The sequence below is a fragment of the Comamonas sp. UBA7840 genome (genome assembly GCF_002501455.1).
Lineage (GTDB): Bacteria > Pseudomonadota > Gammaproteobacteria > Burkholderiales > Burkholderiaceae_C > Comamonas > Comamonas jiangduensis.
This window is the reverse complement of record NZ_DLTI01000043.1, coordinates 57884-114694: the sequence shown is the minus strand read 5'-3', so window position 1 is coordinate 114694 and position 56811 is coordinate 57884. Positions and strand designations below refer to the sequence as shown.

Here is a 56811-nt window from a genome sequence, read left to right as displayed (position 1 = left end):
AAACACGGCTTCGCCAGGAGCGATATCGCGCTCAAACTGGTGCAGCGTACCCTCCAGCGCTACCGATTCGCTGGCCAGCATATACGTGCCATCCGCACCCTTGCCCATGCACAGCGGGCGAATACCGAACGGGTCGCGAAAAGCCAGCAAACCATAGCCCGCAATCAGCGCGATGACGGCGTACGAGCCCTTGATGCGCTTGTGCACCGCACGCACGGCTTTGAACACCTCATCGGGCGTCAGCGGCGCACCGCTGGTGACGCGGCCAATTTCGTGCGCCAGCACGTTGAGCAGCACTTCAGAGTCGCTCTCGGTGTTGGTGTGGCGGTGGTCGGTGCTGGCCAGCTCTTCGCGCAGTTGTTTGGCGTTGGTCAGATTGCCGTTGTGGACCATGACCACGCCAAAAGGCGCATTCACGTAGAAAGGCTGCGCCTCTTCTTCGCTGGCAGCATTGCCCGCCGTGGGGTAGCGCACCTGACCCAGCCCCACATTGCCCGGCAAAGCGCGCATATTGCGCGTGCGGAACACGTCCTTGACCATGCCCTTGGCCTTGTGCATGAAGAACTTGCGCTCTTGCTGGGTCACGATACCGGCTGCATCTTGGCCACGGTGCTGCAGCAGCAGCAAGGCGTCATAGATCAGTTGATTCACGGGGGTGGTTGACACCACGCCGACGATTCCACACATAGTTGCGTTCCATCTATCTGCGAGATTGCTCTCGCGGTCTTTGCTTGCAGGCTACGCCCACTTGAAGGCCCAGCCCTTACTCTTTTACGCCGAAGGCAACAGCCTTCCCCACTCCACCGACAGCGCGGGCAAAACGCTCGCCACCGCATCGGTGAGCCAAGGTGCCGCCAGCGATTGCGTCCACCAGGTTTGGGTGTGCAGCGGTGTCGAAACCACGACCACCGACAACACCAAAATCAATACAGCAGCGCGCAACACACCAAACACTGCACCCAAGGTGCGGTCTACGGGGCGCAAACCGGCCACTTCAATCAGTTTTTTGGCCAATGCACTCAGCAGCCCCCATGCAAATACAGCCACCACAAAAGTCAGCACAAAGCCAATGCCGTATTGCACGGCGGCATCAAACCCACTGAGCGGCAGCAGTCCGGCAACATCCTGGGCAAACAAGCGCGCCACAAAAAAGCCTGCGACCCAGCCGACGAGGGAAAACAGCTCAAAAATCAAACCGCGCCACGCACCCAAAAGCATGGACACCACCAAGATGCCCAGCAACAAGCCATCCAAAACAACCATGCGCTTTCCGTACTCTTTCAGCTGTGCGTGAGCGGTTTCATTACAAAGTCAGCACAGAGGCTGGCAGTCCCAACCCCTTGATCCGTGCTACGGCCTTGTCTGCGGCATCACGTTGATCAAAGGGGCCCACACGCACCCGGGTGCGTTTGCCATCTTTGGTGTCCACCACTTGGGTATAGGTTTTCAGCCCCGACATTTCCAGCTTGGCGCGCACTTCGGACGCTTTGGAAGCATCGGCAAAAGCACCCACTTGCACAATAAAGCGGCCTTGCTTGCTTGCCTCAGCCTTCGCCGGTGCACTAGCTGCAGCAGGCGCAGGCACCGGGGCACGCCCTTCCAGCAAGGCGCGGGCACGCTCGGCATCACTCACTGCTGGTTTGGGTGCTGGCTTTACCTCTGGCTTGGGCTCAGGTTTAGGCTCTGGCTTGGGCTTCGATTCAGGCTTGGGTTCTGGCTTTGCCTCAGGCTTGGCTACGGGCTCTGCCACCAGACGAGGTGGCTCTGGCGGCTTGGGCACCGCCAAAGGTGTTGGCTCATTCACTACCAATTCTTCGCCATCACCCAGCGCACCATCTGTAGCGCGCGCCGCAGATGAAGGCGCAGACTGCGCAAGCTTGGACTCTGTCCGTGCCTGGTCTGCCGGCACCATCATGGGAGCGACCTGATTGCGATCCGGAATTTCAATCGGCACATTGACCGGGATGGGGCGCGGCTGGGTGTCAAACAAGATAGGAAACCCAATCACCCCCAGCGCCACCAAAACGGCGGCACCAATGAGACGATGGCGCGCACGGCGGCGCATATCATCTACGCTTTCAGACTGGGCCAAACGAGAACGCCGCACGGGCGTTTGCTCGCTTTCCTCTTTGTGACCAGGCCAACGGAATTTGAAAAGTGCCATGAAGATGCGTCGCGTAGCGGACCTTATTCGCCCAAATGTTTGGCATGCAGGCGAGGTGGCCCATCTTTCAAAACCTCACCGACCGTATAAAACGAGCCAAAGACTACGATTCTATCAGCCGGGTCTGCAGCCTGTACGGCGGCATCCAACGCGGCTTGCGGATTCTCGTACAAGCTAGTGGGCACTTCACGGCACGTGCCCCCCGCAACCACCTGCACAGCATTCCACTTTTGCTGCAACTTCGAGGCCGATTCCGCACGCTCCGTGGGCAAATCCGTGAAATACCAACGATCAATCAGCGGCCCCACCTTGAGCAGCATCGGCGCCAAATCCTTATCCGCCATCGCGCCAAACACCGCATGCGTCGCCGGGTAGTAGCCCATTGCATCCAAGTTGGCGGTCAGCGCAGCCACCGAGTGCGGGTTGTGCGCCACATCCAGCACCAGAGTGGGTTGGCCAGGGATGATCTGAAAGCGCCCAGGCAACTCGACCATGGCCAAGCCCGTGCGCACTGCTTGCGCTGTCACAGGCAACACGGGGCGCAGCGCTTCATACGCAGCCAGCACGCCCGAGGCATTCATCAACTGGTTGGCACCACGCAGCGCTGGGTACGACAGGCCTGCATAGCGACGGTCACGCCCCGCCCAACCCCATTGCTGCTTGTCACCGTTGTAATTGAAATCTTTGCCAAACATCCGCAAATCAGCGCCAATCGCCTCAGCGTGGTCAATCACGCTTTGCGGGGGCACTGGGTCGCTCACAATGACTGGCCGCCCCGCACGCATGATGCCCGCCTTTTCACGGCCAATGGTTTCACGGTCGTTGCCCAAAATCGCAGCATGGTCGATATCGATACTGGTGATGATGGCGCAATCGGCGTCCACCACATTCGTCGCATCCAGGCGGCCACCCAGCCCCACTTCCAAAATCACTACATCCAGCTTGGCCAGACTCAGCATGCGCATGATGGCCAACGTGGTGAACTCAAAATACGTCAGCAGTACCTCTTCACCCTGGAAGCGCGCGGTTTCGACCGCGGCGAAGTGCGGCAAGAACTCTTCGGCTTTCGCAATCTCACCATGAAGTCGGCAACGCTCTTCAAAGTGCACCAAGTGTGGCGAGGTGTAGACCCCGGGCTTGTAGCCCGACTGCAGGGCTACGGCTTCAAGCATGGCGCAGGTAGAGCCCTTGCCATTGGTGCCTGCCACCGTAATCACAGGGCAGTCAAATTTCAACTGCATGCGCTGTGCAACTTCGCGCACGCGCTCAAGCCCCATGGCAATGTTTTGTGGATGAATTTGCTCGCAGTGCGCAAGCCATTCAGAAAGAGTGGAGAAATTGCTGTGCATACAGTGCATGATTGTCGCGCACCCACGCATGCATCACCATCAACACCATGAGTACCAACAAGATTATTCGTGTTTACGGCATCCCCAACTGTGACACCGTGAAAAAAGCACGTGCCTGGCTCACCGCACAAGGGCTCGATTACGAGTTCCATGACTTCAAGAAGCAAGGCGTGCCTGCAGACAAACTACCAAGCTGGATGCAAGCAGTCGGCTGGGAAAAGCTCACCAACCGCCAGGGAACCACTTGGCGCAAACTGGACCCAACCCTTCAGTCCAGCGTGGTGGATGCAGCCAGTGCGGCCCGGGTATTGCAAGAACATCCCAGCACCATTAAGCGCCCCGTCGTGGAATGGGCTGATGGCAACATCACGGTCGGCTTCAAAGCCGAAAATTGGCAAGCAGCGCGCGTTTGAACACCACATATCGACATGCTTGACCCACGTTGCGCCCTATCGCTCGGCCAACCAAACATCGACATCACCCCCTAGGGAGCAGCCCCCGTGACCACCACATCGCCCACCCGTCTTGGTTTGTCTTCAGCCATCGCATGCCTCGGCCTGGGGCTCGCGCCGTTTGCCGCATTCGCACAGCCAACGTACGGCAAGGTTTTGGAGGCCACTCCGATTTATGAGCAGGTGGCCGTTCCGCATGAGGAATGTGTTGAATACACTAGCCACACGCGCTGCAAAACGCGTACGGTCTATGAAGATGAACTGGTGGGTTACGACGTGCTGTACGAATACCAAGGCCATCAGTACTCGCAACGCATGGCGCACAACCCCGGCAAGCACATTCCCATCCACTCCACCCAACCCAGCGGCACCTACCGCAACACCGACAGGGCCAGCGCCAACAGCGCCACACCGGGAACGAAATCCTATGGCTCTACACCCCCGGGAGCAGCCCCTGTCGAGAGCATTGAGTACCGCGCCAATGACAATGATCTGCCGATTATTGACATGCGCATCGGCACACACCCGCCGCACCGCCCTCGCTAGCTGCACCAATATTTGTTGTTCGCCACCAATTTACGTGGCGTTACTGGAGCCCCACCCAGGTGCGCCGCGCATATTTCACTGGCCTTCGCGGCATCTACCAACCCGCACCCGATGGCACCACCCTGACCCAGAACATCTGCGGTGTACCGCCGCCATAGTCATCCACCCAGCACCCCACTCTGCGGTCGCTGAATTCCTCTCCACGCGTCTACCGCCAAGCCCCTGCCCGCAAGGGCTTGGCCTTATGCGTTTTGCGACCCCCCAAGGGCCACGCAGGTAGCCTAAAATGCCCAGCTTCGATCCAAACTCAGCGATTACGCGCAATCCATGACTACCGAGCATTTCACCGGCGTTACCCTGACCACCAAGGCCAATGTTTACTTTGACGGCAAGTGCGTCAGCCACAGCTTCACCCTGGCCGATGGCACCAAAAAGTCCGTGGGCGTGGTATTGCCTGCTACTCTGACGTTTGGCACCGCAGCGGCTGAGATCATGGAATGCGTGGGCGGCGCCTGCGAATACAAGCTCGACGGCAGCGATGAATGGAAGACCTCCGCAGCAGGCGAAAGCTTTCACATCCCTGCCAACTCCAAGTTCGACATCCGCGTGACCGAGGCTTACCACTACATCTGCCACTACGCCTGAGCCCCGAGCGTCCGGCCGGTCTGAATTTCAAGCCTTTTTAGCCCCTAGCCCTTATTCATCAAGCGCTGGCAGCTATTCATTTAGAGAGAATCTCATGGAAACCATTCTGCAATCCGTACCCGTCGGCCAAAAGGTCGGCATCGCCTTCTCCGGAGGCCTGGACACCTCTGCCGCCCTGCGCTGGATGAAGAACAAGGGCGCGCTGCCCTACGCCTACACGGCCAACCTGGGCCAGCCCGACGAAGCCGATTACGACGAAATCCCCCGCAAGGCAATGGAATACGGCGCAGAAAAGGCGCGCCTGATCGACTGCCGCCCCCAGCTGGCCAACGAAGGCATTGCCGCTATTCAGTCCGGCGCCTTCCATATCTCCACCGGTGGCATCACCTACTTCAACACCACCCCCTTGGGCCGCGCTGTGACTGGCACCATGCTGGTGGCTGCCATGAAGGAAGACGATGTCAACATCTGGGGCGACGGCTCGACTTTCAAGGGCAACGACATCGAGCGCTTTTACCGCTACGGCCTGCTGACCAACCCCGCACTGAAGATCTACAAGCCTTGGCTGGATAACACCTTCATCGACGAGCTGGGCGGCCGTGCCGAAATGTCGGCCTTCATGACCAAGGAAGGTTTCGGCTACAAGATGTCGGCCGAAAAGGCCTACTCCACCGACTCCAATATGCTGGGCGCCACCCACGAAGCCAAGGATCTGGAGTTCCTGAACTCCGGCATTCGCATCGTGAACCCCATCATGGGCGTAGCTTTCTGGAAGCCTGAGGTGGAAGTCAAGGCCGAAGAAGTCTCGATTACCTTCGACGAAGGCCGCCCCGTGGCCATCAACGGCAAGGAAATCGCCGACCCCGTGGAGATGTTCCTGGAGCTGAACCGCATCGGCGGCCGCCACGGCCTGGGCATGAGCGACCAGATCGAGAACCGCATCATCGAAGCAAAGAGCCGCGGCATCTACGAAGCCCCCGGCATGGCCCTGCTGCACATCGCCTACGAACGCCTGGTGACCGGCATCCACAACGAAGACACCATCGAGCAGTACCGCATCAACGGCCTCAAGCTCGGCCGCCTGCTGTACCAGGGCCGTTGGTTCGACCCCCAGGCCATCATGCTGCGCGAAGCCTCGCAGCGCTGGGTGGCACGCGCCGTGACCGGCACTGTGACGCTGGAGCTGCGCCGTGGTAACGACTACTCCATCCTGAACACCGAATCACCCAACCTGACCTACGCGCCCGAGCGCCTGTCGATGGAAAAGGTGGAAGATGCGCCGTTCAGCCCCACAGACCGCATTGGCCAGCTGACCATGCGCAACCTGGATCTGATCGACACCCGCGAAAAGCTAGCCATCTACTCCAAGGCTGGCCTGTTGAGCGTGAGCAGCGCCAACGCCCTGCCCCAGCTGGACAACAAGTAAAAAAGCCAAGCCACAGAGGCCACGCCTCTGGCTTGCCTCCAACCGCTGCCTTTGCAGCGGTTTTTTTATGTCCTTTTCATCTTGGCGCCAGCCAGACCATGGAACATAACCTGCCTGACGTTTAAGCAGCCCCACCCATACCAACTCGAATGCAGACAACTGCCCCGGCTTGAGGGGAGAAATTACCCTGCAGCCTTTGCAAACCTCCCCCACCCACAAGCACTGCACTGGGCCTGCGGTTTTCCTGATTGGCGGTCAGATGCCCAAAAACTAGGGCGTGCAGGCCCGCGACAAAGCCTTCATATTGGTAGAAAAACTCTGCGCTTCGTAGCCGCGCGCTTCTACAATGGGTTTACATCTTGGCACGCATCATGCAAAGACCAAGGCGTACACAACTACATTGAAGGAAGACTTGAATGGCAAAGAAGTTTCTGAGTTTGGCTCTGTTGGCTGCCTGCGCTACTGCTGCACAAGCTGCCGACCTGAAGGTGGCCATCGACCCCACCTACGAACCCTTCACCTACAAAACACCTGATGGCAAGCCCACAGGTTTTGACGTAGATATTGCGAATGCAGTGTGCGCCGAAATCAAGCGCAAGTGCGTGTTCGTGGAACAGGTCTGGGACAGCATGATCCCCGGCCTGCAGGCCCGCAAGTACGATGTGATCGTCAGCTCGCTTTCCATGACTGAAGAGCGCAAGCGCGTGATCGACTTCTCGGACCGCTACTACAAGACCCCCAGCGCGATTGTGGTGAAGAAGGGCACGGCTTACACCGGCCCCGCATCGCTCAAGGGCAAGCGCATTGGCGTGCTCAAGGGCAGCACCCAGGAAAAGTGGGCCTTGGGTGAACTCAAGCCTGCTGGCGTGAACATCATCCCCTACGAAGCGCAAGACCAGGTGTACCTGGACATCAACGCTGGTCGCCTGGACGGTACTGTGGCCGACAAGGTGGAAGTGCACGGCGGCTTCCTGCGCAAGCCTGAAGGGAAGGACTACGGCTATGTCGGTCCCGACCAGTACGACACCAAATACTATGGTGACGGCATCGGCATCGGTATGCGCAAGGGCCAGAAGGAACTGAAAGACCAGATCAATCAGGCCATCAAGACCATCCGCAGCAATGGCACCTACAACACCATTGCGAAGAAGTACTTTGACTTCGATCCCTACGGCAACTAAGCTCTAACTCCGCCACTGCCCGCTGCCCGGTTGACCCGGCAGCGGGCAGTCTTGTTTAGGAAAAGCCTGTGTACGCATGAGCGATTACTACTTATCTATCTTGCAAGGGGCACTGCTCACTGTTGCGGTGTCTCTGGCTTCTCTTTTTGTCTCCACCGTCTTGGGCCTCTTGGGCGCGACGGCCAAGCTATCGGGCAAAAAGCCTTTGGTGTGGGTGTCAACGCTCTACACCACGGTGGTGCGTGGCATCCCTGAACTGGTGCTCATGCTGCTGATTTTTTATGGTGCAGCGATTGGCATCAATACCTTTTTTGAGTCGATTGGCTCTGACTTCACCCTGGATCTGAATCCTTTTGTTGCTGGTGTCGGCACTTTAGGCTTTATCTATGGCGCGTATATGACGGAGACCTTCCGCGGAGCAATTTTGTCGATCCCCCGCGGCCAGATGGAAGCCGCCTGGGCATTTGGCATGGGCTCTACCCAAACCTTCGTGCGCATCACCTTGCCGCAAATGGTGCGCTACGCCCTTCCGGGCTTTACCAACAACTGGCTGGTGTTGATCAAAGCCACGGCTTTGGTGAGCTTGATTGGCTTGCATGACATGACCTATCTTGCCAAACAAGCCAGCGCAGCAACACGTGAGCCTTTTATCTTTTTGCTGTTTGCTGCTGCACTGTATCTGGTGTTCACCAGCATTTCGCTGTGGGCACTCAAACTCCTGAACGCACGCTATAGCTTGGGTACAGAGAAGGTGCAGTTATGAGCTGGGACATCATTTTCCAACCCGAGCACCTGGCCATGTATGGCAACGGGCTGCTCACCACCTTATGGCTGCTGTTGTCCAGCTTGGCGATCGGCTGCGTGCTTGCCTTGCTCGGAGCGATTGCACTCACCAGCGGAAATTGGGTACTCGAGAAAATTGTGGGTGCCTTTACCTACTTTGTCCGTGGAACGCCGCTGCTTATTCAGGTTTACCTGATTTACTACGGATTGGCCCAACTGGACTGGATCCAGTCGCGCTGGGACGACGTCTGGCCCTGGACACACTTTAAAGAGCCTTTCTTTTGTGCCTTGCTGGCCTTTGCACTGAATACGGCCGGCTACACGGCAGAAATGCTGGCGGGCGCCATCCGTGAAACCAATCCAGGAGAAGTCGAAGCCGCTCGTGCCATGGGCATGAGTCGCTGGCAAATCATGGCGCGCATTGTGATGCCCAGTGCTTTGCGTCGCACCCTGCCCCCATACTGCAACGAAGCGGTGATGATGCTGCACTCCACAAGTCTGGCAAGCGTGGTGCCAGCGCTCACCGATGTCACGGCGGTTGCAAGCCGCATCTACTCTGACTACTACCTTCCTTTTGAGGCATATCTGGCCGCTGCAGCCATTTATTTGTGCGTCACCTTTGCGCTGATTGGTTTTTTCAAATTGCTGGAAAAACGCTTTTTGGCTTACTTGGCTCCGCGTACGCACTAACACCGCACACGTTTTGCATCCATGACATCCACTGTTTACAAACTCCAAGCCGAAGGCATCCACAAGAGCTATGGCAGCAACCATGTGCTCAAGGGTGTCACACTCACCGCCCAAGCGGGCGATGTGATCAGCCTGATTGGCAGTTCTGGCTCCGGCAAATCCACGCTGCTGCGCTGTATTAATTTGCTGGAAAAGCCTCAGCAAGGCCGCATCGTGGTGGCAGGCGAAGAGTTGCAACTCAAAACGGGCCGCACCGGTGATTTAGAACCCGTCAACCCCAAGCAGCTGCAGATGATGCGCACCAAACTTGCCATGGTGTTCCAGCATTTCAACCTTTGGGCCCACAAAACCGTGCTGCAAAACATCATTGAAGCACCCGTGCACGTGCTGGGCATTTCCAAAGATGAGGCCGTCGAGCGAGCCCGCAAGTACCTGAAGTTGGTAGGCTTGGAAAACCGCGAAGACACTTGGCCCAACCACATGAGTGGAGGCCAGCAGCAGCGCGTGGCCATCGCCCGCGCACTGGCGGTTGAGCCAGAAGTCATGCTCTTTGATGAACCCACCAGTGCACTCGACCCCGAATTGGTGGGGGAAGTGCTGCGGGTGATGCAAGTGCTGGCGCAAGAAGGTCGCACCATGGTGGTGGTCACCCACGAAATTGGTTTTGCCCGCGAAGTCTCTAACCATGTAGTCTTCCTGCACCAGGGTTTGATTGAAGAGCAAGGCGATCCACGCCAGGTGTTGGCCAGCCCCAAGAGTGAACGTTTGGCTAAATTCCTCTCTGGCAGTCTGAAATAAGGCTGCAACACTGGTTTAGCCCGATGTTGATATAAGGCACGAAAAGGGCATGGAACTTTTTGTACATGAGCGCCTCTATCCTTATCATGCACTACGCACCGCGTATGTATGAGACATGAAGAAGGGAGAGACATATGTCCAAAATTCAACAACAACCCTCACGCACCATCACCATCGACCGCTTTAAGTTTGAGCCCCAAGCTCTGGCTGAAGCTGATGGCCGCTTCCAAGCACAGCTCACGGTAGACAGCGGAAAAGGTACGGGGCGCACCCAGCGCTTTTTCACCTTCACGCCACTGTTCCAGTCTGCGGATCGCGCAATTGCTTACGCACAGCAGCAGGCCCGGGAGTGGATGAAGCAAAAATCCTTGGCCTGACTGTCAGGCACTAACCAGGCAGCAGGTGTGGCTGCCATTAAAAAAGCGCTGTCGATAACAGCGCTTTTTTTGTTCGCTACAGAAGGTGAAGCAAGCCCTCTTACACCACAACAGGTTCTGGCTCCAAGCGAATACCAAATCGCTCATAGACACTGGTTTGAATCGCTTTGGCCAATGTCATCACCTCTCCACCCGTCACACTGTTGGCGGCTGTACCGCGATTGACCAGCACCAGCGCTTGCTTGTCATAGACGCCTGCATTCCCCAAGGTTTTCCCCTTCCAGCCACAGGCATCAATCATCCACCCAGCGGCCAGCTTGATGGAGCCATCCGGCATCGGGTAGTGCACGATCTTGGGCTCGCGCGCAATGATGTCGCGGCACTGATCCTCGGTCACTGTCGGGTTCTTAAAAAAGCTCCCCGCGTTCCCCACCACGGCAGGATCCGGCAACTTCGCTTGGCGAATGGCAACCACCCAATCAAAGATTTGCTGTGCGGTGGGGTGGGCCACACCTTCTTGCTCTTGCTTGCGCTGCAAGTCCAAATATCCCAGTTCGGGCTTCCAGTGTTTGGACAGTGCGAAACGCACCTTGGTAATCACCGCACGCCCTGCCAAACCCATGCCCTGCGCTTTAGCCACTGGCGTGCCCGCTGGCGCTGCCGGCGCATGTTTGAATATGGAATCTCTGTACCCAAATGCACACTGCGCCGCATTCAAGCTAAACACCTCGTGCGTCACCAAGTCCACCGCCTCCAGCGCGTGAAAGCGGTCTTGCAGTTCCACGCCATAGGCCCCAATGTTTTGCACCGGCGCCGCACCTACAGTTCCCGGCACCAGTGCCAGGTTCTCCAACCCAGGGTAGCCATGCGCCACGGTCCATGCCACCAGGTCGTGCCAACGCACGCCGGCCCCCGCTTCGATGATCCAATGACTATCGGTTTCGCCCACCGCAGCAATACCAGGGATCTCCATCTTGAGCACCACTGCATGGATCACATCTCCGGTCAGCACAATATTGCTGCCGCCGCCCAGCACCAGCACTTGGCGGCCTTGGTAGTGCGGGCTGGCGGCGAATTTCTGCACGTCTGCCGCGCTGCGGATACGCACCAAGGTGTCCGCGCTTGCCACAATGCCGAAGGTGTTGCAGTCCTGCAGGGGGGTATTTTTCTCGACTAACATCCTTGAGATTGTCGCACTGTGCCTTGGCCTGCGTCTGACCAGCGCTCCAAGTGCCTTGTCTACCACCCTATTTAAGAAAGAAACGCTATGCCATCTTTTGACACCGTGCTTGAAGCCGATTTCGTTGAAGTTAAGAACGCCGTTGAAAACACCGCCAAAGAAATTGGCACCCGCTTTGATTTCAAAGGCACTTCTGCCGGCATCGAGCTCAAAGACAAAGAAATTACGTTGTTTGGTGATGCCGACTTCCAATTGCAGCAAGTGGAAGACATTCTGCGCAACAAGCTGACCAAGCGCAGCGTTGACGTGCGTTTTATGGACGTGCAAGCCAGCCAAAAAATTGGTGGCGACAAAGTCAAGCAAACCGTCAAGATCAAAAACGGTATTGAGTCTGAGCTCGCCAAAAAGCTGCAAAAGCTCATCAAGGACAGCAAGCTGAAGGTGCAAGCTGCCATCCAAGGCGATGCGGTGCGTATCACGGGCGCCAAGCGTGATGATTTGCAAGCCGCGATGGCGCTGATCCGCAAGGATTTGGCCGACCATCCGCTGTCTTTTAACAACTTCCGCGACTAAGAGTGCTCCGGTAGACTGTGGCAACCCCACAGTCTGACCGCACACCATGCTTTACCCCGCACTGCGCAATACGCTTGCAACGCTTACCTACTCTGCACTGACCGCTACAGTGGGTTATGCGCAGTCCGTTGCCATGACCGGGGTGATGGGCAGCAAAGCTCTGCTGGTGATCAACGGCAGCCCCAAAGCGCTGAGCGCCAACGAAAGCCACCAAGGTGTGCGCCTGATCCAGGTACAAGGCGACAGCGCCCTCATTGAGCTGCAGGGCCAGCGCCAATCCCTGCGCATCGGAGACTCTCCCGTCAGTGTGGGCCAGGGCCTAACCAGCGGACGCAAGGTGGTGCTGCGCTCTGACAGCCGGGGCCATTTTCGAGACAGCGGCTTCATCAACAACAAACCCATGCACTACATGGTAGACACCGGGGCCAGCGTGATCGGCATCGGCCAAACCGATGCGCAGCGCATGGGGCTGGACTACCAAAAAGGCAGCACTGTCACCGTACGCACTGCCAACGGCAATACGCAGGGCTGGCGCATCCGGCTAGACACCGTGCGTGTGGGTGACATCACCGTCTACGGGGTGGATGCCATAGTGAGCCCGCAGCCCATGCCCTACGTGCTGCTGGGAAACAGCTTTTTGTCCCAGCTGCACATGACACGGCAAGGCAACGAAATGGTGCTGGAGATGCGCTAGGCCATGCAAAGCACCACCCCTTCTCCCTCCTGCACGCCTTTGTCCTTGAGCGCCAGTGCCGAGGATGATGCCCCGTACCAAGACTTGCTGGGCATGTGGTCTGATCTGGAAGCTGCGCTGGGCTTGCTGCTGGCGCGCCCAGCACTGGTGCAGCAGTTGCCCACCAAAGTGATGCAGCTGCACACCTGGCTCCAAGAACTGGTGGCGCATGACAGTGACAGCGCGCTGTACGCCATGTTCCAGCTGGCGGGCACCTCTACCGTAGGTTACAGCGCTTCGCATGCCTTGGTATGTGCCACGCTGTGCCACATTCTGGCCGTCGACTTTGAGCTCCCCCCCCATGAACGTGATGCCTTGGTGCGCGCCGCCTTCACCATGAACATTGGGATGACCACACTGCAAGACCAGCTGGCGCTACAGCGCGACCGGCCCAGCATTGCCCAGCAAGAGGCTATCCGCCTGCACCCGCAGGAAGGCCGCCGCAAGCTGGAAGAATTAGGCATCCAGGACACGCTATGGCTGGACACGGTGGGCTTGCACCATATCAACACTGCGGCACAAGCCCCGTTGATGCAACAGCCCCCTGCTGAACGTTTGGCACGCATTTTGGCCACTTGTGACCGCTATGCCGCCATGATCAGCCCGCGCCGCAACCGCCCCGGGCGCAGCGTAGCGGACTCGGTACAAGCCGTGACAGGCCCGCAGTCCAAGCTGTATGAACAAGCTGGAGATGCTTTGATCCGCTGCGTCGGCCTGTTTCCGCCCGGTGTCTACGTGGCTTTGTCAACCACAGAGACCGCGGTGGTGGTGCGCCGCACCACCGATATTGGCCACCCCTTGGTGGCCACCTTGCTGGATGCGCGCAAAGCCCCGCTGCGCCAGCCGGAGCTGATCAGTACCGCCAGCCGTGCCGTGCGCATCACCCATGCCTTGCCACCGCACGAAGTGAACTTGCAGGTCAACCACCGGACTTTGGTGCAGCTTGGCATGTATGCCGCGCGCTTTAGCGATGGCTTGCACCAGCTGGTGTCTGTGCCAGGTACGCGTTAAAAAAAATAGCTGCCAGCGCTTACTGGATAAGCTCTGGCAGCCAAAAATACCAGATTCAAGCTTCACACTGCGCGGTTTCGCCCATGTAGCGTGCCCGCTTGTGCGCTTTGAGCTTGCTCACATCCACCAGCACCAAACCATCCACACAGTGCGCAAAGTCGGGGTCCACGCCGAAGTCCAAAAAGCGTACACCCTCGGGCTCTGCCACCTCCGCATACTGTTTGAACAATGTGGGCACTGCCGAGCCCATGTGCGCCAGCAGATGCTTGAGGCGCACAAAGTCGGCCGCCGCATCTTCCCCCGTAAACTGCGCGCGCACATCCCAGCCTTCTACGGGCACATAAGGGCGGCGGGCATGCGCCAGGCAGGCTGCACCATAGTGGCTGCGGTAGTGGTAGATCAATAAATCGCGTGCCGCAGGCGGCATGTCACGGCTGATAGAGACCGGGCCAAACAGGTAACGGCATTCGGGGTAGCGTCGCACATAGGCACCAATGCCAAACCACAAATAGTCCAGCGACCGTTTGCCCCAATAACGCGGTTGCACAAAAGAGCGTCCCAGCTCCAGCCCCTGCTGCAAAAACGGCTGCATACCGGGTGTAAATTCAAACAAGCTGTGGGTATACAAGCCCTGCACACCTTGCTCGGCCAGCACCTTGGCGGTGCGCGCCATGCGGTAGGCACCCGCTATTTCCAGATCTTCAGGGTCCCACAAAATCAAGTGGTCATAGTGCGCATCAAAGCGATCCAGATCGCAGCGCGTGCCGCTGCCCTCACCCACAGCGCGAAACGACAGCTCACGCAGCCGCCCCACTTCGCGCAGGATGGGGGAATCCAGCCCTCCGCGAAACAAGTGAATGCGCTTGCCGTCCGGCGTCTCCCCCAGCAGTTCACACGCGTTGACCGCCTGCGCCAAAGCGCTGCGATTGACCGGGTGCGCAATCGCTGTCTCCACCCGCAGCAAAGTGGGTTTGTCCTGGGCCACGCGGTATAAGTGCTTGCGCAGCAACTTGGCTGCAGCGCCCAACTCCAGGGGCAAGCTGCTGTAGCTGTTGTAAGGGATGGGGTGGCCAATGCGCAAATCAATACTTTTTTGGTGCTGCCCAAACATCTCCTTGACCAGCAGCAGCGTGGCCAAAGGCTTGTAGAGCATCGACGCGCCATAAAACAGTGCCGAGTTACGGCCATCAATGTGAATCGGCACAATGGGCGCTTGCGTCTGCCCCGCCAGGCGCAAGAAACCCGTGTTCCAGCGCCCGTCGCGCACCCCTTCAGGGTGCAGGCGGGACACCTCGCCGGCAGGAAAGATGATGACCGCACCTTCGCCTTGCAGGTGCTCCAAAATGGCTTTGAGCTGGCGCGCACCGCTGCGCGCCCCGAGCATGGTCACGGGCAGCAGCAAGCGCTTGAGCGGCTCCAACTCCGCCAGCAAGCCATTGGCCACAATCTTCACATCACGGCGGATACCGCCCACCATGTTCAGCAAGGCCAGCCCATCGAGCGAGCCAATCGGGTGGTTGGCAATGATGACCACGCGCCCGTGTGTGGGAATACGTTCGCGCTCGTTCTCGCGCACGGCATAGCTGAAGGCAAAGTGCGCCAGCACCTGCTCCACAAACTGAAAGCCTTCCAGATGGGGGTATTGCTGGGCAAAGCTGCGAAAGTTCTGCTCCCTGAGCAAGCGGCGCAGCACGCCGCGCACCCCAACGCTCAGCCGTGGGTGCCGCTGCAATTGCGGCAAATGCATGTCAACGATGTGATCGACTGAAATCATGGTGCTGAATGGCAAAAGCTGAACACAGCCGCCATGCTGCGCACCCAGCGTGACAGCGTCGCTACACCACGATGACGGTTTGATGACCACCCCTGCGCCCGTGCAAATCCGCGCTTCGCAGTTGGTGCCAAGCCTGTGACAGCGGATCTGTGCCCCCCAAGCATTGTGAATTCGCTCCTCCAAACACGGGCCAGCCCCGCTTCAGCCCCCCATCCAACAGCCTTGCCACCCAGCTGTCAGCCATTGCAGTTTCATCACCGATTGGTTTTTACCCGTCATCCCTCACCGCCGCGCGCTGCCTCCCGCATACTCTTGCCCTTGTGATTTTTTCTGTGACTGCCATGCAAGCCCTGCTCGATACGATTGCCCAATTTCAGATGCCCACCGATGCCTGCCGCATCTTCCATGGCCGGGGCGGGCGCTATCCGGGCTGCGAGCATCTGGTGCTGGATGCGTTTCCGCCCGTGCTGGTACTCACCAGCTTTCAGCCGCTGGACGAAGCGCAACTGGCCACCATTGGCCAAGCGCTGGAAAACCGCTGGGCACAGCTGGGCAACACGCAGACTTTGAACTGGGTCTTTCAAATGCGCCAGCCCGGCGCCAAGGCTGAAACGCGCTTGATGAGTGGCAGCGTGCCCGAGCCGCACACCGTGACGGAAGCCGGTCTGCAGTACCGCGCCCACGTGCTGCGTGGGCAAAACCACGGCATTTTTCTGGACATGGCCCAGGGCCGCCAGTGGGTGCGCGCGCATATAGAAAACCACCCGGAACATCGCCACGGCCTCAAGGTGCTCAACCTGTTTGCCTACACCTGCGCGTTTTCCGTGGTGGCGCTGGATGCGGGCGCACGCCATGTGCTGAATATGGACATGGCCCAAGGAGCCTTGGCCACCGGGCAGCAAAACCACCAGCTCAATGGCCTGACGGGTGCCAGCTTTTTGGCACATGACATCTTCAGCAGCTGGGGCAAGATCACACGCGGTGGACCCTACCACCTCATCATTATTGACCCGCCCAGCTACCAAAAGGGCAGCTTTGTGGCCACCAAAGACTACGCCAAGCTCATGCGCCGCCTGCCCGATCTGCTGCGCCCCGGCGGCCATGTGCTGCTGTGCCTGAATGCACCCGAGCTCAATACCGCCTTTCTGCAAGACCAGATGGCCGAGATTGCGTCCGAGTTGCAATTTGTCGAACGCGTGGCCAACCCCGCCGTGTTTGCCGATGTGGACGAAGAGCGCAGCCTGAAGGTGCTGGTATACCGCGCGCCCACAAACACTGCAGCAGCCGCAGAGTAAGCATCCAATACCCATCTAGCGCTTATGCAGCAAGCGCTGGCAGCTATCAAAACCATGAAATCCTCTGAGATCGACCCGGCCTTGGCCATCTGCCTGCAGCGTTTTGCACAACTGGATGCACAAACGCCCACCCCACAGCTGGACTACGTGCAACGCCGCCGCCTGCTCAGTGAGTTGCAGGCACGCTTGCTGCGCAGGCAAGGGCTGGCTGGAATTGCTGTGCAGAACCACTTTGTGCCTGCCCCAGGGCGCGAAATCACTGTGCGCAGCTACATGCCCAGCCACCATGCCAGCGGGCAGACCTTGCTGTGGCTGCATGGTGGCGGCTGGATGGTGGGCAGCCTGGATACGCACGATGACCTGTGTGAGCACCTGGCCCATTACAGCGGCCACACCGTGCTGAGCGTGCACTACCGCCGCACGCCGGAGAATCCCTTTCCTGCGGCAGTGGACGATGCCCAGGCCGTGCTGCACTGGCTGCACCAGATGCAAGGCGTACTGCCGTTTGCCTCCAGCAAGGTGCTGCTGGGTGGCGACAGTGCGGGCGGCCACCTGGCTTTGGCCACCGCCGTGCGCGCCGTGCTGCAGCCGCACACTGCGCATGCCCAAATTCAAGCACTGTTGCTGCTCTACCCCTGCCTGCTGCCGGATTTGGCCACACCCAGTGTGCAAACATTTGCCCAAGGCTACGGGCTGACTGACGCCGCCATGCACCAGTACTGGCAAGCCTTGGGCGGCGCAGACAATGCCCTGCGCACGCCCAGCTTGTGCACGGCAGCGCTGCCTTGGCTGCCGCCCACTGCCATCATGACGGCCAGCCATGACATCTTGCGCGACGAAGCCGAAAACTTTGCCCACCAACTGCAAGCGCTGCCCCAAGCCCCCCAGTGTGTGCTGCAGCGCGCCGATGGCATGGTGCACGGCTTTGCGCGCATGCTGACAGCCAGCCCCGCTGCCCGCCAGCACGTAGAAGGCGCGTGCCGCATGCTGGAGGACTTGCGCACCAGTTGATGCGCCCCTGCAGAGGTGCCGTGGATGCAGTGAGCGCTGGCCTGCAACATCTTCCACAGACGATGACAGCTGTTGCTTGCTTTTCAGCGCGCGATAACCGCAGGTTGGCCACAGCGCCGCTCATTTGCTGCCATTTGCACGCAAACTGTGCATTTCTGGCCGCCGAATGACGGCGCAATCGCCACTTTTACCAGCTACTCAAACTACTCTATTGCATGCAGATGAATTCAAATTGCAGCTGCTTTAGATACAAATAGCGTGCATACAATACCAGCTTGCGCCACACCACCGTGGTGAACAACCGAGGTTTCACACGCCATGCACACCCCTTTGACACGCCGCAGTTCTGAATCCATTGCCATGGTGGCTTTGTTTGCCGCCCTCCTGGGCGTCATGGGCTTGATCCCCAAAATTGATCTACCGCTGGGGGTGCACATTTCCATCCAAACCCTGGGCGTCATGCTGGCGGGCTGCTTGCTCGGCCCGTGGCGGGGTTTGCAGGCCATGCTGGTGTTCCTGGTGGCAGTGGCCGTCGGCTTGCCGCTGCTATCGGGCGGGCGGGGTGGTTTGGGTGTGTTTGTCGCACCCACGGCGGGCTATCTGGTGGGCTGGCCGCTGGCGGCCTTGGTCACAGGCTGGTTGATGGCCTGGCTGCCCAAATCCACCCCGCTGCGCGCAGCGTGCAGCGCGTTTATGGCATCTGCCGTGGGCGGCATTGCAGTGCTGTATGTCTGCGGCATTGCGGGACTGGTGTGGATTGCCAAGCTGCCACTGACCCAGGCAATGTGGGCCAACGTGGCCTTCATCCCCGGTGACCTCCTCAAATGCGCGCTGACGGCCTTAGTGGTGCACAGCATTGCCCGCGCCATGCCCGACTGGCGGCTGGGTGGCGTTGCGCAAAAAAAGTTCTATAGCAACTAGCGCAGGCTGCATCAGCGCTATCGCCTGAAAGCACTTGTAATAAATCTTGTAACAGGCCCTGTGCAAGCGTAAGCTGCTTCGCTGGTTCTGCCCTCTGCGCTTGCATTGCAAACCTCTGGGCCAGTGATTGCTACAACGCTTGGCTGGATATGCGCTACACCCTGTCCGTTCTTACCGCCGCTTGTGTGCTGGCATTGAGCCAGCCCGCCTGGTCTGAAACCATAGACCGCGAGCTGCTGCAACGCGCCCGCAATGCAGCCTTGGCCCTGCCCGACAAAGACCGGGCCAGCGCCAGCCAGTGGCTGCAGCAATTACAGACCGCGGCCCCTGCTACGGCAGCTGCGGCCAAGCGGCCACTGCCGTTTCACCCGGTCTTCCAGGCCATCGGCCACACACTTGCCCAGTACTACGCCACCACCAGCAGCGCCCATGTGCTGGCACACCCCGTGGTACCCGCCAGCTGGCGTCAAGCGTTGGTGGCAGCTGGCACACAGCACCGGCACATGCAGCTTGATGCCACCATGGTGCAGCGCTGGATTGCCCCCTGGCAGCAAGAGACGGCATAAACACTGCTGCTGGCACACGGCAACAGCGCACCTTGCTTGATATTTATTTCAAGCATCAAATAAGCCTCAAAGGCAATACCTGTAAGCGCTGCAAGCTATCAAAAATCAAGTACATCGCCTGCCTGTGACAGGCACGCCCTGCTGCATCGCCTAGGATGCAGCCCGCACACGGTCAAGGTGCACGCAGACACACCACCGTGGGCACCCAGGGAGCTTGATAACCATGACACATTCATCCACCTCCAGCTGGTACTTTGGCTGGAACATCGTGGCCGCGGCCACACTGCTGACGCTTTTGACCGTGGGCATGCGCCTGGGCATAGGGCCGTTGTTTTTACCCATGGCCGAAGACTTGGGCTTTAGCCGCAGTTTGCTGGCCAGCATCATTGCCATTGGCATGCTGTGCTACGGTTTGGCCATGCCCTTGGCGGGCTGGCTGGTGGGGCGCATCGGCACGCGCCATGTGCTGCTGCTGGGCACCGCCATCTTGGTGGCTTCCACGCTGTGGGCCGTCAACACCCGCTCAGCCGCGGGCATCTTCTGGAGCTTTGGCGTGTGGATGTCGGTGGGCGCGGCATTCACCAGCCCGGTGGCACTGACTGGTGTCATCAGCCGCTGGTTCAACCGCCGCCGTGGCATGGCGCTGTTTTTCTTGTCTACGGGGTCAATGGCAGGCATTGCCGTGATGACGCCCGCTTTGGGCTGGGCGCTGCAGTATTTGAGCTGGCAGCACACCTTGCTGGGGTTTGCGGCCATTTTTGCACTGGTCACTATTCCCACCGCCTTACTGGTTGTACGCGACAACGCCCCAGCCAATGCCGACGCCCCCCTGCCCGCAGCCAACGGTGCGCCCGCGGTGCCGCGGGTTGCACCCCTGGCAGATTTGAGCGTCTGGCAATCCATGCGCAGCACCACGTTCTGGAAAATCACCTTCGGCCTGTTTGCCTGCGGCTTCAGCATGAACCTGATGGGCACACACTGCATGCCCATGCTGCAAGACCATGGTTTTGACGCCACCACCAGCGCCTTGGGCATTGGCCTGATTGGTCTGGTCGCCATTCCCAGCACCATGGTGCTGGGCCGCATCGCCGACAAGGTGGAACGGCGCAAACTGCTGAGCGCGATCTACGGTGTGCGGGGCTTAGGCTTTATCGGCCTGCTGGTGGCGGGCAGTGTCTGGCAACTCTATGGCGTGGCTGCCGTGGGCGGCGTGGTGTGGGCGGGCAGCATTGCACTGTCTTCTGCCATCTTGGCGGATGTGTACGGCGTCAAAAAAGTGGGCGTGCTGTACGGCTGGGCCTATCTGGGCCATCAAGTGGGTGCCATGCTCAGCGCCTGGCTGGGTGGCTGGGGCTATGAAACCCACCACACCCACTGGGTGGCCTTTGGTGCCGCAGCACTGCTGCTGGTGCTCGCCGCAGGTGTGGCATGGTCACTGCGCCCCGCTGCCAGCGCTGCGGCCATGGCGGCTTAGCAAGACCCAGCCATCTGGGCGCGCCCCGCCTAGGGCGGTGCTGGCTGCAGACCCGCCGACGCGGTGCGCGGCCGCTGAGGCTTAGTGCGCAGCAGTGCGCATGCGGGGATGCTTGAAAAACAGCACTGCCACCGTGGTCGCCAAAATCACGACAAAGCTGCAGAAGCTCGAAACTGCCGCATTCATGCCCCAGTGGTCGGCAATCCAGCCAATCGCCATCATCGGCAGCATGCTGCCGATGTAGCCAATCACTAGGTAGGTCGACAGCAAGCCCGAGCGGTTGGTTGGAGTGGCAATCCGGTTGATCATGCCCATGCCCGAGAGCATGCTCATGCCGTGCCCGATCGCGGTCAGCGCCACGCCCAGCGCAAACAACAATGCCGAACCCACCCACAGATTGAGCATCAGCAGGCCATTGCTCACGGCCAAACTCAGCAAGCCCGTGAAACCGCACCAGTGCGTAGCCATGTTGCCCGCCAAAATTTGTACGCAGGCCGAGGTCAGCAAAATTACTGCAATCGCCGTTCCACTGACCACGGGGCCATGCCACGGCACCAGCTTGTCCAAAAACAGCGGTGACATCGAGGCATACAGACCAAACACACCAAACGCCAGAAATGGCAGCGCACTGGTAAGCACAAACGCGAATGAGTCCGAAGAGGCGGGCCAGGTGAGCTTGGGCAGCACATCACGCAACTGCAATGCGGGCCGGCTGGCCGCTTGCACCGCAGCAGGCAGCTCCAGGCGGGCCAAGGCGTACAGGCCAATGCAGCCCAAAACCAGGGTGGGGATATAGGTGGTCACCAAGGGGTAAGGCGCCCACTGCCCCATGATGCCGCCCACCAGCGGGCCCAAACCAAAGCCAAAAGCCAGCAAAAATCCCGTCATCATGGCAACGCGCTGCATATGCCCTGGGCGAGACAGCTGCGCCAACCCCAAAGTAGCGCTGGTGGTGAGCATGCTGGAGGCCACGCCCACAATCACACGCCCCACACCCAGGCTGACCATGTTCCACGCCAGCATGCTGATGACCGTTCCCAGCAATGCCAGCGCCAGCCCCACCTGCATGACACGGCGAAAACCTACGCGGTCTGGCAAGCGCCCCAAAAACAGCAGGCTGCACAGGGCGCCGCCCATGTAGATCACATAGATCAGCGAGACGTCACTGGCTTGCAGCTGCCACGTCTCTTTGTACAAAGCGTACAAAGGGCTGATGAGCGCCGTGCCCATCACCCCAACGATCATGGAGAAACTCACCCACATAAAGGGTGAAACTTTGAACTTCATTTTTAAAACCGTTGCTATCTGTTGTTATCTGTTTTTCAGCACTGGGGCCGTGCCTGCATCGAGCGGTGCGACAAGCGCTGGGCAGTGAGCAGCCCCATCCATGTGCTCAAAATTGAGGGCAATCTTGCGCAGTGAAGCGCGCGTTATAGCCAACTCCTCTTCGCTCAGCCCGGCCAAGATGCTTTGCTCAATCTCCAAGGTGGTGCGCAAAATTTTTGCCGCCATCTGCTCCCCCTCAGGGGTCAGCGCAATGCATTTGGTGCGCCGGTCTGCAGGTGCGCAGGCCCACTGCACCCAGTTCGCCTCGCGCAATTGATCCAGCACCCGCACCAGCGAAGAAGTGTCCAGCGACAGTGCCTGTGCCAAGTCCTTTTGCAACATGGCTTCACCGTGCGTGTACAGCATCAGCAAAGGCATGCGGCTTGCGTCCGTGAGGCCCTGCTCCTTAAAGCTTTCATCCACTTTTTTGCGCCACTGGCGAAACACGCTGCCAATCAATAGCCCAAAACGGCAACGCGCCTGAAGCAGGTCAGGCGCGTTCTCAGGCAAATCCTCAGAGATAGTTTGCATGTCAATTAGTTTGCATGCAAAGCATATCGGCTGCAATCGGCTGCCAGGAAGCCACACCGCCAAGCTGGGTTAGCCCCTGGCACTGCCTGGCCCCACCTTCCTGCCCAACGTTAAGCGCCCATTAAGCGCACTGCAAAGCCAGATCAAAATCCTCAACTCTTATAAAAGAGTTACAAAAAATAATCTTTAAAAAACGTTTTTACCTGGGGCAGATTTTTTGCGCATCTTGCGCGCATTCGGGCATTTATGAATATGAGAATTTCTTAGATTTAAAATATATTGCAATAAACCTGCGCATTAAGAATTTTCAGTATTCACTGAAATATAAAAATTCCATATTGCAAAATCAAACCCGCAAATGCGCTGCGAAATCATGGTGCTTTCCCATAGAATTCGCACCGTCTGCACTGTAGTGAATCACGGGACTGACGCTTGTAATCTATTTTCCGCCTCTGCCAGCCAGAGGCGGCTTTCTTTGTGGTGCATGATTTATTCAATCACCCGTTGAATTCAATAATATGCATAAAAAAAGCCTGCCATTGCGTGGCAGGCTTTTTTGTTGCTGCATGCAAATGACTATGGCTTAGAACGCATCCAGCGGCATGCGGGCACATGTCATATCGCGGGCGCCCACCACGCGCAGCCATGCGGCAGTCTTGGGCAGCTCATAGTGATAAAAATAGGCTAAAGCGCCCATTCTGCCTGCGTTAGCAGCTACAGATAGCGCAGCATCCTGCGCTTGCACTGTCAAGGCTTGCTCCAGCCACACCCATGCCAACACGGTATGGCCAAATGCCTGCATATAAGGCACGGCGTTGGCCAGCGCCTCTTGCGGATTGCTCGTTGCCCAAGCCGCTTGGGTGGCCGCCTGCACCGCATGCAACGCCTTGCCCAAATCCTGCGCGTAAGCCGCCAATGCAGGCACAGCTGCGGCTTTCTCGATGCTGGCTTGGATGGTGGCCGCCAGCAACTGCAGGCCTGCGCCGCCTTGCATGACCACCTTGCGGCCCAGCAGGTCGGCGGCCTGAATGCCGTGTGTGCCCTCGTGGATCATGTTCAGGCGGTTGTCGCGCCAGTACTGCTCCACCGGGAAGTCGCGCGTGTAGCCGTAGCCGCCGTGGATCTGGATGGCCAGCGAATTGGCCTCCAGGCAGTTCTCGCTGGGCCAGCTCTTGGCAATGGGTGTGAGCACTTCCAGCAGCAGCTTGGCCCGCGCGGCTTCTTCCGGATTGCCCGTGCGGCCTTCGTCCACCAGCTTGGCACAGTACATGTTCAGCGCCAGCGCGCCTTCGCAGTACGCTTTTTGCGCCAGCAGCATGCGCTTGACGTCGGCGTGCTCAATGACAGCCACCTGCGGGCTGCTGGCGTCCTTGCCGCCTTCGGTCATGGGGCGGCCCTGCGGGCGGTTCTTGGCGTAATCCAGGCTGGCGTAGTAGCCGGCCAAGCCCAGCATGGTGGCCGCCATACCAATGCCGATACGCGCCTCGTTCATCATGTGGAACATGCACTTGAGGCCCTCGTGCGGTTGGCCCACCAGGTAGCCGATGGCACCCGCGCCGCCGCGCACCGGGTATTTGCCCTCGCCAAAGTTCAGCAGCGTGTTGGTGGTGCCGCGCCAGCCCAGCTTGTGGTTCAGGCCGGCGAGCGCCACATCGTTGCGCTCGCCAGTCAAGTTGCTGTTCGTGTCCACCAGCTTCTTGGGCACGATGAACAGCGAGATGCCCTTCACGCCCGGAATCAACTTGCCGTCCGGCCCGGGGATCTTGGCCAGCACCAGGTGCACGATGTTTTCGGTCAGCTCGTGGTCGCCCGAGCTGATCCACATCTTGTTGCCCTTGAGGCGGTAGCGCGCCCCCAGCGGGTCGTCTGCAAAATCTGCGCCATCGGGCTCGGCACGGGTGGCAATGTCGCTCAGGCTGGAGCCGGCTTGTGGTTCCGACAGCGCCATGGTGCCCGCCCAGCGGCCGTTGAATTCGTTGTCGGCAAACACCTGCTGTTGCATGGGCGTGCCGTGCACGCGCAGCAGGTTGGCGTTGCCCACCGTCAGCAGGTTGGAGCCGATGCTAATGCTGGCGCAGGCAAAAAAGCTGTTGGCCGCAGCCTCCACCACATACGGCAGCTGCATGCCACCTTGCTCGTAGGGCTGGGCCGCGCTGAGCATGCCGCTGTCGGCATAGGCTTTGCGCGCCTCGCCGGTGCAGGCGGGCTGGATCACCTTCTCACCGTCGAAGGTGGGCTCTTGCGTGTCCACCGTGCGGTTGAAGGGTGCGTACTTCTCGCAGGCGATGCGCTCGCAGGTGTCCAGCACCGCGTCAAAGGTTTCGCGGCTGTGGTCGGCGTAGCGGGTGCGGGCGGTCAGACTTTCGGCGTGCAGCCAGTCGTACAACAGAAATTCCAGGGTGGAGCGCAGTTGGGACATGATGAAGAGTCAAATATGGCTCTAGCGCTTATGCAGCAAGCGCTAGCAGCTATGGTTTTAAAAAATCCAAAGCGGTAAAAAAGCCGCCTACCCTCGGTGTGAAGGAAGGCGGCTGCGGGATTTACGGCGCTGTCAAACGCTCAGAGCACTTCAAAAATGCCAGCTGCGCCCATGCCACCACCAATACACATGGTCACGCACACCCGCTTGGCACCACGGCGCTTGCCCTCGATCAGCGCATGGCCCGTCAGGCGCTGGCCTGATACGCCATAGGGGTGGCCCAAGGCAATGGCGCCGCCGTTGACATTCAGGCGCTCATTCGGGATGCCCAGCTTGTCGCGGCAGTAGATCACCTGCACGGCAAAGGCCTCGTTCAGCTCCCACAGGTCGATGTCTTCGACCTTCAGGCCCAGTTTTTTGAGCACCTTAGGGATGGCGAACACAGGGCCAATGCCCATCTCGTCGGGCTCGCAACCGGCCACGGCAAAGCCCAGGAAACGACCCAGTGGCTGCAGCCCCTTTTTGCTGGCGTAGTCTTCATGCACCAGCACGCAAGCGCCCGCACCGTCGGAGAACTGGCTGGCGTTGCCCGCCGAAATCAAGCCACCGGGCAGCGCGCTGCGCAGGCCGGAGATGCCTTCCACGGTAGTGCCTTCCCGGATGCCCTCATCCTTGGAGACGGTGACTTGCTTGGTCGTCAGGCCCATGACCTTGTCAGCCACGCCCATGGTGACCGTGATGGGGGCAATCTCTGCATCAAACAAGCCTGCGCTTTGGGCGGCAAACGCTTTTTGCTGGCTGGCGGCACCGTACTCGTCCATGGCCGCGCGCCCAATCTGGTAGCGCTTGGCCACTTGTTCGGCCGTTTGCAGCATGCTCCAGTAGATCTCGGGCTTCATCTTCATCAGCTCGGGGTCTACGGCCATGTGCTGGTTCACCTCTTGCTGCACGCAAGAGATGGATTCCAGGCCACCGGCCACCAGCACCTCGTTTTCGCCCGCAATGATGCGCTGCGCTGCCAGTGCAATCGATTGCAGGCCCGAGGAGCAAAAGCGGTTGATGGTCATGCCAGACGTTGTCACAGGCAGCCCTGCGCGGGTGGCAATCAGCCGCGCCACGTTGCCTCCGGTGGTGCCTTCGGGCAGCGACAGGCCCATGATCACGTCTTCCACCTCGGCACCGTCGATGCCGGCACGCTGCACAGCATGTGCAACCGCGTGGGCACCCAGCGTGGGGCCGTAGGTCATATTGAACGAACCCTTCCAGCTCTTGGCCAGCGGGGTGCGCGCGGTAGAAACAATCACTGCGGATGTCATAACTTCAATCCTTCAAATTCTGGGTTTGCCAACGGCGCTTTAAGCGAACGACTTGCCTTCGGCGGCCAAGCGCGCCAACAAAGGAGCGGGCTTCCAGAACTGGGCGTCGTCGTGGGGGTTTTGTGCAAAGCGGTTCATGGCTTGCACCACATTGATCAGGCCCAGCTCACTGGCGTAGTGCATGGGGCCACCACGGTAGATGGGGAAGCCATAGCCGGTCAGGTACACCATGTCGATGTCGCCCGACTTGCTGGCAATGCCGTCTTCCAGAATCTGCGCGCCTTCGTTGACCAGCGAGAACACCAGGCGCTGCACGATTTCTTCGTCCGAAATCTGGCGCGGTGTGATGCCCATCGCTTTGCGGTGCGCATCAATCATGTCCAGCACTTCCTGGCTCGGAATCGCATCGCGCTTGCCGGGGGCGTAGTCGTACCAACCCTTGCCGGTCTTTTGACCAAAGCGGCCCAGCTCGCACAGACGGTCGGCACTGGCGCTGTACTTCATGCCGGGTTTTTCGACCGCGCGGCGCTTGCGGATGGCCCAGCCAATGTCGTTGCCCGCAAGGTCACCCATGCGGAAGGGGCCCATGGCAAATCCAAACTTCTCCACGGCCTTGTCCACCTGCTCGGGGCTGGCCCCTTCGTCCAGCAAAAAGCCGGCCTGGCGGCTGTACTGCTCAATCATGCGGTTGCCGATGAAGCCATCGCACACACCGGAAACCACTGCGGTCTTCTTGATCTTCTTGGCGATTTGCATCACCGTGGCCATCACGTCCTTGGCCGTGGCCTTGCCGCGCACCACTTCCAGCAGCTTCATCACGTTGGCAGGGCTGAAGAAGTGCATGCCCACCACGTCCTGCGGGCGCTGGGTGAAGGCAGCGATCTTGTCCACGTCCAGCGTGGAGGTGTTGGAGGCCAGAATGGCGCCGGGCTTGGCCACCGCATCCAGCTGCTTGAACACGGTTTCTTTCACGCCCAGCTCTTCAAACACGGCCTCGATGATCAAGTCGCAGTCTTTCAGATCTTCGTAACTCAGCGTGGTGCTCAGCAGGGCCATGCGCTGTGCGTACTTGTCTTCCTTGAGCTTGCCCTTCTTGACCTGGGCCTCGTAGTTCTTGCGGATGGTGGCCACGCCGCGATCCAGCGCCTCTTGCTTGGTCTCCAGGATGGTCACGGGGATGCCGGCATTCAGGAAGTTCATGCTGATGCCCCCGCCCATGGTGCCCGCACCAATCACGCCCACCTTGTGGATGGCGCGGGTGGGGGTGTCTGCGGGAATGTCGGCAATCTTGGTCGTGGCACGCTCGGCCATGAACAAATGGCGCAGCGCGCGCGACTCGGGGGTCCACATCAGGTTGATGAACAACTCACGCTCAACGTTCAGGCCGTCTTGGAACTTGCGCTTGGTGGCCGCTTCCACCGCGTCCACGCACTTCAGCGGCGCAGGGTAGTTCTTGGACATGCCCTTGACCATGTTGCGCACAAAACCAAAGTATGCATCGCCTTTGGGGTGCTTGCACTTCAGGTCACGCACCAGGGGCAGTGCCTCGTTACCGTCGGCATGGCGCTCGCCCACGGTCTGGGCCAAAGTCAGGGCTTCTTGCGCCAGGCTCTCGGCGCTGGCCGACAGCTTGTCAAACAGTTTTTGGCCAGGAATTTGCGCCAGCAACTCGCTCTTGACGGCCTCACCGCTGACGATCATGTTCAGCGCGGGTTCCACACCAATGGCGCGTGGCAGGCGCTGCGTGCCGCCAGCCCCAGGCAGCAGACCCAGCTTGACTTCGGGCAGCGCCACGGTCGTGCCCGGTGCGGCAATGCGGTAGTGACAACCCAGCGCCAACTCCAGCCCGCCGCCCATGCACACCGAGTGGATGGCCGCCACCACGGGCTTGGCCGACTGCTCCACCTGCGCAATCACCGTGTGCAAATTGGGCTCTTGCAGTGCGGCTTCCTTGCCAAACTCTTTGATGTCTGCACCGCCCGAGAAGGCCTTGCCGGCACCCGTAATCACGATGGCTTGCACGGCGGCATCGGCATTGGCCTGGTTGAGACCTTCCAGGATGGCGCGGCGGGTGGACAAACCCAGTCCGTTGACCGGCGGGTTATTGAGCGTGATCACGGCCACGGATGCGTGGACCTTGTATTCAGCCGTCATGGCTTGTCTCCTTCGGTTCTATGAAAAAAGAACGGGCGTTCTGCAATTCATTCTAGGAAGCGACTTCGGCAAACGCTATGGAGTTTTGCCCTCGGATTGTCTCGATTGGGACATCAGCAAGAGGCGGGTTCCGAGATGCGGAATCTTGCTGGCACGCGCATCGGAGCCATCGAAGAAAAACCGATCAACGGTCACCTGGCAACTCACCGATGGCGCATTTCTTGCGACGCCTGTGTGCACCGTCTGAACCATGACACGTGACAAGTGTGGCTGCAATAAAACGCTGGGGAAAGTCATAACCGAGCATGTGAGCGCCCACCCAACAATGTGTGCAGCGTGTTCAGCACGTGCACGCACTTTTCCCTTTTTTGGAAGGCTCACCCTTATATGCAACGCAAAACATTCATTCGCTTGAGCACCGCCTGGGCCGCCGCCGCACTGATGGGCTCGGCAGCCATCAGCGCCCATGCAGCAGAACCCATCCTCATCGGCGTTCCCATTCCCATGACAGGCCCCAACACCCAGTATGGCGATGAAGTCAAGGCGGGCCTGCTCACGGCGGTGGAAACCATGAATGCCGCTGGCGGCATGAATGGCCGCGAATACAAGCCGGTGTTCATTGACGATGCGTGTGAGCCCAAGCAAGCTGTGCCCGCAGCCAACCGCGTGCTCAACTCCGGCGCCAAGTTTGCGATCGCCCACGTGTGCTCGGGTGTGACCGTGCCTGCCTCCAAGATTTATGAAGAAGAAGGCATTGTGGCCATCACCCCCGGTGCCACGGCCCCGCAGGTGACCGATGGGCTGAAGGGCCACCACTTCTTCCGCACGATTGGCCGCGACGACCAGCAAGGCCCATTTGCGGCCAAGTTCATCGTCGACAAGCTCAAGCCCAAGGCGGTGGCCGTGCTGCACGACAAGCAAACCTACGGTGCGGGCGTGGCCCAGCACGTCAAAAACACGCTGGACAGCCTCAAAGCACCGGTGGTGATGTATGACGGCATCAACGCGGGCGACAGCGATTACTCCGCCGTCATCACCAAACTCAAAACCGCCAAGGTGGATGTGGTGTTCTTCGGTGGCTACCACCCCGAAATGGGCTTGCTGCTGCGCCAGGCCAAAGAGCAAGGTTTGAAGACCCGCTTTGTGGGCGCAGAAGGTGCGTTCAACCAAGGCCTGATTGAAATTGCCGGCCCTGCCGTAGAGGGCATGATGTTCACCTTCCCAGCCGATTTCAGCCAGCGCCCCGAAAACAAGGGCGTGGTCGATGCCTTCAAGAAAGCCAACCGCTCCGCCAACGGCGCCTACCAAATGCCTGCCTACGCGGCCTTGCAAGTGCTGGACAAGTCCATGAAGGCCGTGGGTGCCGACCCCAAAAAGGTGGCGAACTATATGCACGCCCACACGTTTGACACCGTGATCGGCAAGGTGGCGTTCGATGCCAAGGGTGATTTGAAAGACTTTGAATTTGTGGTGTTTGAGCTGGCCAAAGACGGCAGCCGCTCGCAAGTGAAGTGACACCACGCTCGCGGCGTACACAACGCACGCCGCCAAGACAAAGGGCTCCAGCTGGAGCCCTTTTTTACGACCATGTAGATGGGAAATTTCCACACAGCATATTTGCATCAAATATGCCTTAAGCGCTTGCACAGCAAGCGCCGGCAGCTCACTTTATTGATTTTTTTAAACTTCCAGCCATTCCTTGCGAACATTGGTATTGGCGTTCAGGCTATGCGGCGTGCCATCAAACACAATCGCACCGTGCCCCATCACCAAGGCGCGGTCAGAGATGCGCATGGCAATGGTGAGCTTTTGCTCAATCAGCAGCACCGACACCCCGCGTTCCTTGATTTTTTTCAGGTACTCGCCCACCAGTTCGACAATTTTCGGTGCCAAGCCTTCGGTGGGTTCGTCAATGATGATGAGGTCCGGGTCACCCATCAGCGTGCGGCACAGCGTCAGCATTTGCTGCTCACCACCCGACATGACACCCGCTTCGGTGTGCTGGCGCTCTTTGAGGCGCGGGAACATGGCGTACATGTCGTCAAAGCTCCAGCGACTGCCCTTGCCACTGCCTTTTTGGCCTAGCAGCAGGTTCTGGTGCACGGTGAGATTGGGGAACACATCGCGGCTCTCCGGCACATAGCCAATCCCCAGGTGCGCCACCTCGTAGGTTTTTTGACCGTGCAGCGCTTGCGCTTTCCAGCGAATATCGCCCTCCCAATCGACCAGCCCCATGATGGCCTTGGCCGTGGTGGAGCGCCCCGAGCCATTGCGCCCCAGCAGGGCCACGATTTCTCCGGCGTTCACCGAGAAATCCACGCCATGCAACACATGGCTTTTGCCGTAGTAGGCATGCAAGTTATTGATGTGCAACATGTGGGCCTCCTCAATGCAATGCAGCTTGCGCCTGTTCATCGGCAATGACCGAGCCCAGGTACGCCTCTTGCACCCGCGCATTGGCACGCACGTTTTCGGGCGTGTCAAAGGCAATCACCTCGCCATAAACGACCACCGCAATTTTGTCGGCCAAACCGAAGACCACGCCCATGTCGTGCTCCACGGTCAGCAAGGTCTTACCCACGGTCACCTCGCGGATCAGGTTGATGAAGCGCGCGGTCTCGCTGTTGCTCATCCCGGCCGTGGGCTCGTCCAGCAAAATCACGTCGGCCCCGCCGGCGATGGTGATGCCGATCTCCAGCGCGCGCTGCTCGGCATAGGTCAGGTTCACAGCCAGCTCGTCGCGCTTCTTGTGCAGGCCGATCTGCTCCATCAGCTGCTTGGCGCGCTCGTTCACCGCATCCATGCGCGACAGAAAGCGCAAAAAGGTGTAGCGGTAGCCCATGCTCCACAGCACGCCACAGCGCAGGTTTTCAAACACGCTGAGCTTGGGGAAGATGTTGGTGATCTGAAAGCTGCGCGACAGGCCCATGCGATTGATTTCAAACGGCTCTTTGCCATCAATGCGCTGGCCGTGCAGCAGCACCTCACCGCTGGTGGGCGCAAAACGCCCGCTGATCAGGTTGAACAAGGTGCTTTTGCCCGCGCCGTTGGGGCCGATGATGGCCACGCGCTCGCCCGCATGCACGGCCAGATTGGCGCCGCGAATGATTTCCGTCTTGCCAAAGCTTTTGCGCAGATCACGCAGCTCCAAGGCATAAGGTGTGTGATGGCCCATCAGATGCCCTCCGCACGCTGGATGTCGTGCTCAATTTCTTCCTGAATCTGCCCCCACTGGCGCACGTATTCACGGCGCACCAGCTCAAACAGCCCCAAGCCTGTCAGAAAGATCAGGCCCGCGCCCAGCCAGCTCTCCACACTGTGCACATTCAGCGTGCTGCCCATAAAGCGCAGTTCACTGCCCAAGCCGATGTTCAGCTGCAGGTGATAGAGCATCTCCACCATGGCAGCCAGCCCCACCACCATGGCCACGGCCGTGCCCGCCAGCGCCAGGTAAGCGCCCACAATACGCCCCAGCTTGCCGTACTTGGCCAGGCGCAGGTTCATCATGATCAGGCTGGCAATACCACCGGGGGCATACATCACCATGAACAAAAAGATCAGGCCCAAATACAGCATCCATGCCTTGGTAATCTCTGACAAAAACACCGTGGCCACCACCATCAGCACGCCACCGATGATGGGGCCAAAGAAGAAAGTGGCGCCCCCCAAAAAGGTGAACAGCAAATAGGTGCCCGAGCGGATGATGCTCACGCTGTCCATGGCCGTGACGATCTCGAAGTTGATGGCCGCCAGCCCGCCCCCAATACCGGCAAAAAAGCCCGCAATGATGAAGCCCATATAGCGCACGCGCTGGGTGTTGTAGCCCACAAAGGCCACGCGCTCGGGGTTGTCGCGCACGGCGTTGAGCATGCGGCCCAGCGGCGTGGCCGTGAACGCAAACATCAGCGCGGTACAGATGAAGCAGTACACCGCAATCAGGTAGTACACCTGAATGCTGGGGCCAAAATCAAAGCCCAAGAACGTGGTGCCATACACACGGTCGGTGGTGATACCGCCTTCTCCGCCAAAAAAACCGGGGAACATCAGCGCCATGGCGGCAACCAGCTCACCCACCCCCAGGGTAATCATGGCAAACGTGGTGCCTGATTTTTTGGTGGTCACCCACCCCAGCAGCGCGGCAAAGAACATGCCGGCCAGGCCACCCACCAGCGGAATTAGCCATACCGGAATGGGCACGCCTCCATCGGCGGCGCGATTCATCGCGTGGATGGCGATGAACGAGCCCAGCCCCGTGTACACCGCATGCCCAAAACTGAGCATGCCGCCCTGCCCCAGCAAGATGTTGTAGGACAGGCAAATGATGATGGCATAACCCATCTGGCTGAGCATGGTCAGCGCCAGAGAGCTGGTGAAGACCAGCGGCGCGATGATGAGCAACAGGGCAAATACGCTCCACACCACCACGCGCCCGATATTCCAAGGTTTGAAGCGGTAGTAGCGCACAGGGGCAGAGGAAGCGGGTGCGGCATGCGGCATGGTTTCGTGATTCATCGGCGAAAGCAAAATGGCTGACATGGCTTAGTCCTCCCGCGTGCCCATCAGCCCCTTGGGGCGGAAGATGAGCATGAGCACCAAGAACAAATACGGCAGGATGGGCGCCATCTGCGAAATCGTCAGGCTGAGTACGGGCCAGCCAAAGCTCTCCGGCGTGATGTGCATGCCCAGGCTGTTAAACAGCGTGGCCCAGGAGTAATCCAGCGCCACTGCAAAGGTCTGCACGATGCCGATGAGCAGTGACGCCAAAAACGCGCCGGCCAGCGACCCCAGCCCCCCGACCACCACCACCACAAAGATGATGGAGCCCACCGACATGGCCATCGAAGGCTCGGTCATATAGGTGTTGCCGCCAATCACGCCGGCCAGCCCGGCCAGCGCGCAGCCGCCGCCAAACACCAGCATGAACACGCGCGGCACGTTGTGGCCCAGCGCCTCCACCATTTCGGGTTTTTTCAGCGCTGCCTGAATCACCAGCCCAATGCGTGTGCGTGTCAGCAGCAGCCACACTGCCAGCAGCATCAGCAGCGCCATCAGCATGATGAAGGAGCGCGACTTGGGGAACTGCGTGCCGTACAGCGTAAACAGCGGGCCTTGCAAGGCGGTGGGCAGGCCGTAGGGCACAGCACTGCGCCCCCAGACCAGCTGCACTACTTCCAAAATCAGGTAGGACAGACCAAAGGTGACCAGTAACTCGGGCACATGGCCATATTTGTGTACCTTGCGCAGGCTGTAGCGCTCAAACGCGGCACCCAGTGCGCCCACCATCAGTGGTGCAATGACCAGTGCCGGCCAAAAGCCTATGACGCCCGAGAGCATGTAGCCGAAATAAGCACCCAGCATGTAAAAGCTGGTGTGCGCGAAATTGAGCACGCCCATCATGCTGAAGATGAGCGTCAGGCCCGAACTCAGCATGAACAGCAGCAGCCCGTAGCTGATGCCGTTGAGCATGGAGATCACAAAAAATTCAAGATTCATGGAACCCTGTCAACGCAAAGAAAACACGGTGTGGCGCACCACCAGAATCGGCGCCACGGCATAAAAAGCGGGTTGTCTGTGCCACAGTGGCTCACGCGACCCCAGCAAATCGCAGATTTGCGCTGGGACAAAGCTACCCAGCCCCAAGGTTGCGTGAGCGGGCCTTGCACCACCCGCTGGGTAGCACCGCTTAGCTGGGGCGCTTCATTTCACAAGAGGTGGGCGTGCTGGCCACATAGGGCTCGAAGTACTTCACCTGCTTGAAGGTGTAACCCGTGTTTTCCTGATCGATGGGGTTTTGGGCGTCGGTCTTTTCCCAGCGGCTGATGTACAGGCCCTGCTGCAGCTGGTGGTCTTGCTTGCGCATTTCGACTTCGCCGTTGAAGCTCTTGAACTTCATACCTTCCATCACCGCAGCCACCTTCACCGGATCGGTGCTCTTGGCGCGTTTGAAGGCCTCGGTCAGCATGGCAAAGCCGTGGTAGACCGCCCCGGTGTACATGTCGTCATTCATCTTGGACTTGAAGCCCTTGACGATGTTGTTAATAGGCCCTGGCATGTTGGTGTACGAATACCCCACCACATACACCTTGCCTGCCGCCGCTGCGCCCATCGCCGTGGGCGCGCCGGTGGCTACGGCGTAGTAGGTGTAGAACTTGACGTTGTTCAGACCGGCATCGTTGGCTGCCTTGATCAGCAGCGACAAGTCAGAGCCCCAGTTGCCGGTGATCACGCTGTCTGCACCCGACTGTTTGATCTTGGCAATGTAGGGGGAGAAGTCACGCACTTGGGCCAAAGGCGCCATGTCGTCGCCCACGATTTGCACATCGGGGCGCTTGCGCTGCAGCATTTCTTTGGCGTACTTGCTGACCTGGTGGCCGTGCGCGTAGTTCTGGTTGATCAGGTAGACCTTCTTCACATCGGGCAGGTCTTTCATGTAGGTGGTCAGCGCTTCCATCTTCATGGAGGTGTCGGCATCCAGACGGAAGTGCCAGTAGCTGCACTTGCTGTTGGTCAGATCCGGGTCTACGGCCGCGTAGTTCAGGTACAGCACTTCTTTGCCCTTGTTGCGGGCGTTGTGCTTTTCCAGCGCATCCATGATGGCCAGCGCCGGGCCTGAACCGTTGCCCTGCACCACGTAGCGCACGCCCTGGTCCATGGCAGAGCGCAGGGCGCTGGTGGTCTCCTGGGGGCTGAGCTTGTTGTCGATCGGAATGATCTCGAACTTCACACCAGCAGCGTTGTTCTTACTGAATTCTTCGGCCAGGTATTGCCAGCTCTTCATCTGGTTGGTGCCCAACGCAGCCATCAGGCCCGACAACGGATCCAGCCATGCAATTTTGACGGTTTCACCTTGCTGGGCCATCGATGCACCAGCAGCGCTGAGCAATACGGATGCGGCCACGGTCTTCAACACAAATTGCATGCTTGTCTCCTGCGTAGATAAAGGGTTGGTTCACACTCACCAAATCACCCGACAAGCGTAGTCAGTCATTCGCAAAAACCGCATGGTGGTTTCACTCTCGGGACTATCCCCCTCGGTAAGAACACGCATGGATAGGGGTCACGTGGGTGACTTTTGGGGCGTTCAGCCACCCCGCCAATTCACCAAAAAAGAAAGCACCTTACGCAGGTGCTTTCAATGTTTCAGCTAGTTTTGTATGGAAAACCTAATGCATACAAGCGCAAGCAGCTCTTATTTTGTAAGCGCCTTGGCACCATTGGCTCAGACCAGTACTAACGTCATGGATTAACACCATAAAAGCAAAGCCATTGACTGACGCCTTCTGTGAGCGCCGCGCATCCCCTGTCAACAGCGTTTCACCCACCCAAAACCAGGAGCGCAGTTGCTGGCCCGCCTTAGCTGGGATCAGCGTGCTCCCAGCTCCTGTTCGGTGCCTAGGCATTCACAGCCAGTGAAGGCAGGCGGTAATCCTTGAGCTGCTCACGCAGCTTGGTCTTGAGCATCTTGCCTGTCGCACCCAGCGGAATGGCATCCATGAACACCACGTCGTCCGGAATCTGCCATTTCGCCGTCTTGCCCTCGTAAAACGCCAGCAATGCCTCGCGCGTGACCTGCGCGCCGGGTTTGAGCGTCACCGCCACAATCGGGCGCTCATCCCACTTGGGATGGGGCATGCCGATGCACGCGGCCATGGCTACCGCGGGGTGGCCCATGGCAATGTTTTCAATGTCGATGGAGCTGATCCACTCCCCCCCGGACTTGATCACGTCCTTGGTGCGGTCGGTGATTTGCATGAAACCGTCTTCATCGATGGTGGCCACATCCCCTGTGGGGAACCAGCCCAGCCCCTGCTCATCTTTGACCAGCGGGCTGCTGCCTTTGTAGTACGACTCCAAAATCCACGGCCCGCGCACCATCAAGTCGCCGTAGGTCTTGCCATCCCAAGGCTGCTCCTTGCCCTCGCTGTCCACAATCTTCATCTCCACGCCGTAAATGGCGCGGCCTTGCTTCTGGTTGAGCTTGAACTGCTCTTCCTTGGACAGCTGCAAGTGCTTGTTCTTCAGGGTGCACAGCGTGCCCAGCGGGCTCATCTCCGTCATGCCCCAGGCGTGCAACACCTTCACACCCAGCCCGTCTTCGAAAGCCGTAATCATGGCCGGTGGGCAGGCTGCGCCGCCAATCACCGTGCGGCGCAGGGTGCTGAACTTCAGCCCATTGGGCTGCATATGGCCCAGCAGCATCTGCCACACCGTGGGCACACCTGCGGCATAGGTCACGCCTTCGGCCTCAATCAGTTCATACAGCGATTTGCCATCCAGCGCAGGGCCGGGGAACACCACTTTGGCGCCCGTCAATGCGGCCGAGTACGGAATGCCCCACGCATTAACGTGGAACATGGGCACCACGGGCAGCACAGCGTCGCGGGCCGACATGCACATCACATCGGGCAGCGCCGCAGCATACGCGTGCAGCACAGTGGAGCGGTGGCTGTACAGCGCGGCCTTGGGATTGCCGGTTGTGCCACTGGTGTAACACATGCTGGAAGCAGTGTTTTCATCCAGTTGGGGCCAGCGGTAGTGCTTGCTTTGACCGCCAATCCATGCTTCGTAGCTGACCAGGCCAGAAATGCCGCTGTCGGCAGGCAGCTTGTCGGCATCGCACAGCGCCACCCACTGGCGCACCGTGGGGCACTTGGCGTGCACGGCCTGCACCAGCGGCAAAAACGTCATGTCAAAGCACAGCACCTGGTCTTCGGCGTGGTTGATGATCCAAGCCACCTGCTCCGGGTGCAGGCGCGGATTGATGGTGTGCAGCACGCGGCCCGAGCCGCTGACGCCAAAGTACATCTCCATGTGGCGGTAGCCGTTCCAGGCAATCGATGCCACCCGGTCGCCATGGGCCAGCTTCAGCCCATCCAGCGCGTTGGCCAGCTGCTTGGCGCGCCCTGCCAAGTCTTCGTAGGTGTAGCGGTGAATATCACCTTCCACACGGCGCGACACGATTTCCGCATCGCGGTGGTGGCGGGCGGCAAATTCAATCAAACTCGAAATCAGCAACTGCTGGTTCTGCATCAGGCCTTGCATGGGCTATGTCTCCTTGGGAATGTAATTGGGGGCGTGTACCGCCTGCGCTGTCACGCATTGGCAGCCATCGTAAAGGGCCAGCCCACCCAACGGTTTACGGGCTTACCAGCATGCATGTGTCGCCAAAGCGTCCTTTGGGCGGCTTTTGCCACATACATTTCCTTAGATCAAAAAGGTTTCGTGACTTGGCCACAATTGCTGCATGCATGCATTTGATGGCTCTCACCCACTGCCTTGGCAAGGCGTCTGGCGCACCGGTTTCTCAGGCCTTGGCCCAGCCTTCCTCACGCACCTCCAGCCTACCCCCCTGCCCGACGCGCAATGGGTGGCACAAAGCCCGCAAGTCGCCCAGCTCGCAGGGCTGCCCGATGGTTTCATGCAGACCGAGCAGGCCTTGCAGGCCTTCACCGGCAATACCGTGTTGCCCGGCAGCCAGCCCTATGCCAGTGTCTACAGCGGCCACCAATTTGGGGTGTGGGCCGGCCAACTGGGCGACGGGCGCGCCATCACCGTAGGTGAAACCGCCGCAGGCTGGGAGCTACAACTCAAAGGCGCCGGCCCCACCCCTTATTCGCGCGGCGGCGATGGGCGGGCCGTGCTGCGCTCCAGCATCCGCGAATTTCTATGCAGCGAGGCCATGCACGCCTTGGGCATTCCAACCACGCACGCGCTGTGCCTGACGGCTTCGCACGCACCGGTGTACCGTGAGACGGCCGAAACCGCTGCGGTCGTGACCCGTGCCGCGCCCAGCTTTATCCGTTTTGGCCACTTTGAGCACTTTGCCGCCCGCGATATGCAGCCAGAGTTGCGCCAGCTGGCCGATTACGTGATTGACCGCTACTATCCCGCCTGCCGCAGCGGCTGGCAAGGTGTGGACAGCGAAGGCGCATCTGTGCCAGGCAATGCCTATGCCGCGCTGTTGTATGAGGTAGGCCAGCGCACCGCCCACATGATTGCGCACTGGCAGGCCGTGGGCTTTTGCCACGGCGTGATGAACACTGACAACATGAGCGTGCTGGGCCTGACGATTGACTACGGCCCCTTCCAGTTTCTGGATGCATTCGACCCCGGCCACATCTGCAACCACAGCGATCACCAGGGCCGCTACGCCTTCAATCAGCAGCCACAAATCGCCTACTGGAACCTATTTTGTCTGGGCCAGGCCCTGCTGCCGCTGATTGAAGACCAGGATGTGACCGTGGCTGCGCTGGAAGCCTACCGCCCGGCCTTCAGCCATGCCTTTCGCCAACGCATGTGCGCCAAGCTGGGGCTGCCCAGCGCTGCCCAGCAGCACACCGCGGCGGCCACCCCGGTGATTGGGCACTTGCTGGAACTGCTGGCCACCCAGCGCATCGACCACGCCATCTTCTGGCGCCGCTTGTCGCGCTCCGCCCAAGACGGAGACTTCGAGCGCACGCGTGAGCTGTTCTTGGACAGCAAAGATTTTGACCGCTGGCTGCTCTCCTATCAAGAGCTATCAGCGCAGTCTGGACAAGCGCTAGATGCCAATTTAATGCTCAACACCAACCCTGGCTTTGTGCTGCGCAACCATGTGGCGCAGGAGGCCATTCACGCCGCAGAGCAGGGCAACTTCCAGGTGGTGCAAGATCTGCTGCGGGTGTTGCAACACCCCTTTGATGAACACCCTGCGCACGGTGCTTGGGCTGACTTCCCGCCCGCATGGGCCTCTTCCATTGCCATCAGTTGTTCCTCATGACTTTTCCCATCCAAAAAACCGACGCCCAGTGGCTGGACACCCTCCAAGCCAAAGGGGCTGAGCCCGTGGCCTATCAAGTCACCCGCCACGCTGCCACCGAACGCCCCTTCACCGGGAAGTACGAGCAGCACTGGACCCCAGGCAGCTACCACTGCATCTGCTGTGGCGCCAAGCTGTTTGATTCCGACACCAAGTTCGACGCAGGCTGCGGCTGGCCCAGCTTCTACCAGGCCGACCCCGGCGCCATCACCGAAATCGTGGACCGCAGCCACCACATGGTGCGCACCGAAACCGTGTGCAGCCAGTGCGGCGCGCACTTGGGCCATGTGTTTGAAGATGGCCCCCTGCCGACTGGGCTGCGCTATTGCATGAATTCAGCGTCTTTGGATTTTCACGCCCCTGACTCCAGCACCGCAGCCCCTGCCACGTTCGAAGACAGCACGGGCGCCAGCAATGCCACCGATGGCGGCGACAGCGGCAACTAAAACCAGCCATCACTTGGACGGCGTCAGCAACCGGGCAGCAGCCGGCTGGCGCCGTAACCCTTGAACTTCGCGGCCATTGGGCGCGTGCTGGCTCCCCCAGCTATGGCATGCTTGCAATCTTTCGCATGACCGCGGGACGCAGGGGCCCGCATGCTTTTCATGAAACTGCTGATCGATTTTTTCCCCATCATTTTGTTCTTTGCCGCCTTTAAGGCTTGGGGCATTTATGCGGCCACGGCCGTGGCCATCGTGGCCACCATCGTGCAAATCGCCTATTTGCGCTTCAAAACCGGCAAGGTGGAAACCATGCAATGGGTGAGCTTGGGCGTGATCGTCGTCTTCGGCGGTGCGACCTTGCTGGCCCATGATGAAAACTTCATCAAATGGAAACCCACCGTGCTGTATTGGTTGATGGGCGGCGCACTGCTGGTGGGCTTGGTGCTGTTTAAAAAGAACTTCATCAAGAGCCTGATGGGCGCACAGATGCAGTTGCCCGATAGCGTCTGGAACACCCTGAACTGGGCCTGGACCGGCTTTTTTGCTGTCATGGGCGTGCTCAACCTGTGGGTGGCATTCAACTTTGACACAGACACCTGGGTCAACTTCAAAATGTTTGGCGGTATTGGCCTGATGCTGGCGTTTGTGGTGGGCCAGGCCCTGTATTTGGGGCGCTACCTGAAAGAGCCCGAACAAAACGCGGCCACCAAGGACTCCAGCCATGAGTGAAGCCATCACTGCCACAGCCATTGAGCACATGCTGCGCGAAAAACTTGCGCCCACACACCTGGAAGTGATTGACGAAAGCGCGGCCCACGCTGGCCACGCGGGCGCCAATGGCACAGGTTTTGGCACGCATTTTCGGGTTCGCATCGCGGCGCCAATTTTTGACGGCAAGAGCCGCGTCGCACGCCACCGCGTTGTGTATGATTCTCTGCAACACTTTATCGACCAGGGGTTACATGCTCTGGCGATTGAAGTGCTCTAAGCATACGATTGCGAGATTCGCCAACGGTCGTTGGCGAACACCAACCTCTTACCCTTTTTCTTGGATTTCCGCATGAAAAAACAGCTTTTGCCCGGCCTTGTGGCTGCCGCCGTGTTGGGCACTGCCGCCCTTTCGGCTTCTGCGCAAAACTTGGCCATCGTCAACGGCAAGCCCGTGCCCTTGGAGCGCGTCACCGCCCTCAAGCAACAGATTGAGCGCTCTGGCCGCCAGGTGCCCGCAGAGATGGACGCCCAAATCAAGGAAGAAATCATTGCGCGTGAAATCTTCATGCAAGAAGCCGCCAAGCGCGGTCTGGATGCATCGCCCCAGTTCAAGCAGCAAATGCAACTGGCCCGCGAAACCATCCTGATCCGCGAACTGTTTGCGGACTACCAAAAGAAGAACCCTGTCACCGACGCCGAGATCAAGGCAGAGTACGACAAGTTCGTGGCCGCCAACGCTGGCAAGGAATACCGCGCCAGCCACATCCTGGTGGAATCTGAAGACCGTGCCAAGGCCATCATTGCTGAGGTGAAGGCTGGCAAGAAGTTTGAAGACATCGCAAAGAAGGAATCCAAGGACCCCGGATCGGGAGCCCAAGGCGGCGATCTGGGCTGGGCCAGCCCCGCCAACTATGTGCCCGAGTTCACCGACGCCATGATCAAGCTGCAAAAGGGTGGCCTGACCGATGCGCCCGTGAAGAGCCAGTTTGGCTGGCACATCATCCGCGTGGACGACCTGCGCGAAGCCCAGATGCCCGCCTTGGAAGATGTCAAGCCCCAAATCGCCGAGCAACTGGAGCAGCAAAAGATGATGCAGTTCCAGGAATCTCTGCGCGCCAAGGCCAAGGTGCAATAAGCCTGCTGCTTTGACAGCCACAAAAAAAGCGACCTTTTCGGTCGCTTTTTTCTTGGGCTTTACGCAGTGCTTCTTACGAGCCGCGTGTCACAGGCACCTGCGCATCACGGCCATAGTTGCCGTGCTTGCCCAGTTCCCACTTGGCGATGGCATTGCGGTGCACTTCGTCAGGACCGTCGGCAAAGCGCAGCGTGCGTGCGTTGACATAGGCATGGGCCAATGGAAAGTCTTGGCTCAAACCGCCACCGCCGTGCACTTGCATGGCCCAGTCGATCACATCGCAGGCCAGCTGCGGTGCCACCACCTTGATCATGGCGATTTCGGTACGTGCCACCTTGTTGCCCACGGTGTCCATCATCCACGCGGCCTTGAGTGTCAGCAGGCGCGCCATATCGATGCGGCAACGCGCTTCGGCAATGCGCTCCTGGGTCACGGTTTGCTGGGCAATGGTCTTGCCAAAAGCAATGCGGCTGGAGGCACGCTGGCACATCAGCTCCAGGGCGCGTTCGGCCTGGCCAATCAAACGCATGCAGTGGTGAATGCGGCCAGGGCCCAAGCGGCCTTGGGCAATCTCGAACCCTCGGCCCTCGCCCAGCAGCACATTGCTCACTGGCACACGCACGTTCTCAAAATACATTTCCATGTGGCCATGCGGCGCATCGTCATAGCCCAGCACCGTCAATGGGCGCACCACGCGCACACCGGGGGTGTCAGCGGGCACCAGCACCATGCTTTGCTGTGAGTGCTTGGCCGCTTCCGGGTCGGTCTTGCCCATGGTGATGTAAATGGCGCAGCGTGGGTCACCCGCACCCGAAATCCACCACTTGTGCCCGTTGATGACGTATTCATCGCCCTCGCGCTCAATGCGCGTGCAGATGTTGGTGGCGTCACTCGATGCCACTTCGGGCTCGGTCATCGCAAACGCAGAACGGATCTTGCCGTCCAGCAAAGGCAGCAGCCATTTCTGGCGATGCTCGTCATTGCCATAGCGGGCAATGGTTTCCATGTTGCCGGTGTCGGGGGCCGAGCAGTTGAACACTTCGGAAGCCCAGCCCACACGCCCCATGATTTCCGCCAAAGGCGCGTATTCCTGGTTGGTCAGACCTGCGCCTTTGACACCCGCAATTTCTGCCGTGTCTTTGGGCAAGAACAGGTTCCACAGGTCTTGCTCTTTGGCCTTTTCTTTCAGCCCCTCAATGACGTTCAGCGGTGTCCAGCGTTTGCCTGCTTGCGTGTTGGCTTCCAGTTCATGGTGGAAGGTCGATTCATTCGGATAGATATGCTCATCCATGAAGCGCAGCAAGCGCGCCTGCAGTTCCTTGGTTTTAGGGGAATAGTCAAAGTCCATGGAGTGCTCCTTTTTGGTCAACTAGCAAACAATTGGCGTGCACTGCCCCCCGGCAGCTGCAGGCCGTCTTACACACGAGGGGGAAAAGGGTCCGTCAGCGCGCCTGGGCGCTGTGTTTTTGCGCGTAGCTCCAAGCCAGTTGCGCCATCGGCCGTGCCGTGTCGCCCGCTGCTTTGGCCTGCGCGCTGGAGGCGGTGCCTGCCTCCACACGTTTGGCAATGCCTTGCAAAATGGCCGCAATGCGGAACATGTTGTAGGCCAGATAAAAATTCCAATCTGCGTTGAGCTGCTCCAGCGTGGCCAAGCCCGTGCGCTCGCAGTACATACGCATGTATTCCTGCTCGCTGGGAATGCCCAGCGCCGCAATATCCAAGCCACCAATCCCGCGCCCCAGACTGACGGGAATGTGCCAGGCCATGCAGTGGTAGCTAAAGTCGGCCAAGGGATGGCCCAGGGTGGACAGCTCCCAATCCAGCACCGCAATAACCTTGGCGGCATCCTGCGCAAACATCACGTTATCCAGCCGATAGTCGCCATGCACGATGGAGACCTTGCTTTCATCCTTGGCGCTGTCTGGCATGTTGGCGGGCAGCCATGCCATCAACTGGTCCATCTCTGCAATCGGCTGGGTGACGGAAGCCACGTACTGCTTGCTCCAGCGGCCAATCTGGCGCTCAAAGTAATTGCCGGGCTTGCCGTAATCTGCCAGCCCCTGCTGAGCCACATCCACGCTGTGCAGCGCTGCAATCACGCGGTTCATCTCGTTGTAGATGTCTGCGCGCTGGGCGTTCGTCATACCGGGCAAGGACTGGTCCCACAGCACGCGGCCGTCCTTGAACTCCATGATGTAGAAGGCACGCCCGATGATGGATTCATCCTCACACAAGGCATACATGTGCGGCACCGGCACATCGGTACCAGCCAGGCCGCGCATCACCTTGAACTCGCGCTCAATCGCATGCGCTGAGGGCAGCAACTTGGCGACCGGCCCAGGCTTGGAGCGCATGACGTAGCTGCGCCCCGGCGTGACCAGTTTGTAAGTCGGGTTGGATTGCCCCCCCTTGAACATCTCCACCGTCACGGGGCCTGCAAAGCCAGCCACATGCTGGTTCATCCACTGGCTCAGTGCCTGCACATCAAAAGCATGTGCTTCAGAGACGGGTTTGGTACCTACAAAATGGTCAAAGTTGCTCATACGTCTTTAAAAGTCAGTTTCCACGATGCGCAGCAGCCCATCGCGGTCGCGCACTACCAACCCACCCGGCTCGATACGGATGATGTTCTCGCGCTCCATGCCCTTGAGCTCCTGGTTCACGCGCTGGCGTGATGCCCCGAGCAGTTGGGCCAATTCTTCCTGCGCCAGTTGCAGGCCGATGCGAATCTCCTCGCCATTGGCAAGGCTGGGAATGCCATAGCTGCGCGCCAGGTGCAGCAACTGCTTGGCCAAACGTGCGCGCAACGGCAATGTATTGAGGTCTTCCACCAAGCCATACAGTTGGCGGATGCGGCGTGCTGCTAGCCACAGCATGGCTTCGTAAAACTCGGTGTGCGTAGCCAAGATGCGCTTGAAATCTGCCTTGGCCACGCACAGCAATGTGGTGGAGCCATGGGCATACGCATCGTGTGTACGGCGGTCCCCGTCGAAAATTGACGTGTCGCCAAACCACAGCCCCGGCTCTACATAAGTCAGGGTGATTTGCTTGCCCGTGATGGAGGTTGAACTCACCCGTACCGCGCCCTTGGCGCAGGCAAACCATTCCTCCGGCACTTCGCCGCGTGCGCAAAGCAAAGCTCCATCTTTGAATCGTTTGACGTAAGCGCATCGCAAAATGTCGTGCCTGAGCGAAGGTGAAAGGGATGAAAACCAGCGACCTGAGTTAATCGCTTCACGTTCTTCGATAGTAAGAATCGGGTCGTCCATAGCCTGTCGTTTCTGTGACTGAAAACCGGTTCATTGTCGCGTCAGAGACCAGCGTATTGACCACTCAGCGCAGCACAACACGCACAAGTTGTCCAGAAAGTGACAGTCTTTGCTTTATCAGCACACAAACTCAAGGGTTTACCCTTAAGTTATTGATCACAAATAACTTATTTCCTGCAGGCAGTGCTCCTTGCAAGCGCAAGGCATAGGGTTTTTTTCGTCGAAATTTCCGCACTGCAGAACACAACCTCTGCTTTTTCTCCCTTCACCGCGCCTTCTCATCCCGCAGCCAGTCGCGCTTTGGCGCCGGCCGCAGCCAATGCCCTGCACCTGCGTGCGCTGACGCTAAGCGCACACCAAACAAAAGCGGCATTGCAAAGAAGCCATTTCTTTGCAATGCCGCTTATTTGATAGCTACTAGCGCTTGCTGCATAAGCGCTAGAGGAATATTTGACTCACATTATTATTTTTCAGCCATTTCACTGCTGGGCAGTGCGATCGGCAAACGCTGGCCGTTTACATCCACCACACAGCTGACATCCGCCCGTTGCACCGGTATGCCGAGAAAGACGTGCTCCCACCCCGGCTGGAGCGGGAAGTTCATGCTCTCATTGACCAGCTGGCGTTCATCCAGCAGCGCCTGCATATCACTTGCGTTCAATTCAATGCGCTGCGGATAGGCGTTGTCATGGCTCTTCCAATGGTCACGCACCATGGCGATCAGGGCTTCATACAGGTTTGGCATGGCGAGGAGTTTAGAGGCTTTGCCTGCGCAGCCAATGTATAGATACAGTTTCTCCTTGGCGCTCCAGTGCCTAAATGCCTTAGGCACACACCCTATGCTCCTTATTGCTACGCACCCTTACACACCCTGTGCATGCGCCCCCCGCTATACCACTGCCCCGCGCGCATTGCCCAAAGACAGCGCATACCAGCTTCTAGGGTGCTGCATTGCTAGCTTTTTGCATAGCCTGCATGCAAAATCGCGCCGCCACGTTCGTGGCAACTCGCTAGGGGTGCCCCTGCTGCCAAGCAGTGGGCTGAGAGAGTCCCTTTGAACCTGATTGAGATCATCCTCGCGCAGGGAAGCTGTTGGTTTAGGGCTGCTCCATGCATACGCTGCATGCGCTGGCATGCCTCTCACGGCCCCTGCTTCGTAGGCATACGGAGCATTGAATTGAATACCTCCTATTCGGCGTCTTCCAACCAAGCGCTGTCTCCCACCTCCCCCGCTGAGCGCGTCTTTGCCATGCATGACCACGCTGCGCTGTGGTTCAGCCTCGGCGTGGGCCTGCTGGTTATGCAAGTGGGCGCCTATTTGCTGCCTGCCCTGTCGCCACAGCAAGCGCTGCTGGCCATTGCGTGCGGCTCTTTGCTGGGCGCTGGCCTGCTGGGCTGGATGGCCAAGATTGCGTGTGACACCGGCCTGTCCAGCGCGGCGCTGATGACGCATGTGTACGGGCGCCAGTTTGCCAAGCTCCCGATCGTGCTCAATTTGGTACAGTTGATTGGCTGGGGCACGTTTGAGCTGGTGGTGATGCGCGACGCCAGCGTGGCCATTGGCCGCCAGGCAGGTGGCATGGCCGCCAGCTACTGGCCCATGGTGATGACCCTGGTGTGGGGCAGCGTGATCGCGCTGCTGATCAGCGGCTCCATGCTCAAACTGGTGCGCCAGTTGATTGCCCGCGTGGCCCTGCCGCTGGTGGTGCTGTCTTTGCTGTGGCTGACTTGGCACTTTGTCGGTTTGGCGTTGGAGCAAGGCTGGCAGAGCCTGTGGAGCCGTCCTGGCGAAGGTGGCATGGGTTGGCTGCCCGCCATGGACTTGGTGATTGCCATGCCCATTTCCTGGCTGCCCTTGGTGGCCGACTACGCGCGCCATGGCAAAGATGGCCGCAGTGCGATGCGCGGCACCTGGCTGGGCTTTGCCGTAGCGAATATGTGGTGCTATGGCTTGGGCGTGCTGGTGGCATTGACGCTGCCCAGCGCCGATCTGGTCACTGCGCTGCTGCTGGCACAAGGCGGGTTGATTGCCTTGACGCTGATCTTGATTGACGAAGTCGACAACGCCTACGGTGACACCTACTCCGGTGCCATGGCTGCACACAGTGTGGTGCCCAGCTGGAGTGTTCGCCGCTGGGGCCTACTGTTGACCGTGCTGTGCGTGCTGCTGGCCCTGGTGCTGCCCATGCACAGCATTGAGCCCTTCTTGCTAACGCTCAGCTCGGTGTTTGTGCCTTTGTTTGGCGTAATCCTGGGCCGTCTGGCATGGCAGCCTGCCGCGCAGCGGCTTGCGCAGGCACCGCAATGGATGGCCAACGCCCAGCACGCACACTGGCCCACCGTGACCTTGTGGCTGGCGGGTATTGCGCTCTACCACAGCATGCCCTTGATTTCTGCCGATGCAGGCAGCGCCTTGCCCACCCTGCTGGTGTGCTTTGTGGCGGCCCGTTGCCTGCCCCGCACCGCGTGAGGTAGGGACGCGAAGCCGCAGGCAGTACCAGCGTACGACAAGGCGAAGTGACAACGTACCAAGGGCCGCGTGAGCGGTTCTAAGGCACATCAAACCCATAGTGCGCACGAGTTGTGTCCAAACGTTTCACCAGTTAATATGCCTCGCGATGCAAAAATGTCAGGGCTTGGCTATTTGTTTTGTGGGGCATGTTCCCAACAACACGCTCTAATCCAGGCATGATTTCGCACTTCGTCGGCACCACGTTGGTTGTTTTTGCATGTGGAGCCACATCGGATTGATTCACAGGAGTTATCACCGCGTGCTGCCACCATTTGCCCTTCCCCTCACTCGCCACCTGCGCCGTGGCGGTTTCGCTGCGCTGCTGCTGGCTGGCTCTATTGCCAGCGCGCCCACCTTGGCCCAAGCCCAAGAGTTTTTGAGCATCAAGGGCAATACCGTCAACATCCGCGCCAAACCCACCACCAAGTCTGACATTGCGTGGGAGTTGATCAATGGTTACCCCGTGCAAGTGATTGCCAAGCAAGACGATTGGGTCAAAGTCAAAGACTTTGAAGGTGCTTTGGGCTGGGTGCACCTGCCGCTGACCTCTTCGGAAGCCTACTACCTGATCAAGTCTGACAATGTCAATCTACGTGCCGGCCCCGGCACCAAGCACAGCGTGGTGACCAAGCTGAGCAAGTACGACATCGTCAAAACGCTGGAAAAGCGTGATGGCTGGGCCAAGGTCAAAACTGCGGAAGACCAAGAGGGCTGGCTGCTGGAAAAGCTGGGCTGGGGCTGGTAAGACTGCACGCCCTGTGCTCCCCCGTCAAAAAAGGCGCCTTGGGCGCCTTTTTTATTTATTGATAGCTGCCAAGGCAATACCCGTGAGGCTCAGCCCCTCAAAATCACTTGGGGAACGGGAGCAAACCCATGGTTCAAAGGGCCCTGCCCCTGCCCGGTGTGTACCTGTGCACCCGAGGCAATTGCCCCAAGGATGTAAGTGCGCGCACTTTCCACCGCGGCCTGCAACTCCAGCCCCAGCGCCATATGCGCTGCAATCGCCGACGACAAGGTGCAGCCCGTGCCGTGGCCATTGTGCGTGGGGATGCGTTGCGAGCCCAGTTCTTGGCGCAGCCCATCACGCCCGGCCAGTACATCCACCACCCATTCACCGGGCAAGTGCCCGCCTTTGAGCAGCACCTGCTGGGCACCCAGCGCCAGCAGGTCTTGCACGGCCTGTTCCATCGCGCTGGCATCTGCAATCTGACGGCCAATCAGCCAGCCAGCTTCGTCTAGGTTGGGCGTCACCACCGTGGCCAGGGGGAACAACTCCTGCACCAGCACACTCACGGTTTCGTCGTGAATGAGCTTGTCGCCACTGGTAGCCACCATCACCGGATCCAGCACCACCTTGGTGATGCCATACGTGCGGATGGCATCTGCCACCACCTGCACCACCTCCGGGGCGTGCAGCATGCCGATCTTGACAGCATCGACCCCAATGTCTTGCACCACGGCGTCAATCTGCGCCTTGAGCATCTGCGGCGGAATGCCGTGGATACCCGCCACCCCGCAAGTGTTCTGCGCGGTGATGGCCGTAATGGCCGTCATGCCGTAGCAGCCCAGTGCACTGAAGGTTTTCAAATCGGCTTGAATGCCTGCGCCACCGCCGCTGTCAGAGCCTGCGATGGACAACACCCGCGCATAACGCGGCAAGGAAGTGGAGGCACTGCCTGCGGGCAGTTGTTGCGTAGTCATGCCAAAAATTATGACCCAAGCCAAGGCTTGTTCACGCGCTGCTGCCGCATTTACTGCTGCTGTGCTGTAATTGCGGCTTGCGGACGAAACAGGGGTGTCCCGCTGGCAGTACATGCTGCCCAGCGCGCGGCTGAGAAAAACCCTAGGGCAAGCACCGCGTGCCGCCCTGCTACCCGATCCAGATCATGCTGGCGTGGGGAGTTTCACCAGAGCGGCAGCTGCGCACAGTTGCAACGCCCGTTTTGTCCATGGCGACAACCACCCACGGACGAAGTACTGACCATGATCGCTCTGACCACCCCTTCTCACATTGCCATTTTGGGCGCCGGCCTGATGGGCCGCTTGCTGGCTTTGGAGCTGGCGCGAGAAGGTCACCGCGTGGAAGTGTTTGAAGCCAAGAGCGCCGATGCCGATGGTGCCGCCGCCCGTGTGGCTGCCGCCATGCTGGCTCCGCTGGCTGAATCTGCCATCACCGAACCCGGCGTGGTGCGCATGGGCCAATACGGCCTCACGCGCTGGCCCGAGCTGATTGCGCAGCTGGACGAGCATGTCTTCTTCCAGCAAAACGGCACCTTGGTGGTGTGGCACCGCCAAGACATGGCCGACGCCAACCGCCTGTGCAGCCTGTTTGAGAAAAACCGCCGCATCAACCCCAGCCTGCCAGCACTGCAGAGCTTGGGCGCAGAAGGCCTGAACGACGTGGAGCCGGCCTTGCAGGGCCGCTTCCAGCAAGGGGTGTACCTGCCTGGCGAAGGCCAGCTGGACAACCGCCAGTTGCTGGCAGCCTTGGAGAAAACCTTGACCCGCCTGGGTGTGCAATTGCACTGGCACACCCCGCGCGAAACGACCGACTTCACCCCCGGCTCCGCAGGCCAGCCCGACTTGGTGATCGATTGCCGCGGCCTGGGTGCCCGCACCGCGTGGAAAGAACTGCGCGGCATTCGCGGCGAAGTGGTGCGCGTGCATGCCCCTGAAGTCACCCTGCAGCGCCCCACCCGGCTGGTGCACCCACGCTACCCGCTGTACATCGCCCCCAAAGAAAACCACATCTTTGTGATTGGCGCCACCGAAATCGAATCCGACGACATGGGCCCGGCCAGCCTGCGCTCGGTGATGGAGCTGCTCAGCGCGCTGTACACCGTGCACTCCGGCTTTGCCGAGGCCCGTATTTTGGAAATTGCCACCCAATGCCGCCCTACACTGCCCGACAATCTGCCTGCCGTACGCTGGCTGGATGAGCGCGTGCTGCAAGTGAACGGCCTGTACCGCCACGGCTACATGATTTCGCCCGCCATGCTGGACATCACCCTGCAAATTCTGCGCAGCGGCAGCACCGAGTTGGCCCAGCGCTTTGATGTGGCCGTGCACACCCAGCCTACGCTCGCCGCCGCCTGATTTTTTGACTCTCGGTGCAGCCCGCCTGCTGCACCGTTTTGTGCCTGGATGCATTTGCCCATGAACATCACCATCAACCAACAAACCGTGGAACTGCCCCCCAACGCCACCGTGGCCGATGCCGTGGCGCACTGGCAAGCCCAGCCACCGTTTGCGGTGGCTGTGAACACCGAGTTCGTGCCCAAATCACGCTACGCGGCCTATGCCTTGGCCGAGGGTGACCGCATGGAGGTGATTGCCCCCGTCACCGGAGGCTAAAGCACCACCGCAACATGCATAGCCCAATATGCCTCTAGCGCTTATGCAGTAAGCGCTGACAGCTATCAATCCAGCATATAGACATTCGACCTTCTTGCCAGCCATGAGCGACCACACCCCCTCCGCCGACAGCCTGGTGCTGTACGGCCAAATCTTCCAAAGCCGCCTGTTGCTGGGCACTTCACGCTACCCCTCGCCTGCCGTGCTGGAGGCCGCCGTAGCGCGCGCCAAGCCCGCCATGGTCACCGCCTCGCTGCGCCGCCAAGGCAGCAATGCTGCTGAAGTGGCTGAAACCGGCGCCAGCTTCTGGGAGCTGCTGCGCAAGCTGAAAGTGCCCGTGCTGCCCAACACTGCGGGCTGCATGACCATCCAGGAAGCCGTCACCACGGCCCAGATGGCGCGCGAGGTGTTTGACACCCCCTGGATCAAGCTGGAGCTGATTGGCGACGACTACACCCTGCAGCCCGACACGCTGAACTTGGTGGAAGCTGCCTCCATCCTCATCAAAGACGGCTTTCAAGTGCTGCCCTACTGCACCGAAGACTTGGTGCTGTGTCAGCGCCTGGTGGACGTGGGCTGCCAGGCAGTCATGCCCTGGGCCGCGCCCATTGGCACAGGCCGTGGCCCCGCCAACCCCTATGCCATGCAAACCCTGCGCGAGCGCCTGAACGTGCCGCTGATTGTGGATGCCGGTCTGGGCCGCCCCTCGCACGCCTGCACCGTGATGGAATGGGGTTTTGACGGCGTGCTGCTAAACACGGCCGTGGCCCTGTCAGAAGACCCCGTGCGCATGGCCGGTGCGTTTGCCGATGCCACGCAAGCGGGCCGTGACGGCTACTTGGCAGGCGCCATGGCCGAGCAAACTGCCGCCCAACCCAGCACGCCCGTTTTGGGCACACCGTTTTGGCACCATGCTTAATTCCGACATTCAAGCCCTGGCAGACCGCATCGTCCACCACCACAGCGCCACCTTTGGTGCGCGGCTGCACCACGATGCCAACTCCGTAGAACTGGTGCCCCAGCCCACCCCGCCTGCGCAGCGCAGCGAAGCGGCCTATTTGGCCGCTCTGCACGCTTGCAGCCAGCTGGGCTTTATCGCCGTGGATGCCGAATGCCTGGCCCAGGCCTGGCAGCGCCAGACCGAGCGTACGCACCACTTCGATGCGACGCACTGGCCCGACAGCCCGCAAGACTTTGGCTTAAACGCTGCACACCCGGAACTGGCCTTCCCCGCATGCCCCCGCGCCTTGGGCTTGTACGGTGTGCTGCCCAGCGCCGAATGGGTGGGGCGCATGGCCCGCGCCGGCGTGCCCACGGTGCAGCTGCGCTTTAAAAGCGACGACCAGGCCGCCATCCAGCGCGAAGTGCAAGCAGCGGTCAAGGCCGTGCAAGGCACCGGCGCCCGCCTGTTCATCAACGACCACTGGCAAGCCGCGATCGACGCCGGTGCCTATGGCATCCACGTCGGCCAAGAAGATTTGGATGCCTTGGAAGGCGCGCAGCTAGACGCCATCCGCGCCAGTGGCCTGCGCTTGGGCGTCAGCACCCATGGCTATGCCGAAATGGTTCGCGCCCATGCCGTACAGCCCAGCTACATCGCCCTGGGCGCCGTGTTTCCCACCACGCTCAAACGCATGGCCACCGCCCCCCAAGGCACAGCGCGCCTGCAGGCCTATGTGCGCTTGATGCAACAGTACCCACTGGTGGCGATTGGCGGTATTTCGGCCGAGCAGTTCCCCGAAATTCTGGCCACCGGCGTGGGCTCCATCGCCGTAGTGCGTGCCTTGGTGAATGCGCCCGACCCTGATGCGGCCGCGCAACACTTGTCGGCATTCATACCAGTGTCATAAGCCATTCATCCAGCGATACACTCGCGCACCTGCTCACTTCCTGCACACTGGCACAGCATGTGCTTTGTATACAAAAGCAGCACTCAGATGCAGCCCTGTGCACCTGAAGTGGGCAAACGGCTGACCGCTTTTTTATTCGACCTTTTGAGGGAGTTCCCCGTGAAAAAATCTCTGATCGCTTTTGGTGCCGCCTTGGCATGCATGGGTGCTGCACAAGCACAAAGCAATGTGCAACTGTCCGGTCTGGTGGACATGTACGCTGGCTCGATGAAGCTGGCTGGCAATGAACGCAGCAGCCAAGTAGGCTCTGGCGGCATGACCACCTCTTGGTGGGGCATGAATGGCACGGAAGACCTGGGCAACGGCCTGAAGGCGGGCTTTGCAATCGGCGCATTCTTTCGCGCTGACGATGGCACCCCCGGTCGTTTCAATGGTGATGCATTCTTTGCCCGCGATGCCAACGTGTCGCTGTCCGGCAACTTTGGTACTTTGAAGCTGGGCCGCTCCATGGCCCCCAACTTCCTGCCCACCATCCTGTTCAACCCCTTTGGCGACTCTTTCACCGTATCGCCCCTGGTGCTGCATGGCAACATGACTTCGGACTTCTTCCCTGCTGCCAAGACCACCGTCTCTGACACAGGCTGGAGCAATCAAATTACCTACAGCACCCCCAGCTTTGGTGGTCTGAGCGCCAATTTGCACTACCAATTTGGTGAGCAAGCTGACAAGAACAGCGCCAACAACATCGGCGTGAACGTGCTGTACTTTGGCGGTCCTCTGGCCCTGACCGCGTTCTACGAAACCGCCGACATGCTGGGCAACCCTTCGCCCACCTATACCAACGGCAAAAAGAACAGCAACTGGATGCTGGGCGGCAGCTATGACTTCGGTCCTGCCAAGCTGTATGCAACCTATGGCCAGAGCGAAAAGGATGTCGCCTCCGCCAAAAATTTGGAGCAAAAAACCTACTCTTTGGGCCTGGACGTTCCTGTCAGCAAGGCTGGCACTGTCAAGCTCGCCTACGCACAGACCAAGAGTGACTGGACTGCAGCCACAGACACCACGCGCAAAACAGCTACTTTGGGCTATGACCATTTCCTGTCCAAGCGCACCGACGTTTACACCGCCGTCATGTACGACAAGGACGAGCGCTTCTCCAGCAATCAATCCGGCACCAGCGCAGCAGTGGGTATCCGCCACCGCTTCTAAGCCCGGCGCACAACGCACAGCAAAAAGCCCCGCACAGCGGGGCTTTTTTTATTCCATACATTCAATTCAATAGCTTAAAGCGCCTGCCCCACAATCATTTCAAGGCCATAACCAGCTGAAATCATTGGAAATAAAGCGCCAAACGCTCACTTTTTATTGATAGCTACTTCGGCATTCCGTAGCACCTGCAAGCGCAGCTCCACCGCCTGCACACCGGCGGCATTGCCTGCCGCTTGGTGCAAGCGTTGCTCCAGCAGCAACCACGCCATCACCGAACGGCGCCAGCCTTGTGCAGATGCAAGCTGCACCGCTTGCTGCACCCCAGCAAGCTCCAAATGCCCTGCGCGCACGGCCACACCTGCGGCCGTCAATTGCGAAAGCGCGGTCTCCGCTGCGGGCGCCGATTGTCCTGCCTGGCCTGCCAGCACTTGGCGGGCCATGGCCTGCTGTGCCTTGGGCAGCAAAGCCACATCCTGCGCCGTGTGCTGCACTTGCAAATAGCGGGCATAGGCCTGCTCTGCGGGCTGTGCACCTGCGGCATAACGCTGGTACTGGGGGCAGTCCGTAAATTCCAATGCGGCAACTTGGGTCGCACACTGCAGCAGCGCCAAACGCGCCATCTGACTGGGTTGCCCGGTTGCCGACACCTGCGCAAAGGCTTGGCGCCACTCCGCCTCTGCCACCCGAGTGTCACCTTGCAAATAAGCTTTCACCGCACGCTCAGACGCGGACTGTGCTTCCAGCGCCCAATCCGGTGCCGGCGGTCGGCTGGAGCACGCCGCCCCGAGCACCCCCGTAACTACAGCTGCAATGCGGAAGATACGAGGCACTTTCATGGCAGTTGAACCTCCGCCTCTTTAGCGCCTTTGGCAAACGGCCATTTGCGCTGCAAATCGGTCAGCATGTCTTCAATCTTGCGCAAATTGCTCTCCACCTCATTGCGCAACTGACCAAGGTCGCTGCTGGCATCATTCACATTCGCGCTGATGGACTCGGCATTCACCAGCACGGCATCCAGCTTTTTCAAGCTGGCTCGCGTCTCTTGCAGCAATTGGTTGAGAGTCTGTACCGTCTGACGCACTTGGGGCATTACCCCATCTGCATCAAACACCTGCTGATCGGCGCGCCGCACCACGTGATCCATGCGCGCCAGCAACTGGTTGGCACGGTCGAGCATTTCCACCGTTTTGCGCGCATTCTCGGGGGTTCCCAGCAACACCTCCATGGCCCCATTTTCGCCATTGAGCTTTTCCCCTAACTGGCGAATCTGGTCCATGGATTTACCCAGAGCCGAATCCTGCGCGGTCATCATGCTGAGGTTGTTGAGCAAATCTTTGGCCATGGCAACAATCTGCGGAATTTCTGCAGTGGCATCACCACGCAGAACCGGGCGCTCAGCACCATCCTGCAAAGGCGGGTCTTGCAGCATGCCGCTGTAAGCCTTGATGGTGGTGCCACCCACCAGCCCTTTCACCAACGTGAACACACTGGATTCACGCAGCCAATGTGCATCTTTGCTGGCCACAGCCACCACTATGCGGACATTGCCATCGGGGGCTAGCTCTAGCTTGCTCACACGTCCAATCGGAAAGCCTGAGAACGTCATATCCATGCCCACAGTCACTCCCTCGGAATCATCCGAAGTCAACACCAACGTTTGGGTTGTCTCAAAAGCACCGCGCGCATACAGCAAGTACAAAGTGGCCCCGGCGATCAAGGCAATCGTGAGCAACAGCAAAGCCGCAGCTTTGCGCTCCAAATGCGCCACAGGCCTCAACTCCGTCGCAGGGGCTGAGGCGGCTGAATCCGGTAAAGATGGCTTGCTTGAATCAGACAAAGGTCACAACCCTTCCAACGTCGTAGTACTTAATAGTAATTACCCATCAACGATGCCAGCTCAATCAGCAGCAGCACTGCGAACATACGCACCAGCCCATTGAGTTCATCGCCCGGCCGAGACAATCGCCGTGGCTTGGCATACAACCCCGTCGACACAGGAATAATGGCAACTGCCAAGCTAGACAGCCAGGTTTTCAACACAAAAACCAAGGTCACTGATGGGTTGAAGACATGGCCAAACATGCGGGTGTAACCCGGCACGCCCGCCCAGCTAAAACCATACACCCCGATGTACGCCATCACCAGTGCCACCACACAGGACAGCGCCGCCAAGGTCACACTGGCATACAAGCCAGAAACCACGCGCGGCAGCACCTCCAGGCGCATCAAGGCTTCCCCACGCTGCGCGCGTGCGTCCCACGCTCCAGAGCTGCGCATAACAGCCAGCTCGGTCGCATAAGGAATGGTGCAGCGCATGGCCACGAACAAGCTGGCCGTCAACGGAATCAACTCCAGCACCAGTACCCGTACCACCATTTCCAGGGCATAACGCGACAAGCCATAGCTGATGGCCGTCACCACTACGATGCGTGTGATCACCAGACAAATCAACGCAGCCAGCACCGTAAAGCCAAGCAAGATCGGCGCTGTATCCCGGTACATGCGCTGCAATATGGGCTGCAAGGACGGCCACCGGTACGTGGAAGGCGACAACAGCAGCACCCACACCATCGCGAACAAATAAAAAATGCGGCCCCAGGCCACAGCTGTATCGCGCGCAGCCTGCCATATACGCAAGGACAAAGAACCTCTTGAGGGATGCATGGAAACCATCATAGGTAAAGCCAGCAAGATTTACCAATACGGCCTCATTGGATTCAGCCCTCCGCTATCACCTCACACCCCAGAAATGGGTAGTACCCAAATCTTCTGGAACAGCTATTCACCAAACCGGTTGCAGCAGCAGCGACCTACTGGGTTGGTGGGTTGGTGGGT

Annotated in this window: 55 protein-coding genes and 1 riboswitch (1 of these 56 running past the window's edge); of the genes, 30 read left to right on the top strand and 25 right to left on the bottom strand. The window is 59.4% G+C overall.

All coding sequences use genetic code 11. The annotated features are described in order from the left end of the window. From purF to folC, 4 genes are all read right to left on the bottom strand, one after another. Positions 1-687, bottom strand: the 5' end (the start) of a protein-coding gene (purF, locus tag B3R00_RS16305) for an amidophosphoribosyltransferase (protein ID WP_284214526.1). Its footprint begins 822 nt before the window's first position; 687 of the gene's 1509 nt are visible here — the first part of the coding sequence; it begins with the start codon at positions 685-687; the stop codon falls past the left edge of the window. A gap of 84 nt (positions 688-771) precedes the next feature. After that, a complete protein-coding gene (locus tag B3R00_RS16300) occupies positions 772-1263 on the bottom strand; it encodes a CvpA family protein (RefSeq protein ID WP_286999882.1) in 492 nt (163 codons plus the stop codon). 40 nt (positions 1264-1303) lie between these two features. Then, the gene (locus tag B3R00_RS16295) at positions 1304-2164 is read right to left on the bottom strand and encodes an SPOR domain-containing protein (protein WP_286999881.1); all 861 of its coding nucleotides are present in this window, start codon (positions 2162-2164) and stop codon (positions 1304-1306) included. A 23-nt stretch (positions 2165-2187) separates the two neighbouring features. After that, complete coding sequence (gene folC, locus B3R00_RS16290; protein WP_286999880.1) at positions 2188-3513, bottom strand: bifunctional tetrahydrofolate synthase/dihydrofolate synthase; 1326 nt, start codon at positions 3511-3513, stop codon at positions 2188-2190. 47 nt (positions 3514-3560) lie between these two features. Between folC and B3R00_RS16285 the strand changes: the two genes are divergently transcribed. The 9 genes from B3R00_RS16285 (at position 3561) to B3R00_RS16245 (ending at position 10411) form a co-directional block, all read left to right on the top strand. Continuing rightward, positions 3561-3926 (top strand): ArsC family reductase, encoded by a 366-nt coding sequence (locus B3R00_RS16285; RefSeq protein ID WP_286999888.1) that lies wholly within the window; start codon positions 3561-3563, stop codon positions 3924-3926. A gap of 87 nt (positions 3927-4013) precedes the next feature. After that, a complete protein-coding gene (locus B3R00_RS16280) occupies positions 4014-4511 on the top strand; it encodes a hypothetical protein (protein WP_286999879.1) in 498 nt (165 codons plus the stop codon). Between the two features lie 327 nt (positions 4512-4838). Beyond that, positions 4839-5156, top strand: coding sequence for a pyrimidine/purine nucleoside phosphorylase (locus tag B3R00_RS16275; protein WP_286999878.1), 318 nt, complete (start codon positions 4839-4841; stop codon positions 5154-5156). Positions 5157-5250: 94 nt separating this feature from the next. Further along, a complete protein-coding gene (gene argG, locus B3R00_RS16270) occupies positions 5251-6582 on the top strand; it encodes an argininosuccinate synthase (RefSeq protein ID WP_174863378.1) in 1332 nt (443 codons plus the stop codon). 416 nt (positions 6583-6998) lie between these two features. Beyond that, the gene (locus B3R00_RS16265) at positions 6999-7763 is read left to right on the top strand and encodes a lysine/arginine/ornithine ABC transporter substrate-binding protein (protein ID WP_286999877.1); all 765 of its coding nucleotides are present in this window, start codon (positions 6999-7001) and stop codon (positions 7761-7763) included. A 76-nt stretch (positions 7764-7839) separates the two neighbouring features. Continuing rightward, entirely contained in the window at positions 7840-8526 is a 687-nt protein-coding gene (locus B3R00_RS16260) for an ABC transporter permease (RefSeq protein WP_286999876.1), read from the top strand. Continuing rightward, complete coding sequence (locus tag B3R00_RS16255) at positions 8523-9236, top strand: ABC transporter permease (RefSeq protein WP_286999875.1); 714 nt, start codon at positions 8523-8525, stop codon at positions 9234-9236. The genes B3R00_RS16260 and B3R00_RS16255 overlap by 4 nt, the downstream gene beginning before the upstream one ends. A 21-nt stretch (positions 9237-9257) precedes the next feature. Next, positions 9258-10034, top strand: a complete 777-nt coding sequence (locus B3R00_RS16250) for an ABC transporter ATP-binding protein (protein ID WP_286999874.1) — start codon at positions 9258-9260, stop codon at positions 10032-10034. Between the two features lie 134 nt (positions 10035-10168). Then, entirely contained in the window at positions 10169-10411 is a 243-nt protein-coding gene (locus tag B3R00_RS16245; protein WP_286999873.1) for a hypothetical protein, read from the top strand. Between the two features lie 100 nt (positions 10412-10511). Here the strand turns inward: B3R00_RS16245 and murB are convergent, their stop codons facing one another. Next, a complete protein-coding gene (gene murB / locus B3R00_RS16240) occupies positions 10512-11591 on the bottom strand; it encodes a UDP-N-acetylmuramate dehydrogenase (RefSeq protein WP_286999872.1) in 1080 nt (359 codons plus the stop codon). Positions 11592-11678: 87 nt separating this feature from the next. Between murB and B3R00_RS16235 the strand changes: the two genes are divergently transcribed. Genes B3R00_RS16235 through B3R00_RS16225 form a run of 3 tightly spaced genes read left to right on the top strand, consistent with a single transcriptional unit; the run spans position 11679 to position 13908 of the window. Beyond that, on the top strand, positions 11679-12164 hold the full coding sequence (locus tag B3R00_RS16235) for a YajQ family cyclic di-GMP-binding protein (RefSeq protein WP_174863373.1): 486 nt from the start codon (positions 11679-11681) through the stop codon (positions 12162-12164). 46 nt (positions 12165-12210) lie between these two features. Continuing rightward, positions 12211-12858, top strand: a complete 648-nt coding sequence (locus B3R00_RS16230) for a retropepsin-like aspartic protease family protein (protein WP_376747666.1) — start codon at positions 12211-12213, stop codon at positions 12856-12858. 3 nt (positions 12859-12861) lie between these two features. Further along, positions 12862-13908 carry an HD-GYP domain-containing protein gene (locus B3R00_RS16225; protein ID WP_286999871.1) on the top strand — a complete coding sequence of 349 codons (1047 nt, stop codon included), beginning with the start codon at positions 12862-12864 and terminating at the stop codon, positions 13906-13908. 55 nt (positions 13909-13963) lie between these two features. Here B3R00_RS16225 and B3R00_RS16220 read toward each other — a convergent pair whose 3' ends face one another. Beyond that, positions 13964-15682, bottom strand: a complete 1719-nt coding sequence (locus B3R00_RS16220) for a lysophospholipid acyltransferase family protein (protein ID WP_286999870.1) — start codon at positions 15680-15682, stop codon at positions 13964-13966. Between the two features lie 341 nt (positions 15683-16023). On the opposite strand from B3R00_RS16220, the gene B3R00_RS16215 reads away from it, so the two are divergent. The 5 genes from B3R00_RS16215 to B3R00_RS16195 all read left to right on the top strand — a co-directional run bounded on the left by B3R00_RS16215 (position 16024) and on the right by B3R00_RS16195 (position 20949). Continuing rightward, on the top strand, positions 16024-16977 hold the full coding sequence (locus tag B3R00_RS16215) for a class I SAM-dependent methyltransferase (RefSeq protein ID WP_286999869.1): 954 nt from the start codon (positions 16024-16026) through the stop codon (positions 16975-16977). A gap of 54 nt (positions 16978-17031) precedes the next feature. Next, on the top strand, positions 17032-17988 hold the full coding sequence (locus B3R00_RS16210) for an alpha/beta hydrolase (RefSeq protein WP_286999868.1): 957 nt from the start codon (positions 17032-17034) through the stop codon (positions 17986-17988). A 318-nt stretch (positions 17989-18306) separates the two neighbouring features. Further along, positions 18307-18909 (top strand): biotin transporter BioY, encoded by a 603-nt coding sequence (locus B3R00_RS16205; protein WP_284214515.1) that lies wholly within the window; start codon positions 18307-18309, stop codon positions 18907-18909. A 149-nt stretch (positions 18910-19058) separates the two neighbouring features. Continuing rightward, positions 19059-19475: a hypothetical protein gene (locus tag B3R00_RS16200; RefSeq protein WP_286999867.1), complete on the top strand. Its 417-nt coding sequence runs from the start codon at positions 19059-19061 to the stop codon at positions 19473-19475. Positions 19476-19698: 223 nt separating this feature from the next. Next, a complete protein-coding gene (locus B3R00_RS16195) occupies positions 19699-20949 on the top strand; it encodes an MFS transporter (protein ID WP_286999866.1) in 1251 nt (416 codons plus the stop codon). Positions 20950-21030: 81 nt separating this feature from the next. Here the strand turns inward: B3R00_RS16195 and B3R00_RS16190 are convergent, their stop codons facing one another. The 5 genes from B3R00_RS16190 to B3R00_RS16170 all read right to left on the bottom strand — a co-directional run bounded on the left by B3R00_RS16190 (position 21031) and on the right by B3R00_RS16170 (position 28695). Beyond that, the gene (locus tag B3R00_RS16190; RefSeq protein WP_286999865.1) at positions 21031-22236 is read right to left on the bottom strand and encodes an MFS transporter; all 1206 of its coding nucleotides are present in this window, start codon (positions 22234-22236) and stop codon (positions 21031-21033) included. A gap of 24 nt (positions 22237-22260) precedes the next feature. Further along, complete coding sequence (locus tag B3R00_RS16185; protein WP_286999864.1) at positions 22261-22806, bottom strand: MarR family winged helix-turn-helix transcriptional regulator; 546 nt, start codon at positions 22804-22806, stop codon at positions 22261-22263. 583 nt (positions 22807-23389) lie between these two features. Next, complete coding sequence (locus tag B3R00_RS16180; protein WP_286999863.1) at positions 23390-25225, bottom strand: acyl-CoA dehydrogenase; 1836 nt, start codon at positions 25223-25225, stop codon at positions 23390-23392. Positions 25226-25365: 140 nt separating this feature from the next. Then, a complete protein-coding gene (locus B3R00_RS16175; RefSeq protein WP_270147768.1) occupies positions 25366-26541 on the bottom strand; it encodes an acetyl-CoA C-acyltransferase in 1176 nt (391 codons plus the stop codon). Positions 26542-26580: 39 nt separating this feature from the next. Beyond that, the gene (locus B3R00_RS16170; RefSeq protein ID WP_286999862.1) at positions 26581-28695 is read right to left on the bottom strand and encodes a 3-hydroxyacyl-CoA dehydrogenase NAD-binding domain-containing protein; all 2115 of its coding nucleotides are present in this window, start codon (positions 28693-28695) and stop codon (positions 26581-26583) included. Between the two features lie 387 nt (positions 28696-29082). Here B3R00_RS16170 and B3R00_RS16165 point away from each other — a divergent pair, with 387 nt between their 5' ends. After that, positions 29083-30210, top strand: a complete 1128-nt coding sequence (locus B3R00_RS16165) for a high-affinity branched-chain amino acid ABC transporter substrate-binding protein (protein ID WP_219162198.1) — start codon at positions 29083-29085, stop codon at positions 30208-30210. A gap of 165 nt (positions 30211-30375) precedes the next feature. Here the strand turns inward: B3R00_RS16165 and B3R00_RS16160 are convergent, their stop codons facing one another. The 6 genes from B3R00_RS16160 to B3R00_RS16135 all read right to left on the bottom strand — a co-directional run bounded on the left by B3R00_RS16160 (position 30376) and on the right by B3R00_RS16135 (position 37737). Continuing rightward, complete coding sequence (locus tag B3R00_RS16160) at positions 30376-31071, bottom strand: ABC transporter ATP-binding protein (protein WP_286999861.1); 696 nt, start codon at positions 31069-31071, stop codon at positions 30376-30378. A 10-nt stretch (positions 31072-31081) separates the two neighbouring features. After that, the gene (locus B3R00_RS16155) at positions 31082-31870 is read right to left on the bottom strand and encodes an ABC transporter ATP-binding protein (protein WP_174862724.1); all 789 of its coding nucleotides are present in this window, start codon (positions 31868-31870) and stop codon (positions 31082-31084) included. Further along, positions 31870-33207 (bottom strand): branched-chain amino acid ABC transporter permease, encoded by a 1338-nt coding sequence (locus B3R00_RS16150; protein WP_376747667.1) that lies wholly within the window; start codon positions 33205-33207, stop codon positions 31870-31872. The genes B3R00_RS16155 and B3R00_RS16150 overlap by 1 nt, the downstream gene beginning before the upstream one ends. 27 nt (positions 33208-33234) lie before the next feature. Continuing rightward, the gene (locus B3R00_RS16145; protein ID WP_286999860.1) at positions 33235-34188 is read right to left on the bottom strand and encodes a branched-chain amino acid ABC transporter permease; all 954 of its coding nucleotides are present in this window, start codon (positions 34186-34188) and stop codon (positions 33235-33237) included. 190 nt (positions 34189-34378) lie between these two features. Beyond that, positions 34379-35614, bottom strand: a complete 1236-nt coding sequence (locus B3R00_RS16140) for a branched-chain amino acid ABC transporter substrate-binding protein (RefSeq protein ID WP_286999859.1) — start codon at positions 35612-35614, stop codon at positions 34379-34381. 473 nt (positions 35615-36087) lie between these two features. Then, the gene (locus tag B3R00_RS16135) at positions 36088-37737 is read right to left on the bottom strand and encodes a 3-(methylthio)propionyl-CoA ligase (RefSeq protein WP_286999858.1); all 1650 of its coding nucleotides are present in this window, start codon (positions 37735-37737) and stop codon (positions 36088-36090) included. 202 nt (positions 37738-37939) lie between these two features. Between B3R00_RS16135 and B3R00_RS16130 the strand changes: the two genes are divergently transcribed. The 5 genes from B3R00_RS16130 (at position 37940) to B3R00_RS16110 (ending at position 41782) form a co-directional block, all read left to right on the top strand. Beyond that, positions 37940-39454, top strand: a complete 1515-nt coding sequence (locus B3R00_RS16130) for a protein adenylyltransferase SelO (RefSeq protein WP_286999857.1) — start codon at positions 37940-37942, stop codon at positions 39452-39454. Continuing rightward, positions 39451-39939 (top strand): peptide-methionine (R)-S-oxide reductase MsrB, encoded by a 489-nt coding sequence (gene msrB, locus B3R00_RS16125; protein WP_286999856.1) that lies wholly within the window; start codon positions 39451-39453, stop codon positions 39937-39939. The genes B3R00_RS16130 and msrB overlap by 4 nt, the downstream gene beginning before the upstream one ends. 159 nt (positions 39940-40098) lie before the next feature. Beyond that, positions 40099-40665 (top strand): septation protein A, encoded by a 567-nt coding sequence (locus B3R00_RS16120; protein WP_286999855.1) that lies wholly within the window; start codon positions 40099-40101, stop codon positions 40663-40665. Beyond that, positions 40658-40924, top strand: a complete 267-nt coding sequence (locus B3R00_RS16115; protein ID WP_286999854.1) for a BolA family protein — start codon at positions 40658-40660, stop codon at positions 40922-40924. Before B3R00_RS16120 ends, B3R00_RS16115 begins: the two co-directional genes overlap by 8 nt. 72 nt (positions 40925-40996) lie before the next feature. Next, positions 40997-41782 (top strand): peptidylprolyl isomerase, encoded by a 786-nt coding sequence (locus tag B3R00_RS16110; protein ID WP_219162207.1) that lies wholly within the window; start codon positions 40997-40999, stop codon positions 41780-41782. 73 nt (positions 41783-41855) lie between these two features. On the opposite strand, the gene B3R00_RS16105 is transcribed toward B3R00_RS16110, so the two are convergent. The 4 genes from B3R00_RS16105 to B3R00_RS16090 all read right to left on the bottom strand — a co-directional run bounded on the left by B3R00_RS16105 (position 41856) and on the right by B3R00_RS16090 (position 45796). Next, positions 41856-43130: an acyl-CoA dehydrogenase family protein gene (locus B3R00_RS16105; RefSeq protein WP_286999853.1), complete on the bottom strand. Its 1275-nt coding sequence runs from the start codon at positions 43128-43130 to the stop codon at positions 41856-41858. Between the two features lie 94 nt (positions 43131-43224). Then, positions 43225-44325: a phosphotransferase gene (locus B3R00_RS16100; protein WP_286999852.1), complete on the bottom strand. Its 1101-nt coding sequence runs from the start codon at positions 44323-44325 to the stop codon at positions 43225-43227. Positions 44326-44331: 6 nt separating this feature from the next. Next, a complete protein-coding gene (locus tag B3R00_RS16095; RefSeq protein WP_219162210.1) occupies positions 44332-45051 on the bottom strand; it encodes a Crp/Fnr family transcriptional regulator in 720 nt (239 codons plus the stop codon). Positions 45052-45514: 463 nt separating this feature from the next. Continuing rightward, complete coding sequence (locus B3R00_RS16090; RefSeq protein ID WP_286999851.1) at positions 45515-45796, bottom strand: hypothetical protein; 282 nt, start codon at positions 45794-45796, stop codon at positions 45515-45517. A gap of 257 nt (positions 45797-46053) precedes the next feature. Continuing rightward, positions 46054-46155, top strand: a riboswitch (TPP riboswitch). Positions 46156-46228: 73 nt separating this feature from the next. Here B3R00_RS16090 and B3R00_RS16085 point away from each other — a divergent pair. Next, complete coding sequence (locus tag B3R00_RS16085) at positions 46229-47521, top strand: purine-cytosine permease family protein (RefSeq protein WP_286999850.1); 1293 nt, start codon at positions 46229-46231, stop codon at positions 47519-47521. A 301-nt stretch (positions 47522-47822) separates the two neighbouring features. Further along, on the top strand, positions 47823-48308 hold the full coding sequence (locus B3R00_RS16080; RefSeq protein WP_286999849.1) for an SH3 domain-containing protein: 486 nt from the start codon (positions 47823-47825) through the stop codon (positions 48306-48308). A gap of 89 nt (positions 48309-48397) precedes the next feature. On the opposite strand, the gene thiD is transcribed toward B3R00_RS16080, so the two are convergent. Then, positions 48398-49264 (bottom strand): bifunctional hydroxymethylpyrimidine kinase/phosphomethylpyrimidine kinase, encoded by an 867-nt coding sequence (thiD, locus tag B3R00_RS16075; RefSeq protein ID WP_286999848.1) that lies wholly within the window; start codon positions 49262-49264, stop codon positions 48398-48400. Between the two features lie 282 nt (positions 49265-49546). On the opposite strand from thiD, the gene B3R00_RS16070 reads away from it, so the two are divergent. The 5 genes from B3R00_RS16070 (at position 49547) to B3R00_RS16050 (ending at position 53976) form a co-directional block, all read left to right on the top strand. Further along, positions 49547-50659: an FAD-dependent oxidoreductase gene (locus B3R00_RS16070; RefSeq protein ID WP_286999847.1), complete on the top strand. Its 1113-nt coding sequence runs from the start codon at positions 49547-49549 to the stop codon at positions 50657-50659. Positions 50660-50719: 60 nt separating this feature from the next. Beyond that, positions 50720-50917 (top strand): sulfur carrier protein ThiS, encoded by a 198-nt coding sequence (gene thiS, locus B3R00_RS16065; protein WP_286999846.1) that lies wholly within the window; start codon positions 50720-50722, stop codon positions 50915-50917. Between the two features lie 103 nt (positions 50918-51020). Beyond that, positions 51021-51836 carry a thiazole synthase gene (locus tag B3R00_RS16060; RefSeq protein WP_286999845.1) on the top strand — a complete coding sequence of 272 codons (816 nt, stop codon included), beginning with the start codon at positions 51021-51023 and terminating at the stop codon, positions 51834-51836. After that, entirely contained in the window at positions 51829-52767 is a 939-nt protein-coding gene (gene thiE, locus B3R00_RS16055; protein WP_286999844.1) for a thiamine phosphate synthase, read from the top strand. The genes B3R00_RS16060 and thiE overlap by 8 nt, the downstream gene beginning before the upstream one ends. Positions 52768-52926: 159 nt before the next feature. After that, positions 52927-53976 (top strand): porin, encoded by a 1050-nt coding sequence (locus B3R00_RS16050; protein WP_286999843.1) that lies wholly within the window; start codon positions 52927-52929, stop codon positions 53974-53976. 146 nt (positions 53977-54122) lie between these two features. On the opposite strand, the gene B3R00_RS16045 is transcribed toward B3R00_RS16050, so the two are convergent. The 3 genes from B3R00_RS16045 to B3R00_RS16035 are packed head-to-tail and all read right to left on the bottom strand — an operon-like array spanning position 54123 to position 56652. After that, on the bottom strand, positions 54123-54812 hold the full coding sequence (locus tag B3R00_RS16045; RefSeq protein ID WP_286999842.1) for a hypothetical protein: 690 nt from the start codon (positions 54810-54812) through the stop codon (positions 54123-54125). Continuing rightward, positions 54809-55813, bottom strand: a complete 1005-nt coding sequence (locus B3R00_RS16040; RefSeq protein WP_286999841.1) for an MlaD family protein — start codon at positions 55811-55813, stop codon at positions 54809-54811. The genes B3R00_RS16045 and B3R00_RS16040 overlap by 4 nt, the downstream gene beginning before the upstream one ends. Before the next feature lie 29 nt (positions 55814-55842). Next, positions 55843-56652, bottom strand: a complete 810-nt coding sequence (locus B3R00_RS16035) for an MlaE family ABC transporter permease (RefSeq protein WP_286999840.1) — start codon at positions 56650-56652, stop codon at positions 55843-55845. Between the last annotated feature and the right edge of the window lie 159 nt (positions 56653-56811).

Coding starts and splice junctions, on each gene's coding strand:
- B3R00_RS16300 (WP_286999882.1), bottom strand. CDS start 1,263: ATGGTTGTTTTGGATGGCTTGTTGCTGGGCATCTTGGTGGTGTCCATG.
- B3R00_RS16295 (WP_286999881.1), bottom strand. CDS start 2,164: ATGGCACTTTTCAAATTCCGTTGGCCTGGTCACAAAGAGGAAAGCGAG.
- folC (WP_286999880.1), bottom strand. CDS start 3,513: ATGCACAGCAATTTCTCCACTCTTTCTGAATGGCTTGCGCACTGCGAG.
- B3R00_RS16285 (WP_286999888.1), top strand. CDS start 3,561: ATGAGTACCAACAAGATTATTCGTGTTTACGGCATCCCCAACTGTGAC.
- B3R00_RS16275 (WP_286999878.1), top strand. CDS start 4,839: ATGACTACCGAGCATTTCACCGGCGTTACCCTGACCACCAAGGCCAAT.
- argG (WP_174863378.1), top strand. CDS start 5,251: ATGGAAACCATTCTGCAATCCGTACCCGTCGGCCAAAAGGTCGGCATC.
- B3R00_RS16265 (WP_286999877.1), top strand. CDS start 6,999: ATGGCAAAGAAGTTTCTGAGTTTGGCTCTGTTGGCTGCCTGCGCTACT.
- B3R00_RS16260 (WP_286999876.1), top strand. CDS start 7,840: ATGAGCGATTACTACTTATCTATCTTGCAAGGGGCACTGCTCACTGTT.
- B3R00_RS16255 (WP_286999875.1), top strand. CDS start 8,523: ATGAGCTGGGACATCATTTTCCAACCCGAGCACCTGGCCATGTATGGC.
- B3R00_RS16250 (WP_286999874.1), top strand. CDS start 9,258: ATGACATCCACTGTTTACAAACTCCAAGCCGAAGGCATCCACAAGAGC.
- B3R00_RS16245 (WP_286999873.1), top strand. CDS start 10,169: ATGTCCAAAATTCAACAACAACCCTCACGCACCATCACCATCGACCGC.
- murB (WP_286999872.1), bottom strand. CDS start 11,591: ATGTTAGTCGAGAAAAATACCCCCCTGCAGGACTGCAACACCTTCGGC.
- B3R00_RS16235 (WP_174863373.1), top strand. CDS start 11,679: ATGCCATCTTTTGACACCGTGCTTGAAGCCGATTTCGTTGAAGTTAAG.
- B3R00_RS16230 (WP_376747666.1), top strand. CDS start 12,211: ATGCTTTACCCCGCACTGCGCAATACGCTTGCAACGCTTACCTACTCT.
- B3R00_RS16225 (WP_286999871.1), top strand. CDS start 12,862: ATGCAAAGCACCACCCCTTCTCCCTCCTGCACGCCTTTGTCCTTGAGC.
- B3R00_RS16220 (WP_286999870.1), bottom strand. CDS start 15,682: ATGATTTCAGTCGATCACATCGTTGACATGCATTTGCCGCAATTGCAG.
- B3R00_RS16215 (WP_286999869.1), top strand. CDS start 16,024: ATGCAAGCCCTGCTCGATACGATTGCCCAATTTCAGATGCCCACCGAT.
- B3R00_RS16210 (WP_286999868.1), top strand. CDS start 17,032: ATGAAATCCTCTGAGATCGACCCGGCCTTGGCCATCTGCCTGCAGCGT.
- B3R00_RS16205 (WP_284214515.1), top strand. CDS start 18,307: ATGCACACCCCTTTGACACGCCGCAGTTCTGAATCCATTGCCATGGTG.
- B3R00_RS16200 (WP_286999867.1), top strand. CDS start 19,059: ATGCGCTACACCCTGTCCGTTCTTACCGCCGCTTGTGTGCTGGCATTG.
- B3R00_RS16195 (WP_286999866.1), top strand. CDS start 19,699: ATGACACATTCATCCACCTCCAGCTGGTACTTTGGCTGGAACATCGTG.
- B3R00_RS16190 (WP_286999865.1), bottom strand. CDS start 22,236: ATGAAGTTCAAAGTTTCACCCTTTATGTGGGTGAGTTTCTCCATGATC.
- B3R00_RS16185 (WP_286999864.1), bottom strand. CDS start 22,806: ATGCAAACTATCTCTGAGGATTTGCCTGAGAACGCGCCTGACCTGCTT.
- B3R00_RS16180 (WP_286999863.1), bottom strand. CDS start 25,225: ATGTCCCAACTGCGCTCCACCCTGGAATTTCTGTTGTACGACTGGCTG.
- B3R00_RS16175 (WP_270147768.1), bottom strand. CDS start 26,541: ATGACATCCGCAGTGATTGTTTCTACCGCGCGCACCCCGCTGGCCAAG.
- B3R00_RS16170 (WP_286999862.1), bottom strand. CDS start 28,695: ATGACGGCTGAATACAAGGTCCACGCATCCGTGGCCGTGATCACGCTC.
- B3R00_RS16165 (WP_219162198.1), top strand. CDS start 29,083: ATGCAACGCAAAACATTCATTCGCTTGAGCACCGCCTGGGCCGCCGCC.
- B3R00_RS16160 (WP_286999861.1), bottom strand. CDS start 31,071: ATGTTGCACATCAATAACTTGCATGCCTACTACGGCAAAAGCCATGTG.
- B3R00_RS16155 (WP_174862724.1), bottom strand. CDS start 31,870: ATGGGCCATCACACACCTTATGCCTTGGAGCTGCGTGATCTGCGCAAA.
- B3R00_RS16150 (WP_376747667.1), bottom strand. CDS start 33,207: ATGAATCACGAAACCATGCCGCATGCCGCACCCGCTTCCTCTGCCCCT.
- B3R00_RS16145 (WP_286999860.1), bottom strand. CDS start 34,188: ATGAATCTTGAATTTTTTGTGATCTCCATGCTCAACGGCATCAGCTAC.
- B3R00_RS16140 (WP_286999859.1), bottom strand. CDS start 35,614: ATGCAATTTGTGTTGAAGACCGTGGCCGCATCCGTATTGCTCAGCGCT.
- B3R00_RS16135 (WP_286999858.1), bottom strand. CDS start 37,737: ATGCAAGGCCTGATGCAGAACCAGCAGTTGCTGATTTCGAGTTTGATT.
- B3R00_RS16130 (WP_286999857.1), top strand. CDS start 37,940: ATGCATGCATTTGATGGCTCTCACCCACTGCCTTGGCAAGGCGTCTGG.
- msrB (WP_286999856.1), top strand. CDS start 39,451: ATGACTTTTCCCATCCAAAAAACCGACGCCCAGTGGCTGGACACCCTC.
- B3R00_RS16120 (WP_286999855.1), top strand. CDS start 40,099: ATGAAACTGCTGATCGATTTTTTCCCCATCATTTTGTTCTTTGCCGCC.
- B3R00_RS16115 (WP_286999854.1), top strand. CDS start 40,658: ATGAGTGAAGCCATCACTGCCACAGCCATTGAGCACATGCTGCGCGAA.
- B3R00_RS16110 (WP_219162207.1), top strand. CDS start 40,997: ATGAAAAAACAGCTTTTGCCCGGCCTTGTGGCTGCCGCCGTGTTGGGC.
- B3R00_RS16105 (WP_286999853.1), bottom strand. CDS start 43,130: ATGGACTTTGACTATTCCCCTAAAACCAAGGAACTGCAGGCGCGCTTG.
- B3R00_RS16100 (WP_286999852.1), bottom strand. CDS start 44,325: ATGAGCAACTTTGACCATTTTGTAGGTACCAAACCCGTCTCTGAAGCA.
- B3R00_RS16095 (WP_219162210.1), bottom strand. CDS start 45,051: ATGGACGACCCGATTCTTACTATCGAAGAACGTGAAGCGATTAACTCA.
- B3R00_RS16090 (WP_286999851.1), bottom strand. CDS start 45,796: ATGCCAAACCTGTATGAAGCCCTGATCGCCATGGTGCGTGACCATTGG.
- thiD (WP_286999848.1), bottom strand. CDS start 49,264: ATGACTACGCAACAACTGCCCGCAGGCAGTGCCTCCACTTCCTTGCCG.
- B3R00_RS16070 (WP_286999847.1), top strand. CDS start 49,547: ATGATCGCTCTGACCACCCCTTCTCACATTGCCATTTTGGGCGCCGGC.
- thiS (WP_286999846.1), top strand. CDS start 50,720: ATGAACATCACCATCAACCAACAAACCGTGGAACTGCCCCCCAACGCC.
- B3R00_RS16060 (WP_286999845.1), top strand. CDS start 51,021: ATGAGCGACCACACCCCCTCCGCCGACAGCCTGGTGCTGTACGGCCAA.
- thiE (WP_286999844.1), top strand. CDS start 51,829: ATGCTTAATTCCGACATTCAAGCCCTGGCAGACCGCATCGTCCACCAC.
- B3R00_RS16045 (WP_286999842.1), bottom strand. CDS start 54,812: ATGAAAGTGCCTCGTATCTTCCGCATTGCAGCTGTAGTTACGGGGGTG.
- B3R00_RS16035 (WP_286999840.1), bottom strand. CDS start 56,652: ATGATGGTTTCCATGCATCCCTCAAGAGGTTCTTTGTCCTTGCGTATA.